This is a genomic window from Desulfovibrio desulfuricans, from assembly GCF_024460775.1.
GTDB lineage: Bacteria > Desulfobacterota > Desulfovibrionia > Desulfovibrionales > Desulfovibrionaceae > Desulfovibrio > Desulfovibrio desulfuricans_E.
Genome location: NZ_JANFYZ010000014.1, coordinates 1 through 57,671, shown reverse-complemented (window position 1 = coordinate 57,671; position 57,671 = coordinate 1). Strand labels below are relative to the sequence as shown.

Below are 57,671 nucleotides of genomic sequence, written 5' to 3'. Positions count from 1 at the left end.
TGGAAACGCCTTTGGGGTGCGCTCCGTTGTGCTGCCAGGGGCAAACATCGGCAACAGCAATATTATCGCGCCAGGCGCGTACATTTATAAAGGTTGCCGCGATGGTTGGCGCATGGCGGGCAACCCGGCAATGAGGATAGACTGACCATGCCGGAACTCTCGCTCATCGTACCGCACCACAATCATCTGCAATGCCTGCCCCATCTTCTGGACAGTGTCCTGGCTCAGGACTTCAAGGATATTGAGGTAGTGCTGGTCGATGACTGCTCGGACGAGCCGTGCCTGCCACTGGTCGAAGCCTATAGAACGAAGGGACTCAATATAACCCTTCTGCCGCATACTGCCCCCATTTACACTATGCGGGCCAGATTAGAGGGCATGCGGGCCGCCAAAGGAAACATCATTGGTTTTGCCGATGCCGACGACCTCATATGGGGCACGGAATCACTGGGCAAAAACGTGGCTCTTTTTCAACGCGAGCAGCCGGATATTCTGCACTTTCGCACTGCCCGCATCAATGCCGATGGCAGTTTTGCCGCATGGTTTCTTACCATGGATCCGCCCGTAGAGCATCTGACGGGACAGGACATCTTTCAAACCTACGTTACCTCACCCAATTTCCAGCAGCAGTCCACGGTCTGGAACAAATTTCTCTCCCGCAGCGTTGCGTTAAAGGCGTGCGATGCGTTGGAGCGCAGCAGTGTGCGGCGCTTTGTGGAAGACGCCTGCATCTGCCTGACCACAGCCTTTCATGCCCAAAAATATGTTGGCAGCCCGCACGCAGCCTACGGCTATGCCTACGACTTTTCCAACGAAAGAATGAAATTCGCTGAAGGGCCGGAACGCGCCACTTACGTATGGCATATGTTGCAGGAATTGCCCGCCTACTTTGAGCAGCACGGATGCCCGCAATCCCTGCAGGATGCGCTACGCAACGTGCTGACGGAACATCTGAGCGTAAAGGTGGGGCACGCAAGCACGGCGGCGGTTAACAAGGACGGAATGATCATTTCAGACGCGACCCTTGACGCCATGCTGCGGCATACGGATGCCCGCACGTTCATAAAGGTGCTTTTGCTCGGCAACCGTCACAATGCCGCAAAAATACTCGGTTGCCTGCAAACCTTGCAACCCAAGCCCAACAAGCCGTTTTGATCATGGACGCAAAGCAACAATCCGCCGCGCACTGGCGCGAAGTGGTTTTTCTGGGCGACTTTTTTCGGCTGCCGCCAGTCAGACCCCTTTCGCCAATAAAAGCAGAAATGCACTGGCACTATTTTGCCGAAAGCTTTTTCCATCTTTGCCGCCTCCCAGCAGCTCAGGGCACGAAGCTTTCCGTACGGCTGGTACAGCACAACGATCAGGCCCGGCAGGATGTGCGCCGTTTTTACGCCAACGCCAACGGCACTCCGGCCCCCGAGCAGAACGACTGGCTTTGCCTGTGCCGCCAAGGCGTGACTGAAGAGGCCTGCGCATTTGCCAGGCAGCACATCCTTACCAACGCCCAGCATTGCGAAAATGTGCTTGTGGTTGGCTACAGCCTTTCCACATTCACAACCAGCGTGCTCACCGCCTGCGGTATAGACTGGATCAATGCCCATATCCATCCGGCGAGTTTCTTGCCCGATCTTGTTTTTGCTTTTTCCACCAATGTGCCGGAAATCGCTCAAACTCTGGGCCTCAACTGCCTGGAGGATGAAGAGATAGAACGCTGCGCAGACTGGCAGAAAGCGCGCTACGCCCCCAATGCTTTTTTAAACTATATTCCTGAAAACTCCCTGCTTGTGCTGGCTCAGGACTGGATGGATCCCCTGCCTCTGACCCCGGACAATCAGCGCGACAGCTTCAGCGCGCACGCGCAAACACTGCGGGATCTGGCGGAACAGCACCCTGTTGTTCTGGCATATGTGAACCGCAACGGGCCGTACACGCCCGGGCCCGGCCTTTCCGGGCAGGATGAAGCGCTGCTGCGCCAAGAACTGAACGCAGTAATGCTGCCAGCACCCCATCTTTTTTTAAAAAATACTGTCATGATGCTGTCGCACCCGTCCATCAGCACGGTGGTGGGTCTGAACAGCAAAAGGCTTGATGAGGCCCGCTGGTTTGGAAAAAGCGTTGTGCAGCTTACGCCTTCGCCTGTTTCGTTCGGCCCTGATACCTTGGTCACAACCGCGGCGCAGCACGCTTTGACTCCTGCACGCTCATGCTTCACCGCTGATTTCTGGGCATCGCTTGTGCTGCGCAAAGCGGCGCATCAGGCCGACTCTAGAGCACAGGGTGCTACCCCGCCCCTGCCCAACGTGCGTCTTATTTTCCGTGGCGGCGGCAGTGACTTTGATGACAGCGACAGCAGCAGCGTTGCAGCTGGCCTGGCGCAAGCGCGCAGCGAGGCCGCTCTGGCCCGCCAAGATCTTTTGTTGCACGGCCTGCGCCACATTTTTGAGCAAGAAGAGCCAACTGGCCCCTTGCCGATGACCGCAAGCAGGCAAAAAGACTACGCCCTGTTTTGCGCGGGCGATGAAAATTATCTTTTCCCCGCCATTGTGGCGCTGGAATCAACGCGCCGTCGAACAGCACAAGCCGATGCATTTTTTGTTACCGATGCCCACCGTCTGTCAGACGCAGGAAAGGCACTGCTGCGCAAATATGATATTGAAGTCTTGCATAGCGGCGATGGAAACAGCTTTGACATCAAGCACATGCACACAACGCCCGAAGCCTATGTGCAACTTTTTGCTCCAGAGATGCTCTACGAGCGGGGCTATACTTTCAGCCTGGGTTTGCACGCCGACATTGTTTGCGTGCAGCCCTTCCGCCCGAATGAAATTTTTGCCCGCACGCCCTATGTTGCCATTAGCGGGGCCAACCCTGCTGCCAGATCTTTTTCCATTACCGACAATCATACAGGCATTGAAAAGGAATTAGGGCTTCCCCCCCCGGAACTGGCTTGCCCCCCTAAACAATCCTGGCGTAGTTTTTGCTAACAATGCAGCACTGGCAAAAATACAGTTTTCACGGCAAAGCACTCAGGCATATGCAAAGATAGGCCCGGAATTTCTCTTCTATAATGAAGAAACTCTGTTGAATTTCTTTTGCATGCTGGATGAAAATTTCTGCATGCCGCTTGATGACAGGTTTAACATGTTTAATGGATCTGTGCTGTCTGGTAATGTGCCGTTTTTTCTGCACTACCTTAACTGCAACAAACCATGGCGTTTCGCCCCCGGCGCAGTACACCGCAGCGACTGGATGACACCTCTCGGCCCACTATTTTCAATCTGGCATCGTGAGGCGAAATCCGTCCTTGACGAGCGCGACTACAACACATTTATTGCTACATCCGGAGTATAATTGTGGACTATATCTACAAGCGCTGGAGCGCACTTATCGACATTACGACTGTTTGCCCCCACTCGTGCGTATACTGCACAAGATATGAGCGCCATCTGCGACCGGATCAACGGCGTCACATGCCTTTGGAGCAAATAGAGGCCGCTATTCTTGCCTATAAAGACTGGCCCACAGAGGTCAGCATCATCGGCGGCGAACCCCTGCTCCACCCGCAGTTTGACGAAATCAACGCTCTGCTGCGCAAACATCTGCCGCAGGAAAAGCTGAACATCTTCACGTCTGGCCTGCCCAGCACGCCCAAGACCGTCAGCACCACGCCGTTGGATCCCAATTCGCTGTACAATTGGAAGCCGGAATATCCGTGGACGCAGTGGCCGGAAACCAATTCGGACATGACGCGCACCTACCGCACCATCCGCTTTAACCCCCATAACGAAGAACAGATGACCTCGTGCAGTCATCACCCGTTGACCATTGCAGTAGAAGAGGCCGTACCCGACAAGGCCCTGATGTGGAAGCTCATCAACAACTGCTGGCTGCAACGCTGCTGGAGCCCCACCGTCAACATTCACGGAGCCTACTTTTGCGAAGTGGGCGCAGCTCTGGACATGCTGCTGTTTGACGGCGCCAACGCATGGCCCGTTGAGGCCGGATGGTGGAAGCGCAAGCCGCATGAGTTTCAGGAACAGGTCAGCCAGCTTTGCCCGCGTTGCGGCATGTGCCTGCCCGGCGAGCGTCAATTACTTGGCCACAGAGGCGAGCTTTTCAGCCCAAGCCTGCTGGGCGACTTCCGCAAACGCAAGCTGATTCGCCTCAACGATCAGGTAAGTGTTGTGGATCAACAGTACGATGTGGACACCATAGAGCGCTATGCAAAGACCTGGTACCCCGGCAACTACCGCGAAGACATTGTTGAGGACGAGGACCTCCCATCGTTTTTCAAAGGTTTTAACGTACCGTTGCGCCTCAAGGACAACGATGAAAGCCTGTTTTGCGTGGATACGGACGCAGAATACGCCGAAGCCCTCAAAAGGGTTGTTCACCTGCCCATAGTTGAAGGGCCGCACCTCGCCCCAAAACGCAGATACTTTCTGTATCAGGGGCTGCCCTTTGATGCCCTGTACGACCAATATCCATTCGTGCTGCCTGAACACAGGCACGAGCGGCATCTCTACTATCGCGGCCTGATGCTCTATCTGCGTTGCCTGCTTGACGACGAGGCTTTTGCGCAGCTTCCCGGCGAGGACTGTTCCTTTGAAGAGCTGGCCGCCCTGCCCGACAAAATACATACCCTGTTCAACACTGTTCTGTTGGGCGAGGTGGAAAAACGCGCCAAGGCCCTCGCTGGCCGAGAAGTTTATTTCTGGGGCTGCGGTGCCGCATGGCGTCAATACCGCCAGTTTTTCAGCAATGTGAACGCCCGTTGCTTTCTGGTGGACGTGGGCAGCGCTCCGGCCAAGGTGGACGGGCTGGAAATACGCAACCCCGAGCACATGGCGGAAGAGTTTGCCAAGGACGGCAATCTGCCCATTGTAGTTTTTGCCCGCAGGCTGCACATGCCCGGCATTGAGCAGGCATTGATACGCTACGGCCTGAAACAGCGTGAAATCATTTGGGCCCCCCTGGAGGCATAGATGAACAAGAGCACAATTTCCCCTCTTTGCCTCTGCGGCTCGCAGGTTTCAGGCAAGGGCCTGCTGGCCTCGCTGCTGAATGGGCATCCTGACGTACTCAGCTTTTCCTTCTGGCATGATTTCATGGCCTCGGCCCTGTGCTACCTGTCTGCCTGGAAGCCGCCCATGCTGTACCATTTTGACGAAAAAACAGAAAAGTTGTGCGATGCCCGTGCGGCCCTGACATGCGCTGGGCGCTGGAGCCACCTGGAGGGCTTCGCCCGTCAAGGGTACATTCCCTTTACCGTTTCGGGCGACAATATCGTCAAGCTGCCTTTCAACCTTGATTTTTATGGGCTCGACAAAACCCTTATGGACAGGCTCGCCACTCTGGAGCGGCTGGATGCCCAATCTGTCTTCAGCGAAGTGTATTCCGCACTGGGGCAGTACCTGATGCCCGATGCCCCTCAGGCCAAATGGGGCGTGAGCATGCCCCAGGTCGACTTTTTCCGTTTTGAAATCATCCTGCAAACGTATCCGCAGGCCAAGATCGTCTATATCATGCGCGACATGCAGGAAGTATTGTACGCCCACAGCAAAAGAGAAGCGTTCACACGGGGGATTTCGGCCGAGGAGGCGCTGGAGGAGCTGACAACATTCAAATCTGACTGGCTCAGGCGGATGATCAAGGCAAAAGACGTTGCTGCACGGTTTGCCAACGAGCAGCCTGACCGCTTTATGACAATCGACTTTACGGATCTTGTTTGCGACACGGCAACCGTTATGGCGCGTCTTACCTCATGGCTTGGCATTGAAGACCTCCCCTGCCTGCACAAGGGCACCTGGAACGGCGTGGAGATCGACAAAAGGCTGACGGGGCGTGTTCTGGACAAACAGGAAGACATCCCGGCGAGTTTTGCCAACCTGACCAGCCAGGACGTTGCAGCTATCAAGGCAAAAATAGAGCTGGCAGATACTCCGTCTGAAAGCGCCTTCATTTTGCAGGCCGCGCGTTTTGAAAAAATAGGCTGGGATTATAAAAAAGCCATTGAAAGAACCAATGCAACCCTGCCGCTTCTGGGCATGGCTGGCCCTTTCCATGAAGACATGTGCGAAAACGCCTCCCAGCACTGGCTGGCGCTGGCGGCAATTGCACCGGAAAAAGTCAGGCGGATTCTGGAAATAGGCACTTTTTCCGGTGATACCGCAGCTTTTCTCTCTGCGCTGTACCCTCATGCGCAGATAGTCACGTGCGACCTGCCTGATGATTCACAGCGATATATCTCAAGCTATGGCCGGCAAAATCCCGACAAAAAACGTACGCTCGAAGAACAGCGCGCAAAGAATCTCAAGGCAGACAACATTACGTTTATTCAGAAAAACAGTTTTCTGCTCCCCAAATACATTTCCGGTCCATTTGACATCATCTGGATGGACGGCGGACACACCTATCCGGATGTAGCATTTGACCTGTGCAATTCCTGGCACCTGCTGGCTGACGACGGAATACTGCTTTGCGACGACGTTTTTATTCCACAACCGCCAGACTCTTCAAAAAATTATGATAGCTATAATGTGTTTTCTCCTCTGATTCGAGACAACATCATTGACGTAAACTACATATTAAAACGGCTTTGCATTGCGCCTTCGCCAGGGCTGGAAGGTAAAATGATCGCTGCCGTGAGAAAAATACAACAATCGTCAATCTGAGCCGACCATGGAAACTGGACTATCGGCTCCGCCTTCTGCCGCGTTGGCAGGGCAGCGCTCTCTGCGAATATGCATATTGTTTGATATGCACTACTGGCTTTATGGCGGGGGGCCCAAGTTCACATGGGAACTGGCACATGCCATGATTGCGCGGGGTCATGAGGTCAGCATTTACAGTTCTGCCACATCAAAAAAAGAGCCTCCGTACAAATTTGACGCTCGTATACGGATGTTCAGGGTCAGCCTGTCAGACAAGCACGAAAATATTGCCTTGCTGAGAAAAAAAATCTCACAAGAAAATTACGATGTTGCCCTCTCCATGCAGGGTGGAGCAATGCAACTCTATTGGGCTGTCGTCCTCATGGGAACAGGCATTCCACTGGTATACTCCGAGCACAGCTTTCCGGCCCGGGTGGAACAGTTTTGGAGTCGTGCAGGAAGGCTGGCAGCCATGAGTGGAGCTGACGCCATACATCTGCTCCTGCCAGAGTTCATCAATTCTTTGCCCGCGTGGCTGCATGATCGGGTGACATTTATTCCCAACTCTGCGCCAGACGTGGTTGCCCCTGCGGCAAAACATCAAACGAAACCCCTCACCCTGGTAAGCCTTGGGCGCTTTGCTGCGGTCAAGCAGATACCACTACTGGTTGAAGCTTTTGGCCTGCTGCACGACCGTTTTCCCGACTGGATGCTGGATATATGGGGCTATGGCGAAGAGGAAAACGCCATCCTCAAAGCCATCGCCCAAAGTCCGGCAAAATCGGCAATACGCATGCGCGGCATTGCCGACCTGGCGCTGGGCATATTCGCTCAGGCGCAGCTTTTCTGCATTCCCTCGCGCTGCGAAGGTTTTGGACTGACCGTTCTTGAAGCCATGTCGCAGGGGACGCCTGCCATTGGCTTTGCCGGGTGCGCAGGCGTGAACCACATAATCAAAGATGGCGAAAACGGCCTCCTGGCGCCGGAAATGACCCCGCAAAGCCTTGCCGACACCCTGGCCAAAGCCATGGGTAGCGCAGCATTACGCAACACGCTTGCTCAAGGAGCCTTAAAGACCGCGCAAGAATATGCCCCAGGGCCGATTTTCGACCAGTGGGAAGCATTACTGCTCAGCACTGCATCCAGCAAGGGGCATACGCGCATGGACGCCTTTAGCGAAGAACCCTTTGCATCCATGGCGCGGCTTTCTGCGGCAGCCCGAAGGGAATGGCTATTCCGCGATTTCGGTAGGCCATGGCCCGGCACTCTGCGCTGGTATGCCGAGGCCGCGCGTACAGCCGCCTCAAAATTATGGAAAAGCTTTCAAAGGAGATTTGAATAATGATCCCCCGCGCCAACATCCAGCCCGTTTGCTGCGATGATCTTCCCGTGTATGCCTGCCCCACAGATCAGGAACTGCGTCTGGTGGAAGAAAGCGGACTATTTGACGAGGCATGGTACAGGCGCTGTTACCTTTTGGGACGTACCGCCACCATGCCGCCCCTTGTGCATTTTTTGCGCTACGGCCCCAGAAAGGGTTATCGCCCCAACGAATTTTTTGATCCACTCCTGTATCTGAGCGCCTTTCCAGACGCTTTGGCCTCTGGACGCAATCCCCTGCTCCACTTTCTGCAGCATCTGGATAAAGACTTTTATGCCAGCAGCAGCGATCAGAGGGCACAGCTCCCGCAGTACACCAAACCGCCCCTTACGGTTCTTATGAGTGTTTTCAACGGAGAGGCGCACCTCAAAGAAGCCGTGGAAAGCATTTTGGGCCAAACATTTTCCAACTTCATTTTTCTGATCATCGACAACGCTTCAGAGGATGCAACGGCAGCTATCCTGGCCGAGCACGCGCGCAATGATTCGCGCATCCGGGTTGTGACGAACGAGAGCAATCTCGGCCAAACAGGCGCCCTGAACAAGGGGCTTGCTCTAGTGGATACGCCCTATGTCGCCCGGATGGACGCGGACGACATAGCCCTGCCCGACCGGTTTTACCGTCAGCTTGTTTTTATGGAGGGGCATCCAGATGTGGCGGCCCTTGGTGGCAGTATCCTTGGCATTGACAAGGACGGAACCCCAAATGGCTGGTCATGGCGCCCCCCCTGCACCCCCGAAATGATCAACCTCGATATTTACACATGGCAGGGACGCGCCATTCCCCACCCAGCCGCCATGTTCCGTACGGAAGCGCTGCAAAAAGTGAAGGGATACTGCCCGGCGCTGAACTATGTGCAGGATTTCGACTTGTGGCATAGGCTGCTTGAAAACGGCTGCGCCATCGCCAGCATAGCCGGGACCCCCTTGCTGCTGTACAGGCAGTATGAACGCGCCAATTCAGACAGAAACGCCATAAAGGCACTGGAACATGTACTGGCGCTCATAGCTTGCGACAAACGGAATAATGGTGAACAAGATCCACTGGAACACATAACGGAACCCACCATAGAACTGGCGCAAAGATTGCTTACCCCAGGTACATCCGGCGCTTTTGCATGGCTTGCCTTGCTGCCGGAGATACAGAGCGAAGACAAGAAAGAACTCATAATCCCCGCTCTACGCAACGCTTTGCCCTATCCGGAAGCCATGCCTGCGGGCTTTCCGCTGGATGCCGTTCTGCGCTGGTATGCGGAAGAATACCCGCACCAGGCCTGTCAGGCCTTGGGCCAGGCCGCCCCTGACATAAAAGAAAAAATGCAAAACATGCTCACCAAGGCAGAGCTGCATTCCCAGGCAAGCTGCGCACTGCGGCACACGTTTGTTCCCCTGCCGGTTCCCCAGTGTATCCCTGTTCAGAATAGCAATATATGCAATGCAAACTGCGTTTTTTGCCAATACAGCCTGAATATTGATAAAAAACGCATCATGTCTTTTGAACTCTTTAAAAAAATTGCTGACGACTTTTATAAAGAAAGGAAGGATGGGATCATCCATTTTATTGGAACAGGGGAAGTTTTTACCGATAGAAACATTATTGAAAAAATAGCATATACAAAGAGTCTTGGCCTCAAGGCATATATAACAACAAATGGAACGCTCTTTCACAAATGGAACCTTGTGGAAAGAACACTGAATCTTCATCCTGAACGTATATATATTTCAACGCCTGGATTTTCTGCTGATGCATATGCCACATTGTTTGGCGTTAACAATTACGATGAATTCTTTCCTGCGCTTATCAACTTTTTTCAGTATAAAGAAAAAAATTGTCCACAAACGCATATCGGCTTTGGCTTCCGTTCCAACCGCACGTATGAGGATGTCGTTAACGATGATGACTACAAAAAACATGTAAAATACTTTGTTGATAACAAAATCATCTTCAACGAGCTGAATCGGTTTGAGTTTGACAGTTGGTCTGGGCAAATTTTTTCCAAAGCCGGTTCAAGAATAAAGATTGTCGATCACAGTAATACTCAAAGCCTGTGCCCAAAGCTGTATACACCACAATTATGTACTCTTGCCGATGGAAGCTTGAAGTTGTGCGGATGCACGTATATTAAAACCGAATATGACAGTATGGTGATAGGCAATCTTGCATCACAAACAATCTCGGAATGCCTTAGTCAGGAATCTATTCACACAATGTTTAAAAATTATTTGATAGATAAAGAAATACCCGAGATATGCCGCCAATGCACGCGAGGCCATGACCGATGATGCAGCTGCAAATTATTCCAGCCTTGCATTGCTACACGACATACATATAAACAGATAAATCTCCAAATCATGAATTGTTGCTAAATGTAAAGGAGGACATTGACACGCCGCCATCAACATCCACCATCAAACAGACAATAAAATTTCGATTATTCCGGCATACCTGAGCGATTCAACGAAATGTGGAGGGCTTGAGCAGAGCTAGTGATGTTACGCTTGCCGTCCGTGCCCACGCGGACTTTTATGACGCATCGCCATATCGAAATACCTACAACTGCATCTGGAACCGCCAATAATACCATATGGAATGTTTGCACATTGTTGACGCAATGCCGCCGCCCCAATGTAGCGGGAAAATACTTCTGTGGGATCGTTTTTCAGAAAATGATTCCATAGACAGTATTCTTGACCTGCAAGAACGCTATTTTCATGATACACGGGCGGAATTTCTTTGCTTTGTGCACAATTTTGGCGAGCATTCCATAAATGGCCGCCCATTGCGCGATTATCTACGGCTGCCTGACGGTTTCTCCCTCTGGTGGCTGACGCGAATTTTTGAACGGCATCCAGCATTCTTTGGGGCCAACCTGTTTGAAGTTTTCAAGCTGCGCGCGCTGGAACATCTGTTGCTCGGCATGCAACCGTCTTCTGTTTGCCTGCACACAAACAATACGCAGCTTGCGCGTACTGTGCGCGAACTCTGCAAAAGCCAGCGTATTCCCTTTGAGCACTTTGCGCCAATGCAGGCAAACCCCGCGGGCGCGTATCAAGCAGGCCGTTGCGTACCCTCCAGCACAGATTCCGCCACTACCGCCACAACTGGCGCATCCCCCCTTCAGGACATACTGACCCGCCTTCGCCGCAGCGCAATAGCCAACCGGACAATAAACGCATTCCAGATCACTCGCCACGCATGGCACTGGTGGCGCAAAGTTCGTTCACTATTTCCCAGAGCACCCAAAGTTGCCAAGCGCTCCGGCCTGCTGCTCGGCACCTGGTTTCCCAATGTAGACGCAAACGCGGCAAAACAGGGGCGCTTTCGTTCAAAATATTGGGAAAGTATCCACGATATTATCCCAGAATGCGGCAAGCCTGTGCACTGGTTCTTCATTCACGGCGACCCTGTGAGCAAGGCCCCGGAAAATATCCGCCTGCGCGACAACTTGTTGCAGAACGAACCAGACAATGTCGATATGACCTTTCTGGAAGAATGCCTCACCCCGCGGGGAGCTTTAAGGGCATGGCTGTGGGCCATGCGTGTTGCCTGGAATGCACGGGGATTATTGCGGTATTTGCCAGCAACGATGCGCTGGCCCGATTCATGCCTCAACGTGTATCCCCTGCTGGCTGGCATCTGGAAGGAATCCACCCAGGGCGAGCACCTGATGCGCATGTGCTTCACCCTGGAAGGCATACGCCGCTATTGCGCCCTTGTTGGCCCTCAGGACACCGTTGTAACCTCATCTGAGCTGCAATCATGGGAAAGGCTGCTATTCCGAGAGCAACGCAACCTTGGCTGTAGGCGCATCTACGCTGCCCAGCATTCCGTCATCCGGGATGCGGACTTTCGTTTTTTTGTTGCACAACCTACCTGGGATATTAACGAATTTTGCCAGTGCATGCCTGACAGATTTTTCTGCAACAGCGACGGCGCGTATCAAGCCATGCACAAGAGCGGCTTTCCCGAGCACCGCCTTGGCATGCTGGAAGCAACACGCTTTATCGGCATATCCGCATCAATGCCGCCGCTGCATGGCACGCTGTTCAGGCGCATTCTTGTCGCAACTTCCTACTTTGCACAGGAAGCACTGCGAACACTGACCATTCTGGCGCAGGCCATGCGCCTGTCAGACCACCCGCTGCTGGGCAACGTGCTTATCAAACCGCACCCATACCTTCCTGTGGACGCCATGCTGGCCCAATTATTTGATACTCCGCCAAGGCAGGTTTCCGGCTCCATCGAAAGCCACATGACGCCAGGCACGGTTGTTGTGGCCGACAGCGCAACCTCTGTGGGATTGCTCGCTTGCTATAGAGAATTGCCACTTATAGAATGCGTCCCTGAAAACAATTTTGACATGAGCATTACACAAGGTGTGGCGGAAAGAGTTTCTGTCAAAAATGCAAGTGAACTTGTTCAAGCGCTGCACACAATAAAACCAACCAGAGCAAACAACTTTTTTTGCATTACTCTGGGCATGCCTCGCTGGCATAACCTGCTTTCTGGATCCAACATTTAAGCAATATGAATTGTAATTGCATAGAAATGCTCTGTTTCAGGTGCGCACGCATACATAGCGACCAATCACTCCAAGTCAGATTATGAAAAGGGTGTTGTCATGAGGCGTTCATATCAATGGCACTGGCACTATATTCCGTTTTTTGCGTTTTCAAAACTTTCTTTTTTTAAAATTGCTGATAAATTATTTTATAACTCCTTTTATGAAGAATTTCAGAAAAGATACACTTCCCCAGATCAACTTAGTGAAACCTACAAGTTGTTTAAGGAGGAATCTCTTGATAACATTCTCCAAAATATCGACGTAGATTCTGAAAAAAAAGTTCTAAGTATTTCTTGCGGAAATGGATATGTTGAGCACAGATTATTGCAAGAGCGGCCCAATATAACACTATACTGCACAGAATTATCTGAAGAAATACCATCGTTTTTAGACAAGAATTTTTTGAAAAATAACTTGCGTATCGGGTTTGTTCCAGAATGTCTTAAGAAAGAAGACAAATTTGATATTATATATATCATTGAAGTTGATTATTCCATGTCAAATACACAATGGGTAGATCTTTTAAAAAGCCTTGGCGACTATCTAAATAAAGACGGCATCATAATAATCCATTCAACATATGAACATTATTATTTTTCTATACGCAGATACATTGAACAGTTTATTTCAACAATCCCAACCCTGGTTAATCATTTTTTACTAAAAAAGCCTGTTCAATTATGGGGATGGAAAAGATCAATACAAGAGCATATCGCGCTATGTAAAAAGGCTGGCCTCCATGAAATCGATATTCAGACCAATGACGGGGCACTGGTTCTGACATACTTCAAAGCAAGACACGACAAAAGAAACAAAGCATTGCGGGAATGCTACCTCCGCATGGCTAAAAAAATTTCTGGCGAAAAAGTCTGGTTTTGGGGAGCTGGAGCAGCTTATGAATATTACAAACAGAGCGTTGCATGCCTCTGCCCTCAAGGCATGATTCTGTCACCAGAATTTGCACAAGCAACGCCAAGCGTTGATGGCATTTCCGTGATCCCCCCGCAAGTTGCGGCAGACCAAAATAAAAACATACCTATAATTTTATTCACCCGAGCACAGCATCACGACGCCATGCTAAGAAATATATGGGAATATTTTGGAAGCAATGCCAACATACATCCAGTCATTTTATACTAACAATCAATGTAAATCAGTATGATAAACAAAATAATTCTCTATTCAGGCACTCATGAGCAGTTTTTTTTCTCGTTTCTAAACAAAACATTTCATGAAAAATTGACTGAATTAGGATTTTTTTTCGCTGAAGATTTTTGCTCAACAGCACACAGCTCCGCATATATTACCAAGATAAATGAACTGTGCGAAAAGCATGGAGACAGCAGACTGCCAGCAGCTCTACGAAACATTGAGAAGGAAGCAACCGGGCACGAGGCCCATACGCTATGCTTGGGCCTACTTTCTATCCGGCCAAGAGTATACGCCTTCCGCAATCTTGTGCAGGCATGCAGACATATTTTTCCGGACGCGACGCTGAGCATTGCTCTCGATAAATCACAACGCGATGATATAATATTTGAACGTTACTATTCATATACTTCGTTTCGTCTTTGCAATCTTGAATTTAACCGCTTTTATAACGTAAGAAATACTTTTTGCGAAAACAATTTCAGCGATTTCATTAAATATTTGCTGCGCACTTTTGATCAAAAAAACAACTCGCTTATAACAATTGAAGATGTAGCGGCCTTACTGCATATAGATATAAAAAATCCACTTTGGGTAAACAGTTATCAGCCTCTGTGCTTTCCGATGATTCCACGCGAAGTCCTCAGTTTTGCCCAGACAACGTTGATGGATAATACCCTTCCACTGCCTCCCAATACTGTCTTCCATTGGCCCACCCAGCTTCACCGGTTTATAAACAGCGACTATCCGGCTTCACCTCATAGCCTGCTTGGGCCAAAACGCCGCACGGAGCTGCTGGCGCAGCGGCAGGCGGACAATCTGGAGGCTGCCCGGCTGCTGGGCCAGGAGCGCCTTTTTGACGAACCGGAGCCGGAGCCGGATTGGCAACCTTTTTTGGGGCTTGATGCAGCAACCGCCTTCAACATAGCACAGCATCTGGATACGGACTTCGCCCAGGCACGTCTGGCTGAACTGGACGCCATACCTGCGCATTTCCTCCAGCACGACCAGCGCCTTGTGCAGCAAGCCCTCCACGATGTTTGCGACAACACAGCAGAACCGTTGCCCTCCAGCATCAGCATAGCGCCAGAGCCACGGCTGTCAGTGCTCACTCTTGCATACAACCATGCGGAGTTTATTGCCCGAAACATTGAAAGCGTTCTAGCACAGCAAACCAGCTTTCCTGTTCAGCATATCATTGCCGATGACGGGTCAACCGATGGCACGCAGAAAATCATTTTGGACTTTGCGGCCCGATACCCACATATTGTGCCCGTATTTCGCAAGGACAGAAACAAGGCCGGCTGGAGAAACGTTCAGGCTCTTTTTGACATGTGCCGTACGGAGTACGCGGCGCTGTGCGATGGGGACGATTACTTTGCCGACCCCGCGAAACTACAAATTCAGGTAGAGTTTCTGGATCAGCACAAGGACTGCGCCCTGTGTTTCCACCCTGTTAAGGTCGTGTACGAGGACGACTCAAAACACGAGCGTGTATACCCACCTGTGGAGCAGCTTCCGCGCGGTATCAAACCTTTTTATTATTTAAGCGACTTGCTCAAATGCAATATTATCCAAACCAACTCTGTTGTGTACCGCTGGCGGTTTCGGAACGGACTGCCCGAGTGGTTCAGACCCGATTGCTGCCCTGGTGACTGGTACTGGCATCTGCTCCATGCAGAATTGGGAAAGATCGGCTTTATCAACAAGATAATGAGTGTGTATCGCAGACACAAAAAAGGCATTTACTATCTTTCAGAAGTGGATCGCCTGAAGCATAGGGCTACAGTAGGCCAGAAAGAAATTGAGGTTTACGACATCATCAATAAACACTTTGACAATAAATACAAATCAATTCTCCTCGATCTTGTTAACGGTGTGTTTGCAGATTGCCTCATGTATGATTCCAGCAGAGAACAAGATGAAGAATTTAATCCTGTTCTACCCACGTTGGTCGAAAAGTACCCCGATTTTGCCCGCCATTTTCTCGAATCGTTGAAACTGGTGAGTGCAAAAAATACCCCCGTCGCCTGACGCAAGCACGCTGCCCGTGCTGTAAAGCAAACGGCAATTCCGCTGCCTGTCGCCGCATCCTCCGAGGTTGCTCCGGTGAGCGCCAGAACGCCCAATTGGCACATCATTCAGTTTTCGACCGGATTGCAGCGTAAAAAATACAATAAAGCTGGGCTGTAATCTCGTTCCCTTATTTTGCCCTCTCTGCTCGCGTGTGCCAATCTGCACCAACCGCGTTGCACTTTATGTGGTTGACTCTGCCTCAAAGACGGGCGCTTAGCCTCCGCGAAGAAATAAATTAAATAAATAAAAAAGGCGCTTACAGCCATAAACTGCAAGCGCCTTTGAATTTGGCGTCACCAACGGGATTTGAACCCGTCTTAGCGGCTTGAGAGGCCGCCGTCCTAACCGGATAGACGATGGTGACAACGAGGAGTTAAATAAGGCCCTCAAGCCTTATTTGTCAAGCAGTTCATATGCAGGGCGGTAAAATCAGCCGTTGCCGTACCTGCGTTCAAGGTGCTAGGTATGGAGTTGCCGCTGGCGGCGGCCCAAATCTGAAGGAAGGAGCAGCCCTCATGAAATCTCGTCTTCACCTTCCCCTGCTTATCGCCTGTTTTGCCTTGTTGGCCGCATGCGGCGGCAAGGTTATTCCCACACGCGACGGCGACATGCCCACGTGGATGGGGACACTGGAAGACCTCCGGCGCTACCCGCAGAATCTGGATGTGTACGCCAAGGCCGCAGGAGAAGACAAACTGCTTGTTTCTCCTGCCGAGCAGGCCAATCAGGCGGCCAGATTTATGCGCATCACCTTTGGCCCGTGGGAAATGGCCAAGACCTCCATCCGCAAGCGTGATGTGGCGGTGCTGTTCAACAAGGCGCGCGGCTACAAAATTGGCGATGTGCGCTGGACGCAGCCGGAATGGGATGCCATGAGCGCCAACGCGGCTCTGGGTTCCTACCCCTCGCGCAGCCAGGCAGCCATAACCGTGCGTAACGCCAATCTGCGCGAACTGCCCACCAATGAAGCGCGTTTTTCCGAACCCACGCCAAATCCCAAAGCCAATCCCTTTGATTATTTTCAATATTCCCTGCTGCCCGTGGGCACACCGGTGCTTATCGCGCACACAAGCCGTGATGGCCGCTGGCACTATGTGGAATGCCCCGTGGCTGGCGGCTGGGTGGCGGACGAAGATCTGGCCCCAGTCAGCCCTGAATTCAGATACATGTACCGCAACAGCACATTTGCAGCCCTGGTGCGCGACCGCGTGAACCTTGTCACGCCAGCAGGTTCCATATTAGCCAATATCGGAGCATTGCTGCCCATGCGTAGCGGATATTCCTCGCCCGCAGACGCCAGCTCCGGCGGGCAGGCCGCAATTGAGCTGCTTGTGCCCATACGCGGAGCAGACGGCATGGCCCAACTGGCCCCGGCGTCGCTTACTACAGCAGACGCCGTTCCGTGGCCCATGCGCATGACCCCTGGCAACGTGGCCAAGGTGGGCAATTTCATGATCGGCCAGCCTTATGGGTGGGGCGGCATGTTCGGCGACAGGGATTGCTCTGCCCTCACGCGCGAACTGTTCACGCCCTTTGGCATCTGGCTGCCGCGCAACTCCGTGGCGCAGGCGCGCACTGGCGCGGTTAACATGCTTGAGGGCATGACAACCGAGGAGAAGGAAGAACAGATTCTGCGCAACGGAGTTCCCTTCCTCAGCCTTGTGGGCATGCGCGGGCATATCATGCTGTATGTGGGCAAGTATAATGGACGCCCCGCCATTTTCCACAATGTGTGGGGCGTGCGCACAGTTGAGGGCAGCGACACAGATGGCCGTTTTGTTATCGGCAGGGCCGTTGTCACCTCCATCACCCCCGGCGCCGAGCTAAAAAACCTTTACCGTACAACGACGTTTGCCGACAGGCTCCGCACGTTGAGCACCCCGGCGGATACCCTTCAGTGACAGAACTGCGCCATACAACAACAGCCGACGATGCCGGCCAGCGACTGGACCGCGTGCTGCATCAGGTTGCCTCCGAAATGTCGCGGGCAGCGTTGCAAAAAGCCGTTCAGGCCGGGCACTGCATGGTGGACGGCCTGCCGGAAACCCGCGTAAATGCCAAAATGCGGGCCGGGCAGACCATCACGTTGCGCCTGCCGGAAACCGCCACGACCTTGCAGGCTGAGGAAGGACACCTCGAGCTGCTCTGGCAGGACGAACACATGGTTGTGTGCAACAAGCCTGCTGGCCTTACAGTGCACCCCTGCCCTTCCTGCCCAGAGCAGACCCTGGTGCAGCGCCTGCTGGGGCGTTTCCCGCAACTGGGCAGGATTGAAGGCCAACGCCCCGGCATAGTGCACCGGCTGGACAAAGACACGAGCGGCATCCTGCTGGTGGCACTGACTGAGCAGGATCGCCTTGTACTCAGCGCGGCCTTTGCACAGAGGGAAGTACACAAGGAATATCTGGCCCTTGTGAGTGGTAGGCCGCCCGCAGAGGGCGAATGCCGCGAACCCATTGGCCGCCACCCCACAGCCAAGGTCAAGATGGCCGTTGTGCCGGAATCGCGCGGCGGGCGCGCAGCCCATACGGAATGGAAAACCCTGTGGACAGCGCCCGACAGGCGCTTCTCCTTGCTTGCCGTGCGCATCCATACCGGGCGCACGCATCAGATACGCGTACACATGACCCACATTGGGCATCCCCTGCTTGGCGACAGGCTCTATGCGCCCAAAGCCTTGCAGGCCCTCGCCCCGCGCCAGATGCTGCACGCATGGCGCATCAGCTTCATCCACCCGGCCACGGGCGCGGCCATGAATTTTGCCTGCCCGCCGCCGGACGACATGCTCATGGCCGCGCTTCAGGGCTGCCGCCGCATGCGCCGCGTGGTGGTAACGGGCAATCCCGGCAGCGGCAAATCAGCCTTTTCCCAGTGCCTGGCCGGTATGTCCGTGCCTGTGTTCAGCGCTGATGCAACGGTTGCCGCCCTGTACGCCCCCCATGGAGAGGCTGCACAATGGATCGGGCAGATCGGCGGCAGCGCACTGCTTACTCCAGCCGGCGCAGTAGATAAAACCGCGCTGCTTGAGGCCATGCGCACCAACCCCGTGCTGCGCCGCGAGGTGGAAAACATGGTGCACAGCCTGACGCACAAGGCGCTGGAAGCATTCTGGATACAGCAGGAATCTCTGGGTGTGCCGCTGGCAGTGGCCGAAGTGCCTCTGTATTTTGAAACAGGCTGGCAAAACAGCTTTTCGCCAGAACCGCACGTTGTCGGAGTGCGCTGCGCCATGCCCCTGCGCGCGCAGCGCATAGAAGCTAACCGTGGCTGGACGCAAGACAAACTGGAAGCTATTGAGGGCTGGCAATGGACGCAAGACCGCAAAATGGCCGCCTGCAACACAGTTGTGGATAACGAGGGTTCGCTGGAATCTTTATGCGCCCAGGCCCAGGATTTTTTGACAAGCATGCGCACACAGGATCAGAAGGATGAACAGGCCCTTGCGCTGCACCTCGCAAGTCTGTGGCAGTAACTACTGGAGTCAGATACTGTCTATCCACTCAAGTTCCATGAGTTTTTCACCTAATTTGCCATTTCTTGACACAATTCGCAGTATTCGCGTATAGGCTATCTTTAAATTTTCAGACCAAAAGCATCAGTTGAAGTAAAACATGTCAGACGCACAACAGCCGCATCAGGGCAATCTAGCCAATCCCCTGGTACTGGCCTTGGAAATATCAAGTTCAGCCCTTCTGCACGTCAGCAAAGAGCCTTTTCTCAGAGCAGCCATGGCCAGTATTGGCGAATCCTTGCACTGTGAGCAGGTGTCTCTTGTAGAATTTGACGATGATCAGTGGTCTGCCCCTGTAGTCTGGCGGTCGGGCATTCGCAGTGCAACGGCAGATATGCCAGCGGCAACGCTCAACGACATGTCGCCGGTGTTGAGCCTGTTTGAAGAGGGCAAAAGCCTGTGCGTTGCCGATACCTCGGCCATGCCCGAAGGCCCGCAAAAAGCCCTGTTTCTCTCCCGTGGAATCAAATCGGCAATCTGCGTGCCCATCGCCCACGATGGCCAGCTTTTTGGCGGCATCTGCCTTTTGCGCCACCGCTATCGCGGGCAATGGTCCATTGAGGACTCCAGCCTTTGCTATCTTTTGGGCAGCATCCTTGCCATCACGCTGACGCATTTTCGTCTTTACGGGCAGTTGCAGCGCAAGCACAGGCAACTGCACGATATTCTTGATGCTTTTACTGACCCTGTCTGCATTGTGGATATGGAGACGTACAAGATTCTTTTCGTCAACAATAGTGTTGAAGAAACCTATCCACGCAAAGACGGCACCTTGTCCAACATCTGCTATAAGAGGCTCATGGGGCGGGATACGCCCTGCCCCTTTTGCACCAATGCCATTATTGCCGCCTCCAGCGAGCCATACCAGTGGACGTATGAAAACAAGACCACCAGGCGCACCTATACGGTGGTGGACAAGGCCATCAGGTGGGACAACGACAAAACGGTTCGCCTCAGCATTTCACGCGATGTGACTGACCTGCTGCAAACCCAGCACGAAAAACAGGATGCCGTGGTGGCCTCGCAGGCCAAAAGCGAATTTCTGGCGCACATGAGCCATGAAATCCGCACGCCCATGAACGGCATCATTGGCCTCACTCATCTGGCCCTGCAATCCAATCCCAGCGACGAGCAGAAAAACTATCTGCAAAAAATCCGCACTTCCGCCACAAACCTGCTGGCCATCATCAACGATATTCTGGATCTTTCCAAAATCGAAGCCAACAAGATGGTGCTGGAAGACGCCAACTATCCGCTAGAAGACGTGCTTGAATTCGTGCATACCTCGCTGCGCTTCCCCATTGAGCAGAAGGGGCTTGAGTATGAATGCAAGCTTGGCGACGATGTGCCGCTGAAGCTCTGGGGCGACAGCCTGCGCCTCAAGCAGGTTTTGCTCAACCTCATGAACAATGCCGTCAAATTCACCGCCGAAGGGCGCATAACCCTGCGAATTGACCGCGAAATTTCTGGCGACAAAGACAGCCTGCACTTCAGGATTGCGGATACGGGCATGGGCATCAGCCGCGAATACCAGCAGCACCTTTTTGATCCCTATACCCAGGCCAATGCGAGCATCAGCCGCCGCTTTGGCGGCACCGGCCTTGGACTGAGCATCTGCAAACGCATTGCGGAACTCATGCACGGCGCGCTGTGGTGCGAGAGCGAGCTGGGCAAGGGTTCCACCTTCCACCTGAGCATCCCCTGCACGCCTGCCCGCAATATATATTGCCCGCAGGAGCAGGCCGTCGCCACGGCAGAGCCGCTGGACGGGGCCGCAGAATGCAGCATTCTTGTGGCGGAAGACAACGAGATAAACGTGGAAGTATTGCGCGCCATGTTGCGCCAGCTGGGCTTTGAATGCGATGTTGCGCCCAACGGCAAGGAAGCCCTGCGCATGGCCATGGAAACCCCATATGATATTGTGCTGATGGACGTTAACATGCCCGTCATGGACGGCCTGACCGCCACACGCGAACTGCGGAACATGCTGCCGGGAAATGACGAACAAAAAGCCCTGCCCATCATTGCCCTTACCGCCGCGACCCTGCCTGACAACATCGCCGAAATCATCAACGCGGGTATGAACGATCACATAGCCAAGCCCTTCAGCATGGCAACCCTGCGCAATAAACTCGCCAAGTGGCTTAAGCTCCACTGAGCACCCCGACAAATCATGCCTGCCGCAAAAGTTTCCAAAACCAATGCCGCCAGAATTCTTGAAGGCCTGGGCATTCCCTACGAACTGCACACTGCTGACGTGGACGAAAATGACCTGTCAGCCGTAACAATGGCGCACAATCTTGGCGTTGACCCTGCCTGCGTGTTCAAAACCCTGGTAGCCAGAGGCGACAAAACAGGCGTGCTCATGGCCTGCATCCCCGCTGCGGCGGAGCTTGACCTCAAGGCGCTGGCCGCCGCATCTGGCAACAAGCATGTGGAAATGGTTCCGCTCAAGGATGTTCGCCCCCTCACCGGCTATATGCGCGGCGGCTGCTCCCCCCTTGGAGCCAAGAAGGCCTATCCGGTTTTTGTGGACGAAAACGCCATCCTGCTTGAAACCATCTTTGTAAGCGCAGGCCAGCGCGGCGTTCAACTGCGCCTCAAGCCGGATGACCTGCTGCGCGCGGTTGAAGGGCAGTACGCCCCAGTGGCGCGCATTTAGTTGCCCCACCCGTTATTTTCTGCATAAAGCCCCCGGCCGGGGCAGACAATCACAAGCTGCCGCGTGGGTATCATCAATACTTCACGGAGCGCATGCTCTACCATCTGCCCATCCGACAAGGAGATTATGCATGCAGTATTACCACGCAGATGTGTTTTGCAAAGAACCCATGACCGGCAATGGTCTGACTGTTTTTATTGCCAAGGCCTTTCCCCAAAGCGCTGTAATGCAGCGGATTTCCCGTGAATTCAGGCAGTTTGAAACAATCTTCCTTGTGCGGCGCGGTGATGCTGCTTTTGATGCGCGCATCTTTACCGTTGAGGAAGAACTGGATTTCGCCGGGCATCCCATTCTGGGCGCTGCCGCGGCTGTGCAGCACGAATTTTTGCAGGAGGCCTCCAGCACGGTTCTGTTCAACCTGAACAGCAAGCAGGTTTCTGTTTTTTGCACAGCGCAGGGTGATTTTTATGACTGCTGTATGGATCAGGGGCCAGCGGAATTCATCTGTGCGCCAGAGCCGGAAGAATATGCTCACTTTTTGCGACCGCTGAATCTGGCGCCGCACAATGTTGCCGCCGGATTCCCCCTGGAAGTAGTATCCACAGGGCTGCCCTATCTGCTGGTGCCCCTTGCCTCAGGGCTGGACCAAGCCCGCATTCTCGTGGTGGATTATGAATCGCGTCTTGCACAGGTCGGCGCAAAATTCGCCTATGTTTTTGACGCCAGCGCCGTGGAAGGTAGAACATGGGACAATGCTGGTCTGGCGGAAGACGTGGCCACGGGCAGCGCCGCAGGGCCGGTAGGGGCCTACCTGTACAAACACAACAGATTTTCGCCCACACAGGAAATACTTCTCCGTCAGGGGCGCTTTGTGGGGCGTGACTCGGAAATCAGCATCCGCAGGGACAAAGCCAGCGGCAACATGCTGGTGAGCGGTCAGGTTCGCCTGCTCGTACGCGGGGAATGTATGCAGGGAATGTAACCACCTACGCTCAAAATATCTTCCAACTGGCGCAAAATGTAAGGCCCGTCTCCTTCTCTGCCTCGGCAGCACAAGGGAACGGGCCTTTTCAAAACTCACCGCAAGGGTGTTGGATTCCTGGCTTAACCTTCGTCACTCAAAGGGCGAAAGCTCTTTTTTGTTGCCCCGCATACAGGGCACTTCCAGTCTTCAGGCAGATCTTCAAAACGGGTTCCAGCCGGTATCTTGTGGCGTTTGTCGCCCCGGTCGGGGTCGTAAACGTAACCGCAATTAACCATCTGGCAACGCCACATATCCTTGGGTTCAGCCATCTTTTGCCCCGCCTGTTAGCCCGCTGCGGGCGTTGCGGTCACAAAGCCCTTGCTGGCAGGGCCAGTTGTGGAAGGCGTACCGGCAATCTTGGCAAGGTAGGTGTCGCCAAGTTTTTTGATATGCCCGTCAATATTGTCGTAATAGGTCAGGTGGGCCTGCTCTTCGTCAATGATCCGTTCAAAAAGACGGGCAGAAACAATGTCGCCCGCATCCTTACAGATGGCAAGAAAACCGCTGTAAGCCTCGATGGTGACTTCTTCCTGATTGGCGTCAGCCTCATAGATAGCAGTCACTTCCTGCCCGGTGACAATCTTGCCGTCTTTCTGGGTAGTGGGCTCGCCGCCCAGTTCCTTGATGCGTTCGGCAAAATTTTCGGCATGACGCATTTCGTCAATGGCGATAAGCTTCATGTTGGCAGCAAGCTCGCCATAATCCATATCGTCCAGATTGTAGTGCTGGTTCATATACTGATGGATGGCGAACAGCTCCATGGCGCGCGCCTTGTTCAGTACTTCTATGACTTTAGCCTTCCGGCTTTCCCTGTTTTCAGCCATGACGCAAGCTCCTTGGTTATAACAGGTTCAAGATGCTATTTGCATAATACGAATAGCAAAATCTCACAAGCAGCCACCGCGCACACGGAAAAACATTCGGACAACAGTTACTGGGTTATTTCAAGCGATCTCGCGCAGGTTTCGCACACGCCGTCGTATTCCACCCGCGAACTCAAAATACTCGCAAAACCCATTGCCTGCATGCCTTCAACTGTGGGGGCCTGCTTGACGTCTTCAACATCGCCAACCCGGCCGCAATAAATGCAGCGAACATGCTGATGGTTTGAAATGTCACCGTCAAAACGTTTGGTTGATCCGGCAGCTTCCAGACGGCGGATCTCGCCGCTGTCTGCCAGAAAATCCAGATTCCGGTACACAGTACCCAGGCTTATTCGGGGCAAACGCTCGCGCACGATGCTGTACAGCTCATCCGCAGTTGGATGGCTCTTGAGCTTGCGCAGTTCTTCCAAAATAACTGCCCGCTGCCGGGTCATTCGTGTTTGTGTTTGAGCCATGCCAGCCTCCAGTGTTGCTAAAAATTACTGTTATCGCGGATTACTGTCAAGCCCAAACTCAACCAAAAGACTAAGACTTTTGCCTGGCGAAAAACAGTGCGCAATGGCTGCTTATCGGAAATATGGTTCCCATGCTGAAAAAAAATGCCTTGCGGCGGCTCCAGTCCAGCTAGAGCGCTCACGCCCACAAGGCGCATAAAAACATACCATCGCAGTGCGGGTAAATAAATAACTTTCAGAAAAGCGTCAAGGCGTAACCCCAAATTGCATCAGTCCGCAGGGCCGTGATTGCCTAGCCGCTTTTTTCAGCACGGGGAACGCGGCAGGACAAATGCTCCGCAGCCGCACACGCCGCACCCCACAGGCCGCTGTTGCCATCGGTGACAAGATAAATGGGGACAGAGGCCGCAATGCCGCCGATATCGGGCACCAGACCAAGTTCTTGCATAAAGGCCGGATGCGTCAGACACAGGGGATTTTTGGCGGCAATGCCACCAGCAATCCACAACCCGCCACGGCAGAGCGTGGTCAGTATCCACTGACGGCAAAACCGGCCCCAAAATCTGGCATACCACAATAGCGTGGGCGTTTCGTGCGACAGGGCCTCAGCGCCCACGGCAGGGGGATAAAAAAACTGGCCGGAAAGATAGTAGTGCAGCACGGAGAGCCCTTCACCGGAAAGCACATTTTCCGCCGTGGGATAATCGCGGCCCAGTTCGCGGGCCAAAAAAGCCTGATAGGCCTGCTCTTCCGGCCCCACAAAGGCAAAGGCAGTATGCCCTGCCTCCGAGGGCACGGCCACCCAGCTTCCGGCAGGGTCAGGGTCGCCCGAGCGCACCAGCATGGCTGCGCCAAGGCCGGTGCCAGCGCCAAGCACGGCCCGGGTTTCTCTGGATTCGTCAATGAATCTGGTGCTGCTGCGCACAAGTGCGGCAGCAGCGCCGCAGGGCGTCAGCGTGGCAAAGGCCTGCGCGCTGAAATCGTTGAGCAGCAGGCAGCAGGCCATGTTGTACTGCTGCGCTACGCCATCAAGGTCTACGCGCAACTGTCCGTTGGTGAGTTTGCCGCGCAGGCCGCTCACAGGCCCGGCAAGGGCAATGACGAGGGAATCACCCGCAGAGAATGAAGATTGCAAGAGCTGCTGCATGGCTTGCAGCACATTATGGGCATTGCCCAGATCAGCCGACTTTGCCCACACAGCAGACATAAGCGTGAGATTGCCCTCATACACTGTGAACAGGGCAAACCTTGCGTTGGTTCCACCTATATCTGCTGCGAAAATGCGTTGCATGTACGGCTGAAAACTCCGGATGCTGGCCTAGGTGACATCCCGCTGGTTATCGATTTTGCGCACGATGCCCGTAGTGCTGCAACCGTCTACCAGGCGGGCAAGATAGACCCTGCCGCCCCCCTGCTGCACAACATCGGCCCCAACCACATTGTCGATGGTATAGTCGCTGCCTTTCACGAGCACGTCAGGTCGCAAGGCCGAGATGAGTTCAAACGGGGTATCTTCGTCAAAAAGCACAATGGCGTCCACGTCTGACAAAGCAGCCAGCAGCAAGGCACGGCTGCTTTCGTTCTGGATGGGGCGGGTCGGCCCCTTAAGGCGGCGCACGGAGGCATCGCTGTTGAGCCCCACAATCAGGTGATCGCCCTGAGCGGCGCTCTGCCGGATAAGGGAAATGTGGCCAGGATGCAGCAGGTCAAAGCAACCGTTGGTAAAAACCACAGTTTCGTTTTTTCTGCGCCATTCTTCAATTTTTTCAACAAGGTTCTGAACGCTAAAAAGCTTGGGATTGTCGGCCTGCTCACGCAGCGCCTCGTTAAGCTCTGCAATAGACACGGGTGCAGTGCCCATTTTGCCCACGGCGACCCCTGCCGCCGCATTGGCAAGGTGCATGCTTTCGGCCCAGGGCAGGCCTTTTCCCACGCATGCTGCCAGAGTGGCAATGGCGGTATCGCCTGCGCCGGAAACATCGGCCACTTCGCGCACGGCGGCGCGGCAGTAAACAGGTGCTTCGTCAGGGGTGAACAGGGCCATGCCCTTCGGCCCCCGCGTTATGAGCAGGCGTTCAATGCCGTAGCGTGAACGCAGTTCCCCGGCAAGGGTTTCACGGCGGGGCCTGCTGAGCGTTAGGCCAGCGTCCAGCCCGCAGGCTGCGTCAAATTCCCCGGCATTGGGAGTAACGCAGTGTGCTCCTGCGTAACGCCGCCAGTCGCTGCCCTTGGGATCAACCAGCACGGGGATGCCAAGCCGGCGGGCTTCTTCAATGATTATCTGGCACAGATTGCAGCCGCTGGCCGATTCAAGCAACACGCCCTTTGCGTAGTCAGAAAGAATAACCGCATGCCGCCCCGGCAACAGGGAAAGAACCTGTTTTTTCAGAGCTTCAGCTTCTTCTGCGCCGAGCGGAGCGCTTACTTCCTCGTCAAGGCGCAGCAGTTGCTGCCCCTGCGCAAGAACGCGCGTCTTGCAGGTGGTGCGGCGACTGGGCGAAACGGCCAGGCCGTCCGCAATTCCCTCAGCCGCGAGCGCCGCGCGCAGGTCGTTGGCTGCGGCATCCTGCCCCACTACGCCAGCAACAGCCACATCAACGCCCAGGCGCACAAGGTTGCGCGCCACGTTGGCAGCACCACCAGGCACAGACCAGCGTTTTGCCGCAGACACCACAGGCACCGGGGCTTCGGGAGAAATCCTTTTGACCTGGCCTGCAATGTAATGATCAAGCATCACATCGCCCACAACCAGTATGCGTACTCCGTCAAAATTCATGACGCTCTCCCGGCGTGGTTCAGGCCTTGCCGCAGGCTTTTTTGATCAGCTCGGTCAGCCGGGCTTCCGTTCGGTCGGTATCCACAAGGGTAACTACCGACTTGCGGGCGGCCTCGCCAAGGCGCTTGCGCTCCTCGGGACGGGAGGCAAGAGCTTCCAGAACGTCCGCCAGCGTGCCCACGTTGTCTTGCGGCACAAGGCGTCCATTGCCGCCGTCCGTAATGGCTTCCGCATGGCCCGGCAGATCGCTGGCAACCACCGCAAGGCCAAAGGCCAGGGCTTCAACCAGAGCCGAAGGCACGCCGTCGGCATCTCCGCCAGTGGTCTTGCGGCCAGGAGCCACAAAAACATCCGCCCGGTTGTACATATCCGCCATGTTTTCATGGGGAATCTGCCCGGCAAACTGTACCGAACCACGAAGCCCGAGCCGCCAGACAAGCCAGCGCAAACGCAGTTTTTCCGGCCCCTGGCCCACAAAGGTCAGCGAAAAGTTCACATTTCTGTCGGCCAGCAGGCGGCAGGCCCGAAGCAGAAGATCGTACCCTTTGCGGCGTGCAATGGTGCCCACAGCCAGCAGGTTGAAATCCGCAGCCTTATCCGCATCATTGGCGGCATCGCCCCCGGCGGGCACGGGCATCTGCTCTTCCATTTCCTCCGGCGGCGTGAGGGTAAGGGGATCGCGGAGCACGAGCAGTTTGTCTTTCAGCTCGGGCAGCAATTGCAGCATGGCATCGCGCGTGGCTTCTGTGTCGCAGCGCACAAATTCGGCATCCGCACCCTTGGCGGCCCAGTTGAGGCCAGGTTCCGTCATATCCTGAGCGCGCACGGCAAAAGCATACGGCACATGCATAAGGCGCGAGGCAACCCAGCTGGCCGTGGCTGGTCCGTGGGCCCCTGCTGCATAGAAAAATTCAATCTTTTCTTCCTGGCCCCAACGCGCCAGCATGGCCCCGGCGCAAAATGCGCGCAGGTGATCCCACCAGCGGCTGCCCCAGCGGCCACGCCCCGGCAGTTTGCGCCAAAGCGCCCACAACTGGGAGGAAGAACCGCGCATGAGCCTGAGCATACCCAGGCAGGCCGCAAGCACACGCAAGGCACCTATACGCCGCACAGCCAGCGGCAGGGCGTAGCCCTCGGGATTGCCCAGAAATCCATTATCGCGGATGGCGTAAATACGGGTGAGCAGGCCCGCCGCGTGCATACGGTGGGCCTCATCCATAAGGCACTGACCGGAGGCCTCGGGAAAGCTCTCGGCAACCATGGCGCCGCGCACCACAGGGGCAACCCCCTGAAGCAGATTGTGCGAAATGGTGTCGGGCATCTGCGGCAGGTTGCGCTGGCGGCAGTGCAAAATGCCGTCTTCAAGGGTGTAGATGCTGTCGCAGAATTCGGCCATCTTGGGGTCATGCGTAACCATGACCATGGAAACGCCGCCCGTGTGGCAGAGCGAACGGAAATTATCCATGATAAGGCGGCTGGTTTTGGCGTCCAGCGCGCCCGTGGGTTCGTCAGCCAGCAGGATACGCGGATTGTTGACCATGGCGCGGGCAATGGCCACACGCTGCTGCTCGCCGCCCGAAAGGCGGTTGCTGCGGTAGTGCACACGCGCAGAAAGGCGCACAAGCTCAAGGGCGCGGATAACCCGCTCCCAGCGCTCTTCTGGCGGAATCTTCTCAAATATCAGGGGGAATTCAACATTTTCAAACACAGTCGAGTGGTCAAAAAGGTTGCTCGACTGCATGACAAAACCCATGGTGCCACGGCGGAAACTGGCAGTCTGCTCACGGTCGAGCGTCAGCACATCCTTGCCAAGAATTTGCAAAGAGCCGGAATCAGGCGCGTGCAGCATGCCCAGCACGTGCAGCATGGTGGATTTACCGCAGCCCGAAGGCCCCATGATAGCCACCATCTCGCCGGGAACAACTTCGATATTCACGCCACGCAGCACCGGTGAAAAACCGGCGTAGCATTTATATAAATCTTTGGCGACTATAACGGGTGCCATGATCCACCTTGTGCATGTGCGGCAGAGCCGCAAGAACGCGGGGCAACCCGCGCATTGTGTGCTATTCGAATCGCAGAGCGGTTACCACGTCCATACGGCTTGCCTGCATGGCAGGGAACAGACCGCCCGCAATGCCTATGACGGCAGAAAAAACGATGCTTCCCAAGCTGCTGAAGAACAGCAGCGAGTACGAAACGCCCGTTCCAAGCGATAAGGAACCGATCTCGACCAGCGCGCAGCCAATGAGAATGCCAAATATGCCGCCAGCAACCGATTTGCACAGGGCCTCGGCCAGGAACTGCGCCAGTATGTCTATATCCGAGCCGCCCATGGCCTTTTTAAGGCCCACTTCGCGAGTTCTGGCCCGAACTGCGGCAAACGTGCCATACCAGATGCCAAAACCGCCCAGCATGAGCGATGCGGCAATACCAAGCCACAGCAGAGCCTCAACCCACATGAAGGTGGTTTTGATGCGTTTGAGCTGATCTTCCTGCGTCTGCACCACAATATATGGGGCAGACTGATGCTCGCGCACCATCTGAGGAATAATTTTGACAAGCGGCGGCACGTCTTCCCACCCGATAGCGCGGATAAAGAGCCTGCGCACCTTGCCCCGGCCCCAGTTGCGGTCGGCCATGGTGGTATAGGGCAAAAAGCCGCCCTGGCTCCAGCTGCCGAGCATGACGCCGCTGACAACGCCCACCACTTCAAAAACATCCTGCTCCAGAAAGAGCAGCTTGCCTATGGCTTCTTCCGAACCGCCGAATAAATTTCTGGCCGCATCCCTGCCTAGCAGGCATACCCGCCTGTGAGCGTCCACATCTTCCTGATTGAGCAGCCGCCCGGCCACCAGATCAATGGAATAGACCTCGGCGAAATACTGGTCGATGCCGATAAAATCCACATTAAGCGTGCGCTCGCCGGTGCCGCGTATGGGGAAATTTTTGTTGTCGCGCAGGTTTCTGCTCACCAGGCTGACGCCGGGCAACTGGGAAAGGGCTTCCACAGTTTCAGGATAAAATTCTCGGTCGGGCTGGCCGGGGTACTGGGCGTCATCCATGTATACCTGGATGACGTTGACGCCACCCATAAGCACCATGTCCTGCCCCACCTTGTACCGGATTTCGCGGCCAAGTACCGCCAGGACGATAAACGCCGTGATGCCCAGGGCGATGGAAAGCATCACCCCGAAGCCGCGCTGGCGCACAACCTGCCTGAGGCTGACGCGAATAAGGTCTGACATTGCAATCATGGCGCAATCACTACTCTGACAAAAAACGATAAAAAAAGCCGTGGCTTATGCCGCGCACATGCGCAACGCCATTGCCGCATCCTGCTGTCGGGCTGCATACAGATATATTGCATCCGGCCCGTGACAAAAGGGCAAAAGACGATACACGCCACCATGGGTGTATGTCAAAGCCTCTATTTCCATACCCTGTCACGGACTGCATGCGCAAATAAAAAAGAATCTGGCGCACCACGCCTCCATCAGGAGTGGTTTCAACATTGCTATTTTATTCCCTGACTGTGTTCAGAGCGCAGCACTACCCCGCCCTTGCCGACTTCATACCGTATGCCGTGCCAGACAATATCCCACGACTTTATGCTCTGCCAATAAACAGAGGTGAACATGCGTACGGCGTCCGCAAAGGCCATGCACCAGCGCCACAGCGGCACGGGCTTGGCAAGCAGACCACGCCACAGATGCAGCGCGCTCACCATCGCCGCCAGCCAGAACAGCCCCAGCAACACGCCGGCGCCGCTGCCCACGTTCACAATCCAGCCCAGAAAGGCCAGGGCCGCGCACACCATGGGCAGGGCCATCATAACACACATGAGACCCAGCAGCTTCCACTGGCCGGGCATGCAAAACTTGAGAAAAAGCACCTGCCTGTCCATCCAGGCCCGCCAGACGGGCGTGGAGTGATTAACGGCATCGGTGTGCAGCAAAGCGCCAGGGCAGAGCCGCACTTTTGCGCCGCGCACCTGAAGCAGAGCCGTGAGCGAGCAGTCGTCCACCACGTTTTCAAGCCACAACTGCGCCACGCCGTATTTTACATAGGCCTCGCGGGTCATGGCCATAGCGCCGCCCCACAACTGGGTAAAGGCAGACATGGCTTGCAGGTAGCGCATAAGCATGACGCACAGCGTATAGGCCAGCGTTACGGGCTGGTCGTCGCGAGGCTCCACCACATGGTAACCGGTGCTGAACGAAGCCTCGCCCCTGGCCATGGGCGCCGCCAGATGCCGCAGAAAATCGGGTTCCGCCATGTGAGTGCTGTCGCAGAACACATAGACGTCCACTTCATCGCCCAGAGCGGCAATACCCTGAAGGCTGTTATGGTTTTTTTGCCCGCAACCCGTGGCGGTGCCTGCCACCACATGACGCAGAGCGGGAAAATCCTGCTTGAGTCTGCCTACAAGCTCGGCGGCGGGTTCATTTTCTTCCGCAGTAACGAGCACGGGGACAAAACGGGGGTAATCCTGGGTCAAAAGGCTGCGCAACGCGCCTTCCATGCGCGGATCGCGCCCGGCCACGGGCACAATCATGCCCACAGAAGGCCATTTGTCTTCAGGTATGGCGCGGTTGGCCTCGGCTTCTTCCTCAATACGGCGGGGCATGCTTTCGCCCCTGCGGGCCAGAATATACAACAGAGCGCATTGGGAGGTGGCCAGCAAAAACCATATCCAGAACATAGGCACTCCTTCATGTTATCGTTGGATGGATCAGCAATCGGCAGCAAGGACATGAACCCTTTGCAGCGCTTGCTATAAAAGCATGTTCGGGCAAGCCATACAGGAGCAGGACGTAAAAACGCCCCGCCCGCAGCGCAAATTTTTATTAGGGCAAGGGGGCGCAGTCTTCTGGCGCAAGCGGCGCATCGTGGATGCGCTTGCCCTCCAGACGTACGTTCATGCCGTTCTTCAGGCTGATGACGCCCTCGACTTTATCGGCAGAAGCAAGACGCCCCTTGAATGAATGCCCGGATGAATGGTGCGCCTCAATATCATTGTTACGCACCGTTCCATCTATGTGGTACACGTCAACCTTGCCGTTGTACAGACGCAGGTGCACCACGCCGCGCACAGTGCCCTGAGCGGAAACGCACACGCCCACACGGTATGTTGATGAATAGAGCGAGCCTGTCCAGAGTTCGCGCACTTCCACAGGGGTGTTGGCAGCAGACGGCGCTGGAGTTGCTGTGTCCCCGGCAGGAGGGGGCGTATTTTTCTGTTCGCCGCGCTGTTCCACCAGGGAGCCGGAATTTTGGTCCTGCGCGGTTTGAACTTCGGCAGCGCGAGCCGCAAAAACACCTACGGTCATCAGGCAAAGGCAGGCGCAAAGCGCCGCAAGACACAAAACTGCATATTTCAGCCGCGCGCGCCTGAGCCGTATTGCCCGCGTTGCCTGTGCAGCCCTGGAGCATGCACGCAGTGAATTTTGATCTAATTCCATATATTCCTGCGCCTTCCGCACTTGGGCAGAAGACTGATTGACAAGTTCAGCCGTCAGTTGCGGCGCAAGCCAGCAAAAACGGCCTGATGCGCCTCCACCATGGCAGTGAAGGAAAAATCCTGCTCTACGCGCAAACGCCCGGCCTGGCCCATGGCCTCGCACAGCGCGCCGTCTTCGAGCAGACGGCAGCAGTTTTCCGCCAGGGCCGCCACATCGCCCGCCTGTGAAAGCAGACCGTTCTGACCGCTCTCCACCAGCCGTGGAATGCCGCCAACCGATGTGGCGCACACGGGCAGGCCGCAGGCCATGGCTTCAAGAATCACATTGGGCTGACCTTCGCGCACGGATGAAAGTGCAAAGATGCGCCCAGCGGCATAGTGCCCGCGCATATCAAGCCCGCCGGGGATAAAGTCCACGTTGCTTCCGGCGGCGTGTTGCGCGGCCCACTGGTGCAGGTTGGCCTCTTCCGGGCCATCCCCCACAATGCGTAAACGCGCCGAGGGGTGGCGTTGCAACACAATCTCAAAGGCTCGCAAGAGGGTCAGATGATCCTTGTCGCCCGCAAGGCGCGCCACGCAGACAATCTCGGGCGCACGTGCCGAGGGCGCAGCCCCGGACGGCGCAAAAAATTCTGTATCCACCCCGTTGGGGATGTAGCTCAAACGGGATTGCGGCAAGCCGAAATACAGCAAAATTTCATGCAATGCTTCGGAATTGCAGATCATATGATCCGTAAGCCGCCAAAGCCAGCGTTCATGCTGCCGCTTGGGGCCGCCACCGCCACGGCAGGTTCCCACAATACGCGGGACTTTTTTTTCGCCAAGCCAGCCCAGCCGCCCCCAGATGCGCCCCCATATATTGGGCAAGGCCGTGCAAGGCACGATGACATCTGGCTGCAACATGCGCAGCTTTGAATACAGGGCAGCGAAAAACAGGGGAGGCACCTTGCGGCCATGCCCCATGTGGTGCAGCTCTATGCCCGCATCCCGCGCGGCTTCATCCAGATCAGTGGGGCCAGTGAGCGTAAGCATGACCGGCGTAAAACGAGTTCGATCCAGGCGGCGGGCCAGTTCAAGAGTCTGGCGTTGCGTACCGCCATAACAAAGATCCTCCATAAAAAAGAGGATGCGCTGTGGGATGGTCATGCTTCTCCTTCAGATAACCGGACGGCGTAACGTTACGGCACAAAAGCCGAGCAGCCGTATGCATTATTGTATGCATTCCGCCCGGTTTTGCAAGGCCGCCCAAGCCACACCCTCATAATATATTTAAAATACAAGCAATTATTTTATGACGCCTTGGGCATCCCCCCAGGAGAGCGGCCTGTGCGCGCCCCGCATTGCCATGCGCCCTGCTTGGGCTTACACTTGGAGTATGACTGACTGCACCACCGATACATCCTTCAATAATCAGGCCGACAAACCCGCCCTGCGCGTGATTGTGAGCCTTGATGTGGAAGAAGAGGGGCTGTTTTCCGGCAACTATGCGGCGCAAGGCTGCGGCGTGCGCAATGTGGCCCTGCTGCGCAGGCTTGCCCCCCTCACCAGCGAACTGGGCTTTCCGCTCACGCTGTTTTGCGCGCACACGGTTTTTGCCAATGCCGAAGCCTGCTCCCATCTGGCCTGGATGCGCGACCACTGCAATGCGGAAATCGCCGCGCACCTGCACCACTGGAGCACACCGCCTCTTGGGGATGACACGGCACAGCCCGCCACGCAAAAACAGGGGCCGCCCACCCGCACAGACCGCCTGCCGCGCGAACTGCTGCGCCAGCGCCTGCGCACCCTGCTGGATGCCGGACGCGAATTTCAGGGCGCGGATCTGACCAGCTTCCGCATGGGACGCTGGGATCTCAAATCCGTTGTGCGCCCATTGCTGGCGGAGGAAGGCTTCACCTTTGACAGTTCTGTGTGCCCCTTGCGCGTCTTCCACGACGGGCCGGATCACTTTCTTGCGCCTTCCGACCCGTACTGGCTTGAGGACGCCCCCGGCCTGCTGGAATCGCCGGTTACGCAGATTCCGCTTTCGCGCACGCTGGCGCGGCTGTGGCATGGTTGCGCCAGGGGCGCGGCCTGGGCCGATTCCTTTCATTTTTGGGGAGCGTTGAGCCCCAACCCGGTGTGGCACAGCGCCGCCGTCATGCGGGCGGCTACGCGCCTGCACATGGCGCGCGGCGGACGGGTTTTGAGCCTGTTCTGGCATTCGTCAGAGATGCTGCCCGGCGGCTCGCCCAACATTCCCGATCAAAAAGCCGCTGATGCCCTGTACAAAAAGATTTATGACTTTCTGGCGTGGCTGGCGCGCAATTACGCGGTGCGTGGGCTCACCGCCGCCCAACTGCGAGAGCAGGCTCCCGGTCTGGACTTCGGCCCCCGCCCTGCAGGCAAGGGAGACTGGTAATGTCCCGCGTGGTCTTTGTGCTGCTGGATGGCCTTGCCGCCGCCACGGCCCGCCGCTGCATGAGCTACATGCAGTCGCTCACCGATGCTGGTCTGGCGCGCCATACTGTGTTGCAAGGCGAACTGCCGCCGCTCTCCCGCCCCATTTACGCCACCCTGCTCACAGGCCTGCGCCCGGCGCAAAGCGGCATTATGCATAATGATGATGCCCGGCTCTGCCCCGCGCCCACCATTTTCAGCCGTGCACAGGCAACAGGCCTGACCACCGCCGCGGCTGCCTACCACTGGATGAGCGAACTGTGCAATGTGGCCCCCTTTGAGCCAGGGCGCGACCGGATTACGGACGATGCGGCCCTGCCCATTGCCCACGGCCTGTTTTACTGCACTGATGCCTACCCGGACGATGAGATTTTTCACGATGCAGCCTGCCTGCGGCGGCGCCATGAACCGCATCTGCTGCTGGCGCACAGCATGGGCATTGACAACGCAGGCCATCTGCACGGCGCAAACAGCAAAGAATACCGGGATGCCGCCCGCAGGGCCGATGGCCTGCTGGCCCGCTGGCTGCCGGAATGGACGTCGGCAGGCTACGCGGTACTGGTCACCAGCGATCACGGCATGGACGACGACGGCCGCCATAACGACAACAGCGAAGCCAGCCGGCGGGTTCCCCTGTGGCTGGCGGGCGAAGGGTTTAAAAACACCCCCCTGCCCACAGATCAAACGCAGATTGCAGGGCTTGTATGCCGTGCGCTCGGCATTGAATAACACCCTGCACCTCCACAAATATCATGCGGCAGAACATGTTTAACGGCTATGTATGGATTTTGCTGGCGGCCCTGCTGTGGTCGCTGTTGGGCGTTGTTTCCAAATTCTGCCAGCATGCGGGCGTATTGCCGCTCGAAACGGCCTTTTGGCGGGCGGCCATTGGCTGCGCCTTTTTCCTGGCGCATGCCGCTCTGACCGGGGGCCTGCGCATTCCCTTGCGCCATGCCCTGACATTTATGCTCTTTGGCGCATGGGGCGTCGGGGTGTTTTTCGGGGCCATGCAAATGGCCATCAAGCTCAGCGGCGGCGCAACCGCCGTGGTGCTGCTGTATACGGCCCCGGTGTGGGTGGCTGTTTTTTCGCGCTTTCTGTTTGACGAGCACATAACACGGCGCAAGGCGCTGGCCGTGCTCATTGCCCTTTCCGGCACGGCGCTGGTCTGCTTTTCCGGCGGCAGCCTGCCGGGGGAAACTTCCCTTGAGGGCATTGGTTTTGGCCTGCTCTCCGGCCTGTGCTACGCCACCCACTATCCCTTTTACCGCTGGTGGCAACGCCGCTATTCCACAGCCAGCATTTACGGCTTCATGCTGCTGGGCGGTGTGGTGGCCCTTGGCTTCAGCGGCCCGGTGCATGTGGATCACGCCCCCGACACATGGGGCTGGCTGTTTGCCCTTGGGCTGCTCACCTGCTACATGGCCTACATCTGCTACGGGCAGGGGCTGAAACGCATCAGCCTTGTGCGGGCCGCCGTTACCTGCCATCTGGAGCCGGTTCTCGGCACTCTTTGGGTCTGGCTGTTCTGGAACGAAAGTTTCAGCGCGTCCGGCTGGCTGGGCGGCGCGCTGGTTCTCAGTGCGGTATTTCTGCTGACCACGGACAAAACCAGCGAATAGTGCTGATAGCTGGATGATATTGCCTTAAAGACCAAAAGTGTCCCCGAATAACACCCGTTCCACAAAATACAAACCCCATCAGACTTTCAAAGATGCAGCGTACGGACTGCCGTGCCTTGTTTGCCTGATGGGGTATATTTATCGGGCCGACCTTGCCCTGACAATCCGAAGCGTTAGCGCTGGCCGATCACATCCAGAAATACCAGAGGCACGTTGCCGCTGCATTTGAGCGCGTGGGTATCGCCAGGACGGGCGATGGTGATGTCGCCGCCTTTTACCGGAGTTTCCTTGCCCGCGCTGTCGGTGAACACGCCCTCGCCGGAAACGATGATGTAAGCGTCTTCATTGTTTTCATGCTTGTGCATGCCAATGGAAGCGCCCGGTTGCAGGGTCATCCAGCCGATTTCCTTGATAACCATGTCCTTGGAGGCATCGTTGCGGGTAAAGCCGAACTGACCAAACAAGGTTCCCTGACCGCCCGCCACGTTATCGCGGTTCCATGTTTTCAAGGAATCCTTTGGGTAGAGCTGCGGTTCGCCCGCAAGAGCCGTTCCGGCAAACACCAGTGAACACAGCGCTGCGGCAAAAAGCATCTTTTTCATGATCACACTCCCGTTGCATGAACACACTCTATAAATTCACATAACGCAATGAAATCACAGAACAATAAAAACGTATCAGCATGCAGGCGGCAAGCTGCTGCTGACGCCCAGACCATACGCCCGCGCAATGCCGCCCGCAAGTGAATAATTTCCCAATCAAAACGCCGAAGTCTCGTCCTTACCGGCCTTGCCCCTTGTGGCCTGCGCATGCTTGGTGTATACGAAAACGCCTACGCCCTGCCGAATGTGCGAACATTGCGGCACGGTTGCATATTTATGGAGCAAGCCCGCTCCGTACTGCAAAAAATTCACGCATGGAGGCTGCGTTCCTGATGTCCTTGCCCAGAGGGCATACGCAGAACATTATGAGCAATATCATTCTGACCGGGGATCGCCCCACGGGTAAGCTGCACATCGGACACTTCGCCGGCTCGCTCAAACAGCGCGTTTTGCTGCAAAATTCTGGCAAATTTGATGAAATCTACATCATGCTGGCCGATGCGCAGGCTCTGACCGACAATGCCGACAATCCTGAAAAAGTGCGCAACAACATCCTTGAAGTGGCGCTGGACTACCTTGCCTGCGGCATTGACCCGGAAAAGTCCTCCATCTTCATCCAGTCGCAGTTGCCGCAGCTTTATGAGTTGAGCTTCCACTATATGAACCTTGTCACCGTGTCGCGCCTGCAGCGCAACCCCACGGTCAAGGCAGAGATTGCCCAGAAAAATTTTGAGCAGAGCATTCCCGTGGGATTCTTCACCTACCCCATCAGCCAGGCGGCAGACATCACGGCTTTTGAAGCCACCGCCGTGCCGGTTGGCGAAGACCAGAAGCCCATGCTGGAACAGACCGTGGAAATCGTGCGCAAGTTCAACAGCACCTACGGTGAAACCCTGGTGGAACCGCAGATCCTGCTGGAACAGAACGCCGCCTGCCTGCGCCTGCCCGGCATTGACGGCAAGGCCAAGATGAGCAAGTCCATCGGCAACTGCATCTATCTGAGCGACTCCGAGAAGGAAGTTCACGACAAGATTTTCAGCATGTTCACCGACCCAGGCCACCTCAAGGCTTCCGACCCCGGCAAGATTGAGGGCAATACCGTGTTCACCTATCTGGACGCCTTTGCCGTGCCGGAAGACTTTGCCAAGTTCAATTCGCCCTACCCCAATCTGGACGAAATGAAGGCCCACTACCAGCGCGGCGGCCTTGGCGACGTGGCGGTGAAGAAGTTCCTCAACGAGGTCATGCAGCAGATCCTCAGCCCCATCCGCACCCGCAGGCAGCAATACGAACAGGACATTCCTTTCGTCATTGACGTGCTCAAGAAAGGCACGGAAAAGGCCTATGACAAGGCAGCCAAAACTCTCGAAAAGGTTCGCCGGGCCATGAAGCTGAACCATTTTGAAGCGGGCCTCAAGCTGCAATCCAAGTAAGCAACCCACACAGGCGGGCTGCACGGAGCGCAGATAATTGCGCCGTATCATGTCAGTCATCCCCGGCAACGCCATCAGGCAGTGCCGGGGATTTTTGCTTCTTCTGCGGTGCGCGGCTCATGACAGGCTTGACATTAGTTCTATATCGAATAAAATGCCCCCATGAAGACCGATCACATTGTTGCCCTTATAGGCCGGGTGCGCGAGCAGGCCAACAACCTTATTGTCGCCGAGCTTGAAAAGCGCGGGCACAGCGGCATGGCCCCCTCTCACGGCGCCATTTTGCAGGCCCTGTTTACGCGCGGCCCCATGCATATGAGCGCGCTTGCCGAGGCAATAGGCAAACAAAAAAACACTGTGACTACACTGGTCGGCAAACTGGAGCAGGCGGGCTACGTAACCAAATCTCCCTCGCAGGAAGATTCGCGGGTTACGCTGGTTTCCCTTTCCGGCAAAGCACTTGCTGCCAAGGCTGATTTCGACGCCATTTCCCATACGCTGCTTGATGCCGTGTGGGGCGACATGCCCCAAGCCGACAGGGAAACCCTTGTTGCCGGGCTGGAAAAAGTGCTGCGCAACATCAGCCTGAAAACCATATTCTGATACCCGCAAAAGCATCCAACGCACTGTGCTTTGGATGTTTTTTTGTGAAATAATAGTTCGATATAGAATAAAAAGGAGCTCATCATGCAAAAAGTAATCGACTTTCTTTCAGCCAACACCACGGTTTTTCTTGCCACCTCTGATTCCGGCGCGGCCCGCGTGCGGCCCTTCCAGTTTCAGTTTGCGGAAAATGGCCGCCTGTGGTTCTGCACCGCGCGCTCAAAAGAAACCTTTGCCCAGATGCAGAACGACCCCCGGCTGGAGTTTGCCTGCATGTCGCCCAAGATGGAAACCCTGCGCGTAAAGGGTCAGGCCAATCTGGACGATGACATGGCAATCAAGCGGCGCATCATTGAAAACAACGGCCTTGTGCGCTCCATCTATGGCTCGGCAGAAAACCCTGATTTTACGGTTTTCAGCGTTGATCACGGCACGGCCTTCATGTTTGATTTCAGCGGCAACCCGCCTCAGTCTTTCAGCTTCTAGCCCCCCAAAGCACCGCAGGCCCACATGCAAATCCGCTAAAAAACGGAGGTTGCATGTGGGCCTGTGCACAAAATATGGATCATCCAACTGCGCGCGGCGGCGAAGACGCCGCAGGGTGGTGCCCTACTCCACGCCGTATTCCTTAAGCTTGCGCCATAGTGTAGTGCGGGGCATGCCCAGCACCTCAGCCGCAAGTTTTTTGTTATATCCAGTTTTTTCCAGTATTTTAATTACATAACGGCGTTCCATCTCCGCAAGGGTGGGCAGACCGCCGCCCTCAAGCGTATCAAATTCCAGCCGCCGGATATCTTCTGGCAAGTCGGCCGGGGTGATGGTTTCGCTGTCGGTAAGTGCTACGGCGCGCTCGATGATATTTTCCAGTTCGCGCACATTGCCAGGGAAACTATAGCCCATCAAGGCCGCAAGAGCCTGATCGTCCAGATCATAAACCTGTTTGCGAAACGCCAATCGGTATTTCTCAATAAAATGCTGCACCAGAAGCGGAATATCTTCACGCCGGTCTGCCAGGCGCGGCAAGGTTGTGCTGACCACATTGAGCCTGAAGAACAGATCTTCGCGAAAATTCCCCTTTTCCACCTCGGCCTTCAAGTCCCGGTTTGTGGCGGCAATAACGCGGATATCCAGATCCACCGTTCGTGTGCCGCCAACCCGCAAAATTCGCCTTTCCTGAAGCACATGCAGCAACCGCACCTGCATGGACAACGGCATCTCGCCCACTTCGTCCAGAAATACCGTACCGCCCGATGCTGCCTCAAGCAGGCCGATCTTGCCGGTTGCCGCCCCGGTAAAGGCCCCTTTTTCATAACCAAAAAGTTCGCTGCTGATGAGTTCTTCTGTAAAACCACCGCAATTGAAAGTAACAAAGGGTTGGTTGCGGCGCGGGCTCAGATGGTGCAGGGCAAGGGCCACAAGGGCCTTGCCGGTTCCGCTGTCGCCCTGAACAAGCACGTTGCAGTCAACTGGCGCAACCTTCCTGATAAGCGAAAAAAGCTCCTGAATGGCCGGGCTTTTGCCCACTATGGATGACAGGCCGGTAGTCCCCAGAAGGGCCTCCCGCAAACGGGTATTTTCCATGCGCATTGCTATTTTTTCCTGCGCATGTCGGGCAAGAGTACGAATCTCCGTAAAATTCACGGGCTTGGTTACATAATGGAAGGCACCTTCGCGCATGGCCTCTATGGCGGTAGAAATAGTACCGTGCCCTGTTACAATGATGACTTCGGTTTCCGGCTTCAGTCCCTTGATTTTGGGCAACAGTTCAAGGCCGTTCATATCCGGCAGCAGCATGTCTGAAAAAACCACGTCAAAAGGCTGTTCAATCATCGCCTCCAGAAAAGAACGGGCGCTCATAAAGGCCTCGACGGCATACCCTTCTTTCACAAGGGCTTGGCTGAGGCGTTTGCAGACAACAGGCTCATCGTCAACAATGGCGACACGCAAGGGCATCTGTTACTCCTTTCCAGTAGCCTGCAAACAGCCACCCACGCGGGGCAGCAAAACTGTAAACACGGCTCCCTGCCCCAGGCTGCTCCGCACACTGATCTGTCCTTCGTAGCGGTGCACCAGTGCATAGGTTACGGCAAGGCCAAGGCCCGTGCCCTTGCCAACCTCCTTGGTGGAAAAGAAAGGCTCAAAAATATGTTCCTGAATGGACTCCGGTATGCCAGGGCCAGTGTCGCAGATATCAAATGCCACCATGTTAGCATCTGCCTCATGGGCGCAGACGCTAACCGTTCCGCCCCTTGGCGTGGCCTGAATGGCATTGAGCAGCAGATTCATGAATATCTGTTGCAAGCTTCGCAGATCGCCGCATATATCCGGCAGGGTTTCAGGCACATCAGCATGCAGCACAACCCCGGAAAGTATCACCTGATTTTTCAGCAGGTTCAGTATAGACTCCACAACCTTTGCCGGGCACAGCCCCTCTGAGGCAGGATGCCCGGTGCGTGAAAAATCCAGCAAATTGCGCACAATGTCAGAGGCACGCTCCGCCTGCTGCATGATATCATCAATCATCTCCTGCCCATCGGCATCGATGTTTTCCTTGTAATCTTCGCGCAGACCTTCGGCGCTCAACAATACGTTGTTGATGGGATTGTTCAACTCATGCGCGATGCCAGCGGTGAATGTGCCAAGCGCTGCCATTTTGCGGGCTTGCAGCAGGTGCTCCTGATTTACGGCCAGTTCGTGCGACATTCTGTTGAAGGCGCGAATGAAACTGGCAATTTCGCTAAGTTGCTCGGCCCCTGTTGCTATGGGGCTGAAATCGCCGCGTCCTACGCGGGCTGTACCCGCCGCCACCATGCCCAGCGGGCGCAGAACCCCTTGCGAAATCAGCTTGATGACCAGAGCCATAAGCAGCAGAAATATCGACAAAAAAGCCACCGGCATAATATGGGTCTGCTTAAGAGCCTTGTGCGCCCGCTCGCGCTTTTGCCTGCGGATGTCATCTGCGGCTTCTGTCAGCACTTTTCCCAGATTGCGCAGAGTCTGCTGCCCGGCTTCGCCGCCTTTTGCCAGGACCCGCATGGCCTGATCATAGTGGTAAAGCAGATCCATGAATTTTTTTTGCTGCTCGCTCCCGGCGAGCATGGTCATATCTTCGGCCAGTTCCCCGGCAAGGGCGTTTATACGCTCAAGGTACACAATGCCTTCACTCAGGCTCTTGGCGTCATTGTAGAAAAAATAATTTTTTTCATATCTGCGTACTTCAAGAATATTATTTAACAAATCGTCATATTTTTCACCAAGCAGCAGCCGCTGGCTCACTGTGGACAGGCTCCAGTAATTCAGGCCCGCCAAAACGCCGATAGACAGAAAGGTGACGGCAAAAAGAATAAATATTTTGCCCTTGATGGAGTGAAAAAAATCTCCAGAAGACGCAACCAGACGCTGAATGCCCCGCATGGCTGCAATTTTCCCCATCTCCGCCTCGCCCATTGGCAACCTCCACGCCTCTTCCCAAGGCAATAGTGCATGGTGTTCAAGTTCCACGCCAACGCCTATTCATTTTGAAACATTTTTCACTAACATTTTTTATATTCTTTTCAAAATGAACACAACGAATTTTAAAACTCTTGGTGCAAAATTCACAACACATTTAAATTAAACATGATTCTTTAAAACTCCACCTTGGCATCGCATTTGCCTATGCACACCCACGAGGTGGCGCATGGAACACATTTTAGTGGCCGTTGATCAGCTACATCCTCAGCATGAAGCCATAGCTCACGCGTGCTCTCTGGCAAAACGCATTCAAGCACGGCTGCATGTGCTCTTTGTGCACAAAAAGTCGTGCGTGGTCACAAATCCGGCACGCCAGCGCCTGGAATTACTTGTGGCATATGCCAGAACAGAAGGAATACATGTTGAGTATACCATATTAGAAGGAGGATATGAAGAATCAATTATTTCATTTATACAAAATAATGGAATAACCCTGTTCATACACGAACTTGAACATACAGATTTACATTCATTCGAGCGCAGTTTTTCTGTACTAAAGTCTGTTCGTCACAGGATTTCTTGCAGGGTTGAAACAGTAACTCCTCAAAAACGTTGATGCAACACAGCGAGGCTGACGTATGAACATACCGCTGTATATGTACCTGCCCATTGCCGGAAACAGCGTAAACATGGCGGCAATACTGGGCCTGGGCGGAACCGTTGGACTGCTCTCGGGCATTTTTGGCGTTGGCGGAGGTTTTTTTATGACGCCGCTGCTCATCATGCTGGGCATCCCCCCGACAGTTGCCGCGGCTTCTGACTCCAACCAGATTATCGGCGCTTCCACCTCCGGCACCCTGGCCCATTTTCGCCTGGGCAATGTGGATTTCAAAATGGGATTCCTGCTTCTGGCGGGCGGTGTGGCTGGCGGCTGCGTGGGGGTGCGCGTCATCAAGCTGTTGCGTGCTATGGGCAATGCAGATTTTCTCATCAACATCACGTATGTGCTCATGCTCGGCCTTGTAGGCGGGTACATGTTTTATGAAAGCCTGCAATCCATGCGCGCTCCGAATGCTGTAACCCGTACCAAAACAGCCAAACGCGCCGAATCACCATATCAGCGGGGATTGCACAACCTGCCCTGGCAAATGGATTTTGCACGTTCCGGCGTACGGCTCTCTGTACTCATGCCTCTGGGCCTTGGAACCCTGGTGGGCATACTTGCCGCCATCATGGGTGTTGGAGGCGGTTTTATCATGGTACCTGTCATGGTGTACCTGCTGCGCATGCCCATGCATGTTGTGGTTGGCACGAGCCTGTTCCAGATTCTGTTCACCTGCGTCAATGTCACCGTCATGCAGTCCATTGAAAACCATACGGTAGATTTCATCCTGGCTCTGCTGTTGCTCATAGGTTCATCATTTGGCGCACAGATCGGCACGCGCATTGGCAAAAAGCTCCAGGCCGACCAGCTTAAAATTCTGCTGGCAACACTTGTCCTGGTGGTTATGGGCAAAATTCTCTACGACCTGTTGGCCCGGCCAGATGTATTGCTGGCATACGCGGGAGGGCATTAATCATGCGTGGTCAGATACTCTTGCGCATTATTCCGGCTGCGGCCCTGACCATAACCCTTTGCCTTGCGAGCTTTGCCGTACATGCCGCAGAAACAGTAGTTCTCACGGAAACACCATCCGACATCAACATTTCTGCCTCTTACAGAGGGACAACGCTGCATGTGGAAGGGCTGGCCCCACAGGACAGCGCCATTGCCGTCCGTTTTGCGGGCGAAAAAACAGATCTTGCCCTGAGGCAAAAGGGCAAGGTTTTCGACTTGCTGTGGATGAACCTCGGCACCGTGCACCTGCACAACGTGCCGTCAGTCTTTCTGGTTGCGTCATCGCGCCCGCTGGCGGATGTGGGCGGTGCAGATCTGGGGCTTGAGGCCGTGCGTAAAGCAATAACCGCAGAGGAGAACAAGGGCGATGCCCTTGATATTCCCACTGAACTCATAAAACTGAAACAACAGGACGGCTTGTACCGCGAGAGCACCCGGGGGATCACCGTAGCAGACAATGGCAGTTTTACCGCAAATATGCCCATTCCTTCGCGCATGTCCCCCGGCGCATACACGCTTGAGGTTTTTGCCCTGCGCAATGGCAGCATTGCAGGTAGCGCTTCGGCCCCAGTGACAGTCAGGCTCGTGGGCATGCCTGCATGGATAGACCACATGGCCAGGGACAACAGCCTGCTGTACGGCATATTGTCCACCCTGATAGCAATTTTGGGAGGCCTTGCCATTGGCATCGTATTCCAGAGCAGGGGCGGGGCGCACTAGAGCATTTATACGCAAACGTGCTCTAGCCGCACGAACGGATACGGGGGAGCGGCAACGCCCCCCGCCGGAGGGCAATCGTGGGAATTATGGCGCGCATAGCCAACCTGTTGACAGGCTGGCGCAACGAGCAAAGCGTAACCTTTGCCCTGCTGTTCAAGAAATTCAAAAGCATTCTTGAACGCAATAACCGCATCCTTGAACTCATGGCCGGCATGGGGGACAAGCTTGGCGGCGAATACATTTTTGACAGCAAATATATTGAAGACGCCACATTCGAACTGAACGACCAGATTTTCAAGCTCATTTCTGATATGAGCGTGCTCACACAGAATAAAAACACAGCCCTGTTTCTGGCTTTTGAACGCATTCAGCATATCCTGCAGGAAGAAATCGCAGGTCGGCGCCATCCGGAAGGAGGCCGCATGGTGCTGCCGTTTCAAGACATCGGCATTGAAGCAGAAGACGAGGTTGGCGGCAAAATTTCCCAGCTTGGCGACATCTCCAACCGCCTGCACCTGCAAACACCCAATGGTTTTGCCATCACCACCACGGCCTTTTTTGCCTTTATGTCGCACAGCGGCCTTCTTGAGCTGGCCCAAAAAGGCATTGAGCAATGGGACGGCACTGATCAGGAACTCCACGAACTGGCCGACCTTATGCAGTCGCGCATTATGGACTCCCCCCTTCCCTGGCGACTTGTAGCTCAGATTGACGCCATGATTGATGTGCTGAGCAAATGCCCTGGCCACCCTTTGCGTCTTGCCCTGCGCAGCAGCGCCTGGGGCGAGGACGGCGATTCCAGCTTTGCCGGACAATACGCAACCGAGCTGAATGTGCCACCTGACCGCGTTGTTGAAGCATACAAAACCGTTATCGCCAGCACCTATTCCTTTGAAGCATGGCGCTATCGCCTTGATCGTGGATACCACGAAAACGAAGTGGCCATGGCTGTGGGCTGCCAGATCATGGCAGACAGCCGCATCAGCGGTGTGCTTTTTACCTGCACGCAAACTTCCAGCGCAGCGTGCGAGTCCATGATCGTGAGCGCCACCTGGGGTGGAGGCGCTGCCGTGGTTGCAGGAGAAACTGCCACTGATACCATCTATTTGAGCCGCACGCCGCCCTATCCATCATTCACACGGGCAATAGCGCGAAAAATGCGCAGACTTGTGCCTGCGGCAAGAGGGGACCTTGTATGGGAGGATGTGCCGGAAAATTTGCAAAACATTCCCTGCCTTACCGACAGGCAGTTGGAACAGCTCGCCCGGGCTGGCATGTCGCTTGAGCGCTATTACAAACGCCCGCAAGATGTGGAGTGGACATTCGATTCCCTGGGTGAACTGCACATCTTGCAATCGCGCCCCTTGCGCCCAGGCGGCGACGCGGGTTTGTCTGTTCCAGTTCAGGACGCCACCAGAAAGGCAGAAATAATTTTTGCTGGCAAGGGCCTGGTGGCGCAACGCGGCGTGGCGGTAGGCAAGGTTGTGCTGGTTGACCATAATACAGATCTCGACCAGTTTCCCGAAGGCGGCATTCTTGTTTCCAAGTTCACCTCCCCCCGCTATGCCCGTGTTATGCGCCGCGCCTGCGGTATTATTACTGACGTTGGTTCACCCACGGGGCACATGGCCACTATTGCCAGGGAGCAGCGCGTGCCCGCGCTGGTCAACACTGAAGAAGCCACGCGTCTGCTGCGCAATGATGATGAAATAACCCTTGATGCAACGCAGAACATTGTTTACCGGGGGCGCGTTGCAGAGCTGGACAGGTTTGAGCGTTCAGAGTCTGACATGTTTGAAGAATCTTATGAATACAGGCTGTTGCGCAGGTTGCTCAAGCATATAACGCCGCTCAATCTTGTCGATCCGCATTCGGACGATTTCAAACCGCAGGCATGCAAGACATACCACGATATAACCCGTTATATTCATGAGAAAGCCGTTGAAGCACTGGTGGTGCTAAGCCAGCGGCACGACGCCCTGCACCACGCTCCGGCCCGTCGGCTGATGGACGGCCCTCCTCTTGGCCTTACCATCATTGACGCAGGCGGCGGAACCAACTGCCAGCGGGAAGCGCCAACCCTGAATATGGAAGAAATAACTTCTGTACCGCTCCTGGCCTTTCTGCAAGGAATGAGCATTTCCGGCATGTGGGACACTGCCCCCGTGCCGGTAGATCTGGGCAGTTTTATGTCCAGCTTTACCCGCACGTTCACCGCCTCAATGGCTGGGCCGGAAACAGTGGGGCGCAACCTTGCCGTGGCGCTGCGCGACTACATGAACGTCAACATGCGTCTGGGCTATCATTATAATACCATTGATGCCTATATCTCCGAGCAGATCAACGACAACTACATCTACTTTCGCTTTATTGGCGGTGTAACGGAACTTGTGCGTCGGTCCCGCAGGGCCCGGTTTGTGGCGAACGTTCTTGACAGGTTTGACTTTCGCGTGGAAGTGCACGGAGACTTGGTAGTTGGCAGAATAAAAAAACTCTCCGTAACGCGCATGCTGGTTCGCATGCACATGCTTGGCGGCCTTGTGGGTTACGCTCGCCAGCTTGATGCCCGCCTGAACAGCGATGAACTGGTTGAAAAACACGCTCAGGCCTTTCTGGAGGCCATCAAATCCACAATCCCGGCTGAACTTGCCGAGCCCACAGGAGGAAAGCACAATGGCGCTGCGCATCTTGGTGCTTGATGACGAACCAATCGTCTGTAAACGCCTGAAACCGGCATTTCAGAAGTCTGGCTATGAAGTAGAAACGTTCACAGACAGCGCAGCAGCATTGCAGCGCATGGCTGAAGCGGGTTTTGATGTGATTATAACAGACCTTAAAATGGAAGGAGCGGACGGATTTCAGGTTCTGGAACGCGCAAGAGAGCTTTTGCCGCAGGCGCGGATTGTGGTCATTACCGGATTTGCAACGCTGGAAACCGCGAAGGAATCGTTCCGCAAGGGAGCCTTTGATTTTGTGGCCAAACCCTTCAAGCTGAGCGGCATCATTGAATGCGTGCGCCGCCTTGAGGAAAGCATGACGCCCCCATCCGCAACCCGTTGAAATACTGAGTGCCGCGGTGCAACCCATTGCCTGAGTGTGTGAGATTTGCGGCAATGAGGGAACCGCTGGCTGACCGGTTGCTTCAGATACACATGCAGGAGTATACAGTCACTGAGGGCGCAGACCTAACGTGCCGGCAACGCCAGCACGAACGAAAATCAAGTGCAGACTGGGGTTTTGCCGCCTCACCAGGCAACTTGTTTCGTATTTCGCCCGGCCCCCTTACAGGTGCTGACGGCGTAAAATCCGCGCAAAGGGATTTGCCGTCAATGTGAAGGGGCAGCAGTATTGGCTTTTTCTCCCTCGGGGGCTGCATGTATACTTTTGACCTGCTGTGTTTCTGTATTTCCGTGGCTCTGTACGCCGCATACAATCTCTTTATCCGTTTCAGGGAATCATTCAATCCCGGCTACACAATCCACGGCATATCGCGAACGGCACGGGTTCAGTGGGTGGCGTCCATTCTTGAAAAAAAGAATGGCATTCTTGCCGTGCAAACCCTGCGCAACGCCACCATGGCCTCTACCTTCATGGCCTCCACAAGCGTTTTGCTGGCCGTGGGCGTGCTCTCCCTTACTGGCAATGGGGAAAATGTCCGGCACACATGGCACTCGCTGAACTTTTTTGGTTCTGTGGAGCCGGGCATGTTTGCCTTCAAGATTCTTGCCCTTTTGCTGAATTTTTTTCTGGCTTTTTTTTGCTTTACCTCATCGCTCAGGTTGTACACGCATGTGGCCTTCATGCTGGGCGCGGAATCCGGACAACAGGATTCCGACCAGCTTGGCAGCATGGCAGAAAAATACCTGAATATGGGCGCAAACCATTTTTATTTGGGAATGCGCGCCTTCTATTTCACTGTGCCGCTGGTTTTCTGGATTTTTGGCGCGCAGTTCATGATTTTTGGCACTGCGTTTCTGATCAGCATCATCTTTATTCTTGATAAGACGCCACAACACAAAGAGAGTTAGATATTATCTTGAAATATCTTTCTATTCTATTCTTGATAATCTCGTAAAAAAATTCTGAATTTAAGTACAAGTTAACACAGTTATATGCGTATTGATTTTATTTTTCATGAATACCATCATGAAAATAAATCATCATGACAAAAATAACAGTACTTACGAGAACATTATTCAATTTTCACAACTCACTTCTATCTTCATTGTTGCATTATATCATATTATACTGTCTGATATAAACGCTTTGTGCAAGCATAATTAACTGCGTGCTCACCATTGTTATCAATAGGATGCAGTTTTTATATGCAGTTTATTTAGGTATGCGCAGTATTTTAACCTTGACGCAAATCAGATATAATTGACGCCTTAGTAGGCAAGAGGTACTTTATTCTTGTCAAAGAATGTTTGTAATCAAATGAAAAAGTCAACCATGGGAGGGAAAGGCATGAAGATTGTATTTTCTGGATTGGTGCTAGGACTTATGGCTATATGTTTGGTGGGTTGCAGCAAAAATGCCCCTCAACCTTCTGCCCAGCCAAATGAAACGCTGGTGATGAGCTCTGAGATTGAGAGCACGGTGGCAAAGGTTGAAGCTGTTGATCTGAAAACGCGCAAGGTAACCTTGAGCAGCCTTCAGGGTGATTTGTTTATTATTCATGTGAGCAAGGAAGCCGTTAATCTGCGGCGCGTAAAGAAAGGAGATATGGTCGATATTTCCTACGGGCGTGAACTGACAGTGTGGTTGGCGGAGCCTGGTTCTGTGGCTGACGAACAGGCTACGGCTGTTGTCAGGGCCAAACCCGGATCCCAGCCGCAGGGCATGGGAGTAAGGGAATCGAACTTTACCGCCAAGATACTTGCCATGGATAAAGTCAACGAGCTGGCCAAGCTTGAACTCGCCAACGGTTCTGTGGTGGTGGTCAAGGTGCAAAATCCAGAGAACCTCAAAAAGCTTAAGGTCGGGGATACGCTGGGCATAAGCTATCTTGAGGTTGTTGATATCGCCGTACGGAAGGGCTCCAAGCAGAGCGCCAAGCAGGGCTCCAAGCGTTGATTTTATAAGCCTGGTGTCTTCAAGGGCCATCTTAATGAGGGGAATGGTCAATGAACGGGAAAGTTCTTCGGCGTTTGATGATCTTCTTATCCCTGCTTGCACTCATGGTCGTTGCTCTTCCCGCGCCCTCCATGGCAGACAGCGCGGCATCCATCAATTATGATGTTACTGCTGCGTTAAACCAGTTATACGCTTCAAGCCCGGCGGCAAAAAAAATGGGAAGCGCAGCCAAGGGAATCCTTGTCTTTCCCAATATAGTCAAGGGCGGCTTTATCATTGGCGGTCAATTCGGCGAAGGCGCCCTGCGGATTGGAGGCAAAACCAGGGGCTACTATCGTAGCATTGCAGCATCCTACGGGTTGCAGGCCGGTATACAGAAATTTGGCTATGCTCTGTTTTTTCTTTCAGATGATGACCTGAAGTATCTGAAAAGCAGCGGCGGATGGGAGATAGGTGTCGGCCCCAGCGTGGTTGTTGTGGATGAGGGGATGGCCAGATCGTTTACCACTACCACGGCTCGCTCTGGGGTGTACGCATTTTTCTTCAACCAGAAGGGGCTAATGGCTGGCTTGGGTATTCAGGGCAGCAAAATAACTGAAATACATCCGGGCAAGTAGCCTCTGTTTTTTACATACTCGGATTCAGCCTTTTGAAATGCATAAACGGCGGCTTACCGTTCAGGGTAGGCCGCCGTTTTTCCTGCGCATGCGGTGGAAGATAGTGAACCCTTGATGTGGTCATACTCGTTCTTGGGCTCAAGCCTACATATGTAATCACCACCTGAACTGCCTGTCGATCTGTCCTCTCCCCTTTCTTCTGAAAATCGTACGATCTTTGCCGCTAACATACCTGAGCGCTTGATTGTTTTTTATCCTGATATTACACAGATTGATAATAAGTCATCCAACATGCATGGCAGGATCGCTCAAACAGATATTTCTGCCGGGTGCAATTGCAGACAGCTTGCAGGCTGGCGCGGCAACCCCTGATGCCGTTGCCTTTACGAGGTCTTTGACACGAATTCGATCAAACGGCTCAGCCTGACTGTATACACTGAGCCGTAGAAGGTGGACTTGCAAGCGACACTCTGCATATGAACAGCAAACAGCTAGCCCAATCCCTCTTGTGCCTGCTTGATAATTTGAGCGGGAGGCCATTTTTTCTTGCCATACGGCGAGGGCTGTTCATTGTTTTGCCGCTCATAATGATCGGCTCATTCACCTTGCTGCTACGCAATTTGCCCTTTGAAGCCGCGCAAAATGCCGTTGACGCACTGCTCGGCCCCGTGGGAATGCGCGCGTGCGACACCCTTGTGGCAGGCACATTCGGCATATCCGCCCTGGCCCTGGCCTGCGCACTGGGCGGTGCCAGCGCCATGCGGGCCAACCTGACCAATCCCTCTGCCCCAGCCGTCAGCCCAATGCTGAGTTCGCTGGTGGTTCTCTCCTGCTTTTTTGTCATTGTTGCACCGGAAGAAACAAGTTCCTGGACCATCAGCTTTTCCATGGACAGAGGCCTGCTGCTTGCCATGTGCGTGGCAATGGCGGGCAGCGCCGTATTTGTGCGCCTTGCGCGGTACCGTATTTTTCATCTGTCGGAAGAAATGGCGGGGCATGATCCGGTTGTACGCGATGTGGTCACAGTTATGCCTGCGGCCATGGCAACAATCTTGCTTTTCGGGTTTATCCGCTTTCTGCTGACGCTATGGGGAACAACAGACCTGCATGCAGCAACAAGCAAGCTGCTTACCCTGCCCTTTCAGCATAGCGGCAATGGCCTCGGCTTTGGCCTGCTCTACAGCTTCACCTCGCAGGTGCTCTGGTTTTTCGGCGCTCATGGCCCCAACGTGCTCAATTCTGTGGATGTGAACATCCTCAGCCCTGCGGGCCTGGTTAATGCCAAAGCCATAATGTATGGCAACGAGCCGCCTTTTGTTTTTACAAAAATATTCTTTGATACTTTTACGCGCATGGGCGGCTCTGGCTCCACCCTGGCCCTGTGCTTTGCCGTTCTGGTACGCTGCCGCGACTGGGGTATGAAAAAACTCTGCCTGCTGGCGCTGGTCCCGGCCCTGTGCAACGTCAATGAGCCTCTTATTTTTGGCATTCCCCTGATGCTCAACCCCGCGTTTGCCATTCCTTTTCTTCTGGTGCCAGCGGTACAAACCGTAGTGGCATACCTTGCAACAATTATTGGCTTTGTGCCGCATACCACGGTGGGAGTTGCCTGGACCACCCCCCCACTGCTCAGCGGCTATGTCGCAACTGGCAGCATCAACGGGTCCATTTTGCAGATGATTAACCTTGGGCTTGGCTTCCTCATATATCTGCCCTTTGTGGCTCTCTCTGACGCAGTGCGCGAAAAGCACGGCAAGCAGGTTATGCACAACCTGCTGCAAATTGCCAGCCGCTGTGATTTTGGGTCTCCCGACACTCGCAAGTGCCTGAATATTCCCGGCGAAGTGGGCCGCCTTGCCCACACGCTTGCCACAGACCTTGAGCGGTCGCTAAACGCCAATGACGGTCAGCTCTATCTTGTGTTTCAGCCGCAGTGCGACCACACGGCAAAGCGCGTGGCAGGCGTGGAAGCCCTGCTGCGGTGGGATCACCCCATATATGGCCCTGTGGCCCCGCCCATTATTGTTGCGCTTGCCGAAGACACAAACCTCATTGACCGACTGGGCAAGTTTGTACTGCTTGAGGCCTGTAAACAGCGCGCTGCATGGCATCCCGCTGTTCCGCATGACCTTGTAATCGCCGTCAATATCACTCCCAGCCAGCTGCGCAATGCCAACTTTGCCCAGATGGTGCTTGGTACGCTGCACGGTCTGGGCCTTTCACCCACCCAGCTTGAACTGGAAATTACGGAATCTTCCATTCTGGAGCCAGACGCCCGCACTCTTGATCTGCTCACCCGGCTGCGTGTGCTTGGAGTACGCCTTGCCATTGATGATTTCGGCATGGGGCACACATCTCTGCGTTACATCCGCGCCTTTCCTGTGACCACGGTCAAGGTTGACCGCTCCCTGACGGAAAGCCTTAACAGCAACGTGCAGGAACAGATCGTGCGCAGCATTCTGGATTTGAGCCGCAGCCTGCGCATAACCACAGTGGTGGAAGGCGTGGAAGACGAGCAGCAGTTGCGCGTTTTTACGGGCATCGGCTACCATACGTTTCAGGGCTATTATTTCAGCCGCCCGCTTTCCAGTGCGGACTGCCTGGACTTTGTACTGCGCTACAACGGGCAAACGGATCTGGAAGCCTGAGGCAGTAGGTTGGCGTTTTTTTCGCGCTTTGCCCCAAGCACGCAAAAGGCCCCGGCATAACCGGGGCCTAAACTTTATAGCGTGAACTTTCCAAATCTGCCGCAATTATCCCCAGCCAGACAGGGCCAATGACACTTGTCGGGCAAAGCATGCGCTACCCTCGTTGGACGGATTCGCTTTCGATTTTTTGCAGCAGGCTGGCGCAAAAATTGTCCAGCATCTTTTCTGTTTCATCGCCCAGCCCCAAAACAGAACCGGACCGCAACTGGCGCGCCCGTAGCGGCTCAAGATCAGGCATGCTGATGCGCTGTTGCGGCAGATCGGCAATAGGCGGCAGGTCAGCGACCTGGTCAGGTGTGGCCTTGTTCAGCACCAGCACCTGGCGGTGCAGGCCCAGATCGCCAGCCATACGGGCAACCTCCGCCGCTGTTTCCAGCGAACGCATACTCGGCTCGGATACCACCAGCAGGGCATCCACATGAGCCACGGTTCCCCGGCCCAGGTGTTCCACACCGGCCTCCATGTCCACCAGCACCCATTCACGTCTGTCGAGTACCAGGTGCGCCAGCAGGGCCTTGAGCAGGGCGTTGCTTTCACAAGCGCAGCCGCCCCCGGCGCTGGTCAAGGGCCCCATGACCAGCAGGCGTTTGTCGCCTGCTGTTTTCGCCCCTTCCCCCACAACAGGCAGAGGGGCCGACAGAGCCTCGGGCAGATCGCTGACATGCGGATCAAGATCCATCATGCCGCCCTTGCCAGCGGGACGAATGCGTTCTTCAATCAATGCGGCGCGCTGGGTGAGGGCCTCCGGCAGATCAGCCCGCGCCAGACCAGAGGCCTGCCCGAGCGAAAGCGCCGTGTCGGCATCCACAAGCCAGACTTTTTCTCCGCGCCGCGCCAGATAATCGCCAAGCCAGGCGGTGATAGAGGTTTTGCCCACGCCGCCCTTGCCAGAAACGGCAATCTTCATGCAATCCCCCTGTGGTTTATGTACGTGTCCTTTCGCCTTGCGCAGAGCGGACAGGCCCGCCCACCCGCTCTGCAAAACACACTGGCCTAGGGTTGCAGGCCAAGGCCCTGCCGCTTCTGCCGGATGCGCGCATCCAGCAGATCAGCCGCCTTTTCGGGATCGTCATTGACCACAAAGGATGCGCCCACAATCTGTTCCAGACCATTTAGGGCTATATCCGTCACCTTTTCCGAGCCGAGGATGTTGGGCGGCAGGCCCAGATGCGTGTAAATGCCGCTGGCAACCGCATACAGTCCGATGGCCGCCGCTTTTTCAGAATACCATTCCGGCGAGGACGCGCCCACGGGCAGATCGGAAATATCCACGCCCAGTGCATTGGCGATCAGCGCGCACAACTGCAAGATACGGGCGTTATCCACGCAACTGCCGAGGTGCAGCACAGGAGGAATGCCCAGCGCCCCGCACAGGCTTTGCAGCCCCGGCCCCGCCATGGAAGCGCCCTCGGGCACCAGCAGCCCGGCCTTGCCCGCCGCTGTGGTGACGCAGCCTGTGGCCAGAACCATAATATCTTTTTTGATAAGCGCCTTCATGAGGCCCACGTTGGCCGAATCGTGCTTGATCTTGGGATTGTTGCAGCCAACCACGCCCACAAAACCGCGCACCGTGCCAGCCTTGACGGCATCCAACAAAGGATCAAGCGAACCGCCCAGAGCCTCAAGGATGGCCTCGTTGGAGAAACCGGTCATGATGCTGACAGGTTCGGCGGGGATTTCCACACGCTTGGGGTCGCGCTCCACAAAGGCGTCCACTGCCATGCGGACGATCTTGCGGGCTTCTTCCTGTGCATTTTCGGGATGGAAATTAAAATGGATGGCCCCGGTAAAGCGGGCCTTGGCTGCTGTGTCGATAAAACGGGTGTGGTAGCAGCCAGCCACCTGCACAAGGCTCGGCATGATGCACTGGTAGTCCACTACCACAACTTCCACAGCGCCGGTCACGATTGCCAGCTCCGTCATCAGGTGGTTGCCTGCCATGGGGATGCCCTGCCGCATGAGCAGCTCATTACCGGTACAGCACAACCCGGCAACAGTGATGCCTGTTGCTCCGTTCTTTTTGGCAAGCTCGATCATTTCAGGGTCGCGAGCTGCGTCCAGAATCATCTCGGACACCACAGGATTGTGGCCGTGCACCAAGATATTGACTGTGTCCTTTTTGATTACGCCAAGGTTGGCGGTGGACATTTTGGGTTTGGGTGTACCGAAAAGCACGTCGCACAGTTCTGTGGCGATCATGGAACCAGCCCAACCGTCGGCCAGGGCGCAACGCGCCGCATGCAGCATGGTATTGGGCGCATCATTATCGCAGCCCATGTGGGTGCGGTGCATCATTTCGGCTATTTCGCGGTCAACGCCGCGCGGAGTGATGTCGAGCTTTTCCCACAGCTCGCGGCGCTTGGCCGGAACACGAGAGAGGAAATTGACCGCCTTGCGCCTGCTGCCAAAATCGCTGTAGCAGGCATCCACCACATCGGCGGCCACATCAAGGGCATCGCGCCCTTCTGTTGCCACGCCCAGCTCGGCAGCAATACGCCGCAGTTTGGCCTCGTCCCGAATCTGGTAGCCGGGGGCGCGGCCTTCCACTACTGCCTCCAGAGCCTCGATCACATCACGTCCGTGATCGGAGTGCCCAGCAGAGCCGCCAGCGATAAAACGGCCAAAGTTGCGGGCCACAATCACATCGGCGTCTGCGCCACACACGCCACGAGAAAGTTTTCCACCAGGTTCGGCCTTGGCACTGATGCGGCACGGCCCCATAACGCAATTGCGACAGGTGGTGCCAAGCTCGCAAAAACGGCAATGCGGCGTTTGCTGATCCAGTCTGTCCCAGGCTGTTTCTACGCCATCTGCTCTGGCCTTTGCCAGCATACTTTTGGCATCATCCCATATGGACATGTCGTTGATGTCGCGCTTCTTGCTTTCCATAGCTGCCCCACAAAACTTGAGGTTACACGGCGCGCCAAGTCTGCGCCGCCATCTTTGTCATACTGGTATCACAGTCAGGCAAGAGCGTCAGTCAGATGTGCGACAATGGAGCAGTGATGATTTTTATAACAAGTTAATCATATAAAATAATTATATTTTTATCATGAACACAGTAAAAAAAAATAGTAAAAAAGTCTGAAATTAATAACTGGAAAGAGCTGAGCAGAAGGAAATTTTGGCGGGTTAGTCCAGAAGTTCGCGAAGACGACCTTCGTCAAGAATGCAATACACGCCGCGCTGCTCCTTGAGCAGAATGCCCGAGCGGGTCAGGTCGGTCAGCAAGGTGGAAATGGTCTGGCGGGACGCCCCGAGGGTCTGGGCCAACATCTCGCCCGAAAGCTGCAGGCGGACGCGGCGGCGACCATCAGGGCCGAGGGCGCTTTCTTGCGCGGCAGAAACAAGATGACGAGCCAGGCGGGCAGAAACATCACGCAGAGCAAGGCCATCCACAATACTAAACGTATTTTTGAGAATACCGCCAAGCACCCGCACAACAGTTACCGTAAACTGCGGCACGGACATCATGCGCTGGTTAAACGTGGGCGTGTCCACCAGCAGGATTGTGGTATCTTCCACAGCCTGCACCTGCGCGCTTGAATGGCTGACGTACACATCGCCCGGTTTGAGAAAGGCGAGGGTAAATTCCTTTTCGCCATAGGCAAGATATACGCGCACAAGGCCCTTGCTCACAATGAACACATAATTGCCGGCTGTCAGCCGCTCCCCTGCTGAAGAAACTGGCGTTGGGGAACTTTCCAACTCTTCATCATAGCTAGGCGTAAAAATCATGCTGTTTTTGAGGAAACTGCGCTCATGAAAAGCGGAAAGCAGCGAGGAGAATTCCGGCTTGGCCAGTTCATCCAGCAAATTGACTGAGGTAAACTTCATGGGATTCTCCTGCTTCCGGCATGCTCACTGATCCACAGGGATACTCAGCATGACGACATTTGATCGATCATTCCACAGTAACCCCTCACTACTGATTTAAACATATAGTCCATGTGCAAATTCGTCAAAGATTTCGCCGCACGACAAGGTTTGGGTCGCCTGAGTGGTGCGCGATCTCGTCTCCTCGCGGAGCTTATCTTTTGCTGCCCTTCGGCACGGGATTCCGGATCCTGTAGCGCGCTCTCACCACATCGGCGTGCGATTCGCCTCTCAGTTGAGGTGAACCTTTAGATTTTGCTGCCCTTCGGTCACTGTATTCCGCCATCCGCGAAGTTTGGGACGCG

At 54.9% G+C, this 57,671-nt stretch carries 46 protein-coding genes and 1 tRNA gene (1 of these 47 running past the window's edge); 30 read left to right on the top strand and 17 right to left on the bottom strand.

All coding sequences use genetic code 11. The annotated features are described in order from the left end of the window. The 10 genes from NE637_RS13245 to NE637_RS13200 form a co-directional block, all read left to right on the top strand. A protein-coding gene (locus tag NE637_RS13245) for an LbetaH domain-containing protein (protein WP_215648702.1) crosses the window boundary here: on the top strand, positions 1-145 show its 3' end. The gene continues 485 nt to the left of window position 1, outside the view; only the last 145 of its 630 coding nucleotides appear in the window; the start codon falls outside the window, past its left edge; the stop codon is at positions 143-145. 2 nt (positions 146-147) lie between these two features. Beyond that, the gene (locus NE637_RS13240) at positions 148-1,155 is read left to right on the top strand and encodes a glycosyltransferase family 2 protein (protein ID WP_192113801.1); all 1,008 of its coding nucleotides are present in this window, start codon (positions 148-150) and stop codon (positions 1,153-1,155) included. Between the two features lie 2 nt (positions 1,156-1,157). Continuing rightward, positions 1,158-2,984: a hypothetical protein gene (locus NE637_RS13235; protein WP_256267756.1), complete on the top strand. Its 1,827-nt coding sequence runs from the start codon at positions 1,158-1,160 to the stop codon at positions 2,982-2,984. Positions 2,985-3,353: 369 nt separating this feature from the next. Continuing rightward, positions 3,354-4,985 carry a radical SAM protein gene (locus NE637_RS13230; protein WP_256267755.1) on the top strand — a complete coding sequence of 544 codons (1,632 nt, stop codon included), beginning with the start codon at positions 3,354-3,356 and terminating at the stop codon, positions 4,983-4,985. Next, entirely contained in the window at positions 4,986-6,674 is a 1,689-nt protein-coding gene (locus NE637_RS13225; RefSeq protein WP_256267754.1) for a class I SAM-dependent methyltransferase, read from the top strand. It abuts the gene before it with no gap. A 7-nt stretch (positions 6,675-6,681) separates the two neighbouring features. Next, positions 6,682-7,995: a glycosyltransferase gene (locus NE637_RS13220; protein ID WP_306666375.1), complete on the top strand. Its 1,314-nt coding sequence runs from the start codon at positions 6,682-6,684 to the stop codon at positions 7,993-7,995. Next, entirely contained in the window at positions 7,995-10,316 is a 2,322-nt protein-coding gene (locus tag NE637_RS13215; protein WP_215648712.1) for a glycosyltransferase, read from the top strand. The genes NE637_RS13220 and NE637_RS13215 overlap by 1 nt, the downstream gene beginning before the upstream one ends. A gap of 302 nt (positions 10,317-10,618) precedes the next feature. Further along, entirely contained in the window at positions 10,619-12,556 is a 1,938-nt protein-coding gene (locus NE637_RS13210) for a TIGR04326 family surface carbohydrate biosynthesis protein (protein WP_227119236.1), read from the top strand. Between the two features lie 99 nt (positions 12,557-12,655). Next, positions 12,656-13,738 carry a methyltransferase domain-containing protein gene (locus NE637_RS13205; RefSeq protein WP_227119235.1) on the top strand — a complete coding sequence of 361 codons (1,083 nt, stop codon included), beginning with the start codon at positions 12,656-12,658 and terminating at the stop codon, positions 13,736-13,738. Positions 13,739-13,756: 18 nt separating this feature from the next. Then, complete coding sequence (locus tag NE637_RS13200) at positions 13,757-15,781, top strand: glycosyltransferase (protein ID WP_227119234.1); 2,025 nt, start codon at positions 13,757-13,759, stop codon at positions 15,779-15,781. A 330-nt stretch (positions 15,782-16,111) separates the two neighbouring features. On the opposite strand, the gene NE637_RS13195 is transcribed toward NE637_RS13200, so the two are convergent. Then, positions 16,112-16,187: transfer RNA gene (locus tag NE637_RS13195), tRNA-Glu, on the bottom strand. Positions 16,188-16,338: 151 nt separating this feature from the next. On the opposite strand from NE637_RS13195, the gene NE637_RS13190 reads away from it, so the two are divergent. The 5 genes from NE637_RS13190 to NE637_RS13170 all read left to right on the top strand — a co-directional run bounded on the left by NE637_RS13190 (position 16,339) and on the right by NE637_RS13170 (position 22,978). Next, positions 16,339-17,724 carry an NlpC/P60 family N-terminal domain-containing protein gene (locus NE637_RS13190; protein WP_227119233.1) on the top strand — a complete coding sequence of 462 codons (1,386 nt, stop codon included), beginning with the start codon at positions 16,339-16,341 and terminating at the stop codon, positions 17,722-17,724. Further along, complete coding sequence (locus NE637_RS13185; protein WP_227119232.1) at positions 17,721-19,295, top strand: dephospho-CoA kinase; 1,575 nt, start codon at positions 17,721-17,723, stop codon at positions 19,293-19,295. The genes NE637_RS13190 and NE637_RS13185 overlap by 4 nt, the downstream gene beginning before the upstream one ends. Positions 19,296-19,434: 139 nt before the next feature. Then, the gene (locus tag NE637_RS13180) at positions 19,435-21,492 is read left to right on the top strand and encodes an ATP-binding protein (RefSeq protein WP_192113790.1); all 2,058 of its coding nucleotides are present in this window, start codon (positions 19,435-19,437) and stop codon (positions 21,490-21,492) included. A 15-nt stretch (positions 21,493-21,507) separates the two neighbouring features. Further along, on the top strand, positions 21,508-21,996 hold the full coding sequence (gene ybaK / locus NE637_RS13175; RefSeq protein WP_215648650.1) for a Cys-tRNA(Pro) deacylase: 489 nt from the start codon (positions 21,508-21,510) through the stop codon (positions 21,994-21,996). 130 nt (positions 21,997-22,126) lie between these two features. After that, complete coding sequence (locus tag NE637_RS13170; RefSeq protein WP_227119231.1) at positions 22,127-22,978, top strand: PhzF family phenazine biosynthesis protein; 852 nt, start codon at positions 22,127-22,129, stop codon at positions 22,976-22,978. A gap of 122 nt (positions 22,979-23,100) precedes the next feature. Here NE637_RS13170 and NE637_RS13165 read toward each other — a convergent pair whose 3' ends face one another. The 10 genes from NE637_RS13165 to NE637_RS13120 form a co-directional block, all read right to left on the bottom strand. Then, the gene (locus NE637_RS13165) at positions 23,101-23,289 is read right to left on the bottom strand and encodes a rubredoxin (protein WP_022659169.1); all 189 of its coding nucleotides are present in this window, start codon (positions 23,287-23,289) and stop codon (positions 23,101-23,103) included. A gap of 15 nt (positions 23,290-23,304) precedes the next feature. After that, positions 23,305-23,844 (bottom strand): bacterioferritin, encoded by a 540-nt coding sequence (locus tag NE637_RS13160; protein WP_022659168.1) that lies wholly within the window; start codon positions 23,842-23,844, stop codon positions 23,305-23,307. A 107-nt stretch (positions 23,845-23,951) separates the two neighbouring features. Next, positions 23,952-24,359 (bottom strand): Fur family transcriptional regulator, encoded by a 408-nt coding sequence (locus tag NE637_RS13155; RefSeq protein ID WP_022659167.1) that lies wholly within the window; start codon positions 24,357-24,359, stop codon positions 23,952-23,954. A gap of 292 nt (positions 24,360-24,651) precedes the next feature. Further along, positions 24,652-25,650, bottom strand: a complete 999-nt coding sequence (locus tag NE637_RS13150) for a glucokinase (RefSeq protein ID WP_227119230.1) — start codon at positions 25,648-25,650, stop codon at positions 24,652-24,654. A 27-nt stretch (positions 25,651-25,677) separates the two neighbouring features. Continuing rightward, positions 25,678-27,135: a D-glycero-beta-D-manno-heptose-7-phosphate kinase gene (rfaE1, locus tag NE637_RS13145; RefSeq protein ID WP_227119229.1), complete on the bottom strand. Its 1,458-nt coding sequence runs from the start codon at positions 27,133-27,135 to the stop codon at positions 25,678-25,680. A 19-nt stretch (positions 27,136-27,154) separates the two neighbouring features. Then, positions 27,155-29,140, bottom strand: a complete 1,986-nt coding sequence (locus tag NE637_RS13140; protein ID WP_227119228.1) for a glycosyltransferase — start codon at positions 29,138-29,140, stop codon at positions 27,155-27,157. A 61-nt stretch (positions 29,141-29,201) separates the two neighbouring features. Then, positions 29,202-30,383, bottom strand: a complete 1,182-nt coding sequence (locus NE637_RS13135; protein WP_227119227.1) for an ABC transporter permease — start codon at positions 30,381-30,383, stop codon at positions 29,202-29,204. A 269-nt stretch (positions 30,384-30,652) separates the two neighbouring features. Continuing rightward, complete coding sequence (locus NE637_RS13130; RefSeq protein ID WP_227119226.1) at positions 30,653-31,840, bottom strand: glycosyltransferase family 2 protein; 1,188 nt, start codon at positions 31,838-31,840, stop codon at positions 30,653-30,655. Positions 31,841-31,985: 145 nt separating this feature from the next. After that, a complete protein-coding gene (locus tag NE637_RS13125) occupies positions 31,986-32,468 on the bottom strand; it encodes a hypothetical protein (RefSeq protein ID WP_227119225.1) in 483 nt (160 codons plus the stop codon). Positions 32,469-32,653: 185 nt separating this feature from the next. Then, positions 32,654-33,745 (bottom strand): glycosyltransferase, encoded by a 1,092-nt coding sequence (locus NE637_RS13120; protein WP_256267753.1) that lies wholly within the window; start codon positions 33,743-33,745, stop codon positions 32,654-32,656. A gap of 229 nt (positions 33,746-33,974) precedes the next feature. Between NE637_RS13120 and NE637_RS13115 the strand changes: the two genes are divergently transcribed. From NE637_RS13115 to NE637_RS13105, 3 genes are read left to right on the top strand one after another with little or no spacing between them, the layout of a single operon-like run. Then, complete coding sequence (locus NE637_RS13115) at positions 33,975-35,000, top strand: polysaccharide deacetylase family protein (protein ID WP_227119223.1); 1,026 nt, start codon at positions 33,975-33,977, stop codon at positions 34,998-35,000. Next, positions 35,000-35,767 carry an alkaline phosphatase family protein gene (locus tag NE637_RS13110; RefSeq protein ID WP_227119222.1) on the top strand — a complete coding sequence of 256 codons (768 nt, stop codon included), beginning with the start codon at positions 35,000-35,002 and terminating at the stop codon, positions 35,765-35,767. Before NE637_RS13115 ends, NE637_RS13110 begins: the two co-directional genes overlap by 1 nt. 35 nt (positions 35,768-35,802) lie before the next feature. Next, the gene (locus tag NE637_RS13105) at positions 35,803-36,660 is read left to right on the top strand and encodes a DMT family transporter (RefSeq protein ID WP_225530089.1); all 858 of its coding nucleotides are present in this window, start codon (positions 35,803-35,805) and stop codon (positions 36,658-36,660) included. 173 nt (positions 36,661-36,833) lie between these two features. Here NE637_RS13105 and NE637_RS13100 read toward each other — a convergent pair whose 3' ends face one another. Further along, on the bottom strand, positions 36,834-37,262 hold the full coding sequence (locus NE637_RS13100) for a cupin domain-containing protein (protein ID WP_192113777.1): 429 nt from the start codon (positions 37,260-37,262) through the stop codon (positions 36,834-36,836). A gap of 365 nt (positions 37,263-37,627) precedes the next feature. Here NE637_RS13100 and trpS point away from each other — a divergent pair, with 365 nt between their 5' ends. The 3 genes from trpS (at position 37,628) to NE637_RS13085 (ending at position 39,784) form a co-directional block, all read left to right on the top strand. Next, entirely contained in the window at positions 37,628-38,695 is a 1,068-nt protein-coding gene (gene trpS, locus NE637_RS13095; RefSeq protein ID WP_192113776.1) for a tryptophan--tRNA ligase, read from the top strand. 162 nt (positions 38,696-38,857) lie between these two features. Beyond that, the gene (locus tag NE637_RS13090; protein WP_192113775.1) at positions 38,858-39,298 is read left to right on the top strand and encodes a MarR family winged helix-turn-helix transcriptional regulator; all 441 of its coding nucleotides are present in this window, start codon (positions 38,858-38,860) and stop codon (positions 39,296-39,298) included. 84 nt (positions 39,299-39,382) lie between these two features. After that, the gene (locus NE637_RS13085; protein ID WP_192113774.1) at positions 39,383-39,784 is read left to right on the top strand and encodes a pyridoxamine 5'-phosphate oxidase family protein; all 402 of its coding nucleotides are present in this window, start codon (positions 39,383-39,385) and stop codon (positions 39,782-39,784) included. A gap of 123 nt (positions 39,785-39,907) precedes the next feature. Here the strand turns inward: NE637_RS13085 and NE637_RS13080 are convergent, their stop codons facing one another. Together NE637_RS13080 and NE637_RS13075 are read right to left on the bottom strand one after the other, a co-directional pair. Beyond that, positions 39,908-41,251 (bottom strand): sigma-54-dependent transcriptional regulator, encoded by a 1,344-nt coding sequence (locus NE637_RS13080; RefSeq protein ID WP_192113773.1) that lies wholly within the window; start codon positions 41,249-41,251, stop codon positions 39,908-39,910. Between the two features lie 3 nt (positions 41,252-41,254). After that, a complete protein-coding gene (locus NE637_RS13075; protein WP_227119221.1) occupies positions 41,255-42,745 on the bottom strand; it encodes a sensor histidine kinase in 1,491 nt (496 codons plus the stop codon). A gap of 232 nt (positions 42,746-42,977) precedes the next feature. On the opposite strand from NE637_RS13075, the gene NE637_RS13070 reads away from it, so the two are divergent. From NE637_RS13070 to NE637_RS13030, 9 genes are all read left to right on the top strand, one after another. After that, on the top strand, positions 42,978-43,367 hold the full coding sequence (locus tag NE637_RS13070) for a universal stress protein (protein WP_192113772.1): 390 nt from the start codon (positions 42,978-42,980) through the stop codon (positions 43,365-43,367). Positions 43,368-43,389: 22 nt separating this feature from the next. Beyond that, positions 43,390-44,328, top strand: a complete 939-nt coding sequence (locus NE637_RS13065) for a sulfite exporter TauE/SafE family protein (RefSeq protein WP_192113771.1) — start codon at positions 43,390-43,392, stop codon at positions 44,326-44,328. Positions 44,329-44,330: 2 nt separating this feature from the next. Next, complete coding sequence (locus NE637_RS13060; protein ID WP_215648637.1) at positions 44,331-45,089, top strand: TIGR02186 family protein; 759 nt, start codon at positions 44,331-44,333, stop codon at positions 45,087-45,089. A gap of 86 nt (positions 45,090-45,175) precedes the next feature. Further along, positions 45,176-47,788, top strand: a complete 2,613-nt coding sequence (locus tag NE637_RS13055; protein WP_227119239.1) for a PEP/pyruvate-binding domain-containing protein — start codon at positions 45,176-45,178, stop codon at positions 47,786-47,788. Beyond that, positions 47,763-48,149 carry a response regulator gene (locus NE637_RS13050; protein ID WP_192113768.1) on the top strand — a complete coding sequence of 129 codons (387 nt, stop codon included), beginning with the start codon at positions 47,763-47,765 and terminating at the stop codon, positions 48,147-48,149. Before NE637_RS13055 ends, NE637_RS13050 begins: the two co-directional genes overlap by 26 nt. 314 nt (positions 48,150-48,463) lie before the next feature. Next, the gene (locus NE637_RS13045) at positions 48,464-49,117 is read left to right on the top strand and encodes a DUF599 domain-containing protein (protein ID WP_215648631.1); all 654 of its coding nucleotides are present in this window, start codon (positions 48,464-48,466) and stop codon (positions 49,115-49,117) included. Positions 49,118-49,664: 547 nt separating this feature from the next. Continuing rightward, entirely contained in the window at positions 49,665-50,165 is a 501-nt protein-coding gene (locus tag NE637_RS13040) for a hypothetical protein (RefSeq protein ID WP_192113766.1), read from the top strand. 50 nt (positions 50,166-50,215) lie between these two features. Continuing rightward, a complete protein-coding gene (locus NE637_RS13035) occupies positions 50,216-50,782 on the top strand; it encodes a lipid-binding SYLF domain-containing protein (RefSeq protein WP_227119220.1) in 567 nt (188 codons plus the stop codon). 476 nt (positions 50,783-51,258) lie between these two features. Beyond that, positions 51,259-53,430, top strand: coding sequence for an EAL domain-containing protein (locus tag NE637_RS13030; protein ID WP_227119219.1), 2,172 nt, complete (start codon positions 51,259-51,261; stop codon positions 53,428-53,430). Positions 53,431-53,584: 154 nt separating this feature from the next. Here NE637_RS13030 and NE637_RS13025 read toward each other — a convergent pair whose 3' ends face one another. From NE637_RS13025 to NE637_RS13015, 3 genes are all read right to left on the bottom strand, one after another. Next, entirely contained in the window at positions 53,585-54,397 is an 813-nt protein-coding gene (locus NE637_RS13025; protein WP_227119218.1) for an ATP-binding protein, read from the bottom strand. A gap of 86 nt (positions 54,398-54,483) precedes the next feature. After that, positions 54,484-56,379, bottom strand: a complete 1,896-nt coding sequence (gene cooS, locus NE637_RS13020) for an anaerobic carbon-monoxide dehydrogenase catalytic subunit (RefSeq protein ID WP_227119217.1) — start codon at positions 56,377-56,379, stop codon at positions 54,484-54,486. A gap of 243 nt (positions 56,380-56,622) precedes the next feature. Next, positions 56,623-57,327 carry a Crp/Fnr family transcriptional regulator gene (locus NE637_RS13015; protein ID WP_227119216.1) on the bottom strand — a complete coding sequence of 235 codons (705 nt, stop codon included), beginning with the start codon at positions 57,325-57,327 and terminating at the stop codon, positions 56,623-56,625. Positions 57,328-57,671 lie beyond the last annotated feature (344 nt).

What these genes read in the sequence shown, in the direction of transcription:
- NE637_RS13150 (WP_227119230.1), bottom strand. Translation starts at nt 25,650, where the DNA reads ATGCAACGCATTTTCGCAGCAGATATAGGTGGAACCAACGCAAGGTTT.
- NE637_RS13190 (WP_227119233.1), top strand. Translation starts at nt 16,339, where the DNA reads ATGAAATCTCGTCTTCACCTTCCCCTGCTTATCGCCTGTTTTGCCTTG.
- NE637_RS13125 (WP_227119225.1), bottom strand. Translation starts at nt 32,468, where the DNA reads ATGACCGTAGGTGTTTTTGCGGCTCGCGCTGCCGAAGTTCAAACCGCG.
- NE637_RS13025 (WP_227119218.1), bottom strand. Translation starts at nt 54,397, where the DNA reads ATGAAGATTGCCGTTTCTGGCAAGGGCGGCGTGGGCAAAACCTCTATC.
- NE637_RS13070 (WP_192113772.1), top strand. Translation starts at nt 42,978, where the DNA reads ATGGAACACATTTTAGTGGCCGTTGATCAGCTACATCCTCAGCATGAA.
- NE637_RS13060 (WP_215648637.1), top strand. Translation starts at nt 44,331, where the DNA reads ATGCGTGGTCAGATACTCTTGCGCATTATTCCGGCTGCGGCCCTGACC.
- NE637_RS13040 (WP_192113766.1), top strand. Translation starts at nt 49,665, where the DNA reads ATGAGCTCTGAGATTGAGAGCACGGTGGCAAAGGTTGAAGCTGTTGAT.
- NE637_RS13090 (WP_192113775.1), top strand. Translation starts at nt 38,858, where the DNA reads ATGAAGACCGATCACATTGTTGCCCTTATAGGCCGGGTGCGCGAGCAG.
- NE637_RS13055 (WP_227119239.1), top strand. Translation starts at nt 45,176, where the DNA reads ATGGCGCGCATAGCCAACCTGTTGACAGGCTGGCGCAACGAGCAAAGC.
- NE637_RS13065 (WP_192113771.1), top strand. Translation starts at nt 43,390, where the DNA reads ATGAACATACCGCTGTATATGTACCTGCCCATTGCCGGAAACAGCGTA.
- NE637_RS13235 (WP_256267756.1), top strand. Translation starts at nt 1,158, where the DNA reads ATGGACGCAAAGCAACAATCCGCCGCGCACTGGCGCGAAGTGGTTTTT.
- NE637_RS13240 (WP_192113801.1), top strand. Translation starts at nt 148, where the DNA reads ATGCCGGAACTCTCGCTCATCGTACCGCACCACAATCATCTGCAATGC.
- NE637_RS13105 (WP_225530089.1), top strand. Translation starts at nt 35,803, where the DNA reads ATGTTTAACGGCTATGTATGGATTTTGCTGGCGGCCCTGCTGTGGTCG.
- NE637_RS13140 (WP_227119228.1), bottom strand. Translation starts at nt 29,140, where the DNA reads ATGGCACCCGTTATAGTCGCCAAAGATTTATATAAATGCTACGCCGGT.
- NE637_RS13170 (WP_227119231.1), top strand. Translation starts at nt 22,127, where the DNA reads ATGCAGTATTACCACGCAGATGTGTTTTGCAAAGAACCCATGACCGGC.
- NE637_RS13210 (WP_227119236.1), top strand. Translation starts at nt 10,619, where the DNA reads ATGGAATGTTTGCACATTGTTGACGCAATGCCGCCGCCCCAATGTAGC.
- cooS (WP_227119217.1), bottom strand. Translation starts at nt 56,379, where the DNA reads ATGGAAAGCAAGAAGCGCGACATCAACGACATGTCCATATGGGATGAT.
- NE637_RS13050 (WP_192113768.1), top strand. Translation starts at nt 47,763, where the DNA reads ATGGCGCTGCGCATCTTGGTGCTTGATGACGAACCAATCGTCTGTAAA.
- ybaK (WP_215648650.1), top strand. Translation starts at nt 21,508, where the DNA reads ATGCCTGCCGCAAAAGTTTCCAAAACCAATGCCGCCAGAATTCTTGAA.
- NE637_RS13200 (WP_227119234.1), top strand. Translation starts at nt 13,757, where the DNA reads ATGATAAACAAAATAATTCTCTATTCAGGCACTCATGAGCAGTTTTTT.
- NE637_RS13205 (WP_227119235.1), top strand. Translation starts at nt 12,656, where the DNA reads ATGAGGCGTTCATATCAATGGCACTGGCACTATATTCCGTTTTTTGCG.
- NE637_RS13215 (WP_215648712.1), top strand. Translation starts at nt 7,995, where the DNA reads ATGATCCCCCGCGCCAACATCCAGCCCGTTTGCTGCGATGATCTTCCC.
- NE637_RS13155 (WP_022659167.1), bottom strand. Translation starts at nt 24,359, where the DNA reads ATGGCTCAAACACAAACACGAATGACCCGGCAGCGGGCAGTTATTTTG.
- NE637_RS13045 (WP_215648631.1), top strand. Translation starts at nt 48,464, where the DNA reads ATGTATACTTTTGACCTGCTGTGTTTCTGTATTTCCGTGGCTCTGTAC.
- NE637_RS13075 (WP_227119221.1), bottom strand. Translation starts at nt 42,745, where the DNA reads ATGGGCGAGGCGGAGATGGGGAAAATTGCAGCCATGCGGGGCATTCAG.
- NE637_RS13110 (WP_227119222.1), top strand. Translation starts at nt 35,000, where the DNA reads ATGTCCCGCGTGGTCTTTGTGCTGCTGGATGGCCTTGCCGCCGCCACG.
- NE637_RS13180 (WP_192113790.1), top strand. Translation starts at nt 19,435, where the DNA reads ATGTCAGACGCACAACAGCCGCATCAGGGCAATCTAGCCAATCCCCTG.
- NE637_RS13085 (WP_192113774.1), top strand. Translation starts at nt 39,383, where the DNA reads ATGCAAAAAGTAATCGACTTTCTTTCAGCCAACACCACGGTTTTTCTT.
- NE637_RS13015 (WP_227119216.1), bottom strand. Translation starts at nt 57,327, where the DNA reads ATGAAGTTTACCTCAGTCAATTTGCTGGATGAACTGGCCAAGCCGGAA.
- NE637_RS13120 (WP_256267753.1), bottom strand. Translation starts at nt 33,745, where the DNA reads ATGACCATCCCACAGCGCATCCTCTTTTTTATGGAGGATCTTTGTTAT.
- NE637_RS13160 (WP_022659168.1), bottom strand. Translation starts at nt 23,844, where the DNA reads ATGGCTGAAAACAGGGAAAGCCGGAAGGCTAAAGTCATAGAAGTACTG.
- NE637_RS13115 (WP_227119223.1), top strand. Translation starts at nt 33,975, where the DNA reads ATGACTGACTGCACCACCGATACATCCTTCAATAATCAGGCCGACAAA.
- NE637_RS13165 (WP_022659169.1), bottom strand. Translation starts at nt 23,289, where the DNA reads ATGGCTGAACCCAAGGATATGTGGCGTTGCCAGATGGTTAATTGCGGT.
- rfaE1 (WP_227119229.1), bottom strand. Translation starts at nt 27,135, where the DNA reads ATGAATTTTGACGGAGTACGCATACTGGTTGTGGGCGATGTGATGCTT.
- NE637_RS13130 (WP_227119226.1), bottom strand. Translation starts at nt 31,840, where the DNA reads ATGTTCTGGATATGGTTTTTGCTGGCCACCTCCCAATGCGCTCTGTTG.
- NE637_RS13030 (WP_227119219.1), top strand. Translation starts at nt 51,259, where the DNA reads ATGAACAGCAAACAGCTAGCCCAATCCCTCTTGTGCCTGCTTGATAAT.
- NE637_RS13035 (WP_227119220.1), top strand. Translation starts at nt 50,216, where the DNA reads ATGAACGGGAAAGTTCTTCGGCGTTTGATGATCTTCTTATCCCTGCTT.
- NE637_RS13100 (WP_192113777.1), bottom strand. Translation starts at nt 37,262, where the DNA reads ATGAAAAAGATGCTTTTTGCCGCAGCGCTGTGTTCACTGGTGTTTGCC.
- NE637_RS13080 (WP_192113773.1), bottom strand. Translation starts at nt 41,251, where the DNA reads ATGCCCTTGCGTGTCGCCATTGTTGACGATGAGCCTGTTGTCTGCAAA.
- NE637_RS13135 (WP_227119227.1), bottom strand. Translation starts at nt 30,383, where the DNA reads ATGTCAGACCTTATTCGCGTCAGCCTCAGGCAGGTTGTGCGCCAGCGC.
- NE637_RS13220 (WP_306666375.1), top strand. Translation starts at nt 6,682, where the DNA reads ATGGAAACTGGACTATCGGCTCCGCCTTCTGCCGCGTTGGCAGGGCAG.
- trpS (WP_192113776.1), top strand. Translation starts at nt 37,628, where the DNA reads ATGAGCAATATCATTCTGACCGGGGATCGCCCCACGGGTAAGCTGCAC.
- NE637_RS13225 (WP_256267754.1), top strand. Translation starts at nt 4,986, where the DNA reads ATGAACAAGAGCACAATTTCCCCTCTTTGCCTCTGCGGCTCGCAGGTT.